This window comes from Stenotrophomonas maltophilia, from assembly GCF_003970865.1.
Taxonomy (GTDB): Bacteria; Pseudomonadota; Gammaproteobacteria; order Xanthomonadales; family Xanthomonadaceae; genus Stenotrophomonas; species Stenotrophomonas maltophilia_AR.
Genome location: NZ_RXLZ01000002.1, coordinates 1 through 55,394, shown reverse-complemented (window position 1 = coordinate 55,394; position 55,394 = coordinate 1). Strand labels below are relative to the sequence as shown.

The 55,394-nt window shown below is 62.9% G+C and carries 57 protein-coding genes and 1 tRNA gene (1 of these 58 running past the window's edge); 31 read left to right on the top strand and 27 right to left on the bottom strand.

Features of this window, described 5'->3' with window-relative positions:
- Positions 1-674, top strand: partial view of a formimidoylglutamate deiminase gene (locus tag EKL94_RS00965; RefSeq protein ID WP_126927620.1) — the end only. The gene continues 697 nt to the left of window position 1, outside the view; only the last 674 of its 1,371 coding nucleotides appear in the window; its start codon lies beyond the left edge, outside the window; the stop codon is at positions 672-674.
- A gap of 28 nt (positions 675-702) precedes the next feature.
- Entirely contained in the window at positions 703-1,431 is a 729-nt protein-coding gene (hutC, locus tag EKL94_RS00960; RefSeq protein WP_062607337.1) for a histidine utilization transcriptional repressor HutC, read from the top strand.
- 87 nt (positions 1,432-1,518) lie between these two features.
- On the opposite strand, the gene EKL94_RS00955 is transcribed toward hutC, so the two are convergent.
- The 3 genes from EKL94_RS00955 to EKL94_RS00945 form a co-directional block, all read right to left on the bottom strand.
- Positions 1,519-2,529, bottom strand: coding sequence for a restriction endonuclease (locus tag EKL94_RS00955; RefSeq protein WP_126927619.1), 1,011 nt, complete (start codon positions 2,527-2,529; stop codon positions 1,519-1,521).
- Between the two features lie 236 nt (positions 2,530-2,765).
- A complete protein-coding gene (locus tag EKL94_RS00950; protein WP_010480542.1) occupies positions 2,766-3,257 on the bottom strand; it encodes a phasin family protein in 492 nt (163 codons plus the stop codon).
- 80 nt (positions 3,258-3,337) lie between these two features.
- On the bottom strand, positions 3,338-3,613 hold the full coding sequence (locus EKL94_RS00945) for a polyhydroxyalkanoic acid system family protein (protein ID WP_005417302.1): 276 nt from the start codon (positions 3,611-3,613) through the stop codon (positions 3,338-3,340).
- A gap of 125 nt (positions 3,614-3,738) precedes the next feature.
- Between EKL94_RS00945 and EKL94_RS00940 the strand changes: the two genes are divergently transcribed.
- The 4 genes from EKL94_RS00940 to aroA all read left to right on the top strand — a co-directional run bounded on the left by EKL94_RS00940 (position 3,739) and on the right by aroA (position 8,489).
- Positions 3,739-4,545: an FHA domain-containing protein gene (locus EKL94_RS00940; RefSeq protein WP_126927618.1), complete on the top strand. Its 807-nt coding sequence runs from the start codon at positions 3,739-3,741 to the stop codon at positions 4,543-4,545.
- A 217-nt stretch (positions 4,546-4,762) separates the two neighbouring features.
- Entirely contained in the window at positions 4,763-5,848 is a 1,086-nt protein-coding gene (gene serC / locus EKL94_RS00935; protein WP_126927617.1) for a 3-phosphoserine/phosphohydroxythreonine transaminase, read from the top strand.
- 51 nt (positions 5,849-5,899) lie between these two features.
- Positions 5,900-7,105: a prephenate dehydratase gene (pheA, locus tag EKL94_RS00930; RefSeq protein WP_126927616.1), complete on the top strand. Its 1,206-nt coding sequence runs from the start codon at positions 5,900-5,902 to the stop codon at positions 7,103-7,105.
- A gap of 76 nt (positions 7,106-7,181) precedes the next feature.
- Positions 7,182-8,489, top strand: coding sequence for a 3-phosphoshikimate 1-carboxyvinyltransferase (aroA, locus tag EKL94_RS00925; protein ID WP_126927615.1), 1,308 nt, complete (start codon positions 7,182-7,184; stop codon positions 8,487-8,489).
- 288 nt (positions 8,490-8,777) lie between these two features.
- On the opposite strand, the gene EKL94_RS00920 is transcribed toward aroA, so the two are convergent.
- Positions 8,778-9,350: an energy transducer TonB gene (locus EKL94_RS00920; RefSeq protein ID WP_126927614.1), complete on the bottom strand. Its 573-nt coding sequence runs from the start codon at positions 9,348-9,350 to the stop codon at positions 8,778-8,780.
- Between the two features lie 119 nt (positions 9,351-9,469).
- On the bottom strand, positions 9,470-10,108 hold the full coding sequence (locus tag EKL94_RS00915; protein WP_126927613.1) for an energy transducer TonB: 639 nt from the start codon (positions 10,106-10,108) through the stop codon (positions 9,470-9,472).
- A gap of 113 nt (positions 10,109-10,221) precedes the next feature.
- Between EKL94_RS00915 and serS the strand changes: the two genes are divergently transcribed.
- Positions 10,222-11,502: a serine--tRNA ligase gene (gene serS / locus EKL94_RS00910; RefSeq protein ID WP_126927612.1), complete on the top strand. Its 1,281-nt coding sequence runs from the start codon at positions 10,222-10,224 to the stop codon at positions 11,500-11,502.
- A gap of 141 nt (positions 11,503-11,643) precedes the next feature.
- On the opposite strand, the gene EKL94_RS00905 is transcribed toward serS, so the two are convergent.
- Positions 11,644-11,994: an SH3 domain-containing protein gene (locus tag EKL94_RS00905; RefSeq protein WP_126927611.1), complete on the bottom strand. Its 351-nt coding sequence runs from the start codon at positions 11,992-11,994 to the stop codon at positions 11,644-11,646.
- Positions 11,995-12,216: 222 nt separating this feature from the next.
- On the bottom strand, positions 12,217-12,804 hold the full coding sequence (locus EKL94_RS00900) for an FMN-dependent NADH-azoreductase (protein ID WP_126927610.1): 588 nt from the start codon (positions 12,802-12,804) through the stop codon (positions 12,217-12,219).
- Positions 12,805-12,926: 122 nt separating this feature from the next.
- Between EKL94_RS00900 and EKL94_RS00895 the strand changes: the two genes are divergently transcribed.
- Complete coding sequence (locus EKL94_RS00895; RefSeq protein WP_005410175.1) at positions 12,927-13,919, top strand: LysR family transcriptional regulator; 993 nt, start codon at positions 12,927-12,929, stop codon at positions 13,917-13,919.
- A gap of 81 nt (positions 13,920-14,000) precedes the next feature.
- Here EKL94_RS00895 and EKL94_RS00890 read toward each other — a convergent pair whose 3' ends face one another.
- Complete coding sequence (locus EKL94_RS00890) at positions 14,001-15,071, bottom strand: DUF4241 domain-containing protein (protein WP_126927609.1); 1,071 nt, start codon at positions 15,069-15,071, stop codon at positions 14,001-14,003.
- Positions 15,072-15,195: 124 nt separating this feature from the next.
- On the opposite strand from EKL94_RS00890, the gene EKL94_RS00885 reads away from it, so the two are divergent.
- From EKL94_RS00885 to EKL94_RS00850, 8 genes are all read left to right on the top strand, one after another.
- Positions 15,196-15,285: transfer RNA gene (locus tag EKL94_RS00885), tRNA-Ser, on the top strand.
- Between the two features lie 83 nt (positions 15,286-15,368).
- A complete protein-coding gene (locus tag EKL94_RS00880) occupies positions 15,369-16,892 on the top strand; it encodes a site-specific integrase (RefSeq protein WP_126927608.1) in 1,524 nt (507 codons plus the stop codon).
- A complete protein-coding gene (locus EKL94_RS00875) occupies positions 16,892-17,623 on the top strand; it encodes a hypothetical protein (RefSeq protein WP_126927607.1) in 732 nt (243 codons plus the stop codon). The genes EKL94_RS00880 and EKL94_RS00875 overlap by 1 nt, the downstream gene beginning before the upstream one ends.
- Positions 17,624-17,728: 105 nt before the next feature.
- A complete protein-coding gene (locus tag EKL94_RS00870) occupies positions 17,729-18,082 on the top strand; it encodes a hypothetical protein (protein WP_126927606.1) in 354 nt (117 codons plus the stop codon).
- A 17-nt stretch (positions 18,083-18,099) separates the two neighbouring features.
- Entirely contained in the window at positions 18,100-18,372 is a 273-nt protein-coding gene (locus EKL94_RS00865; RefSeq protein ID WP_126927605.1) for an RFX family transcription factor, read from the top strand.
- 150 nt (positions 18,373-18,522) lie between these two features.
- Positions 18,523-19,425 carry a type II toxin-antitoxin system CcdA family antitoxin gene (locus tag EKL94_RS00860; protein WP_126927604.1) on the top strand — a complete coding sequence of 301 codons (903 nt, stop codon included), beginning with the start codon at positions 18,523-18,525 and terminating at the stop codon, positions 19,423-19,425.
- Positions 19,426-19,831: 406 nt separating this feature from the next.
- Positions 19,832-20,047, top strand: coding sequence for a hypothetical protein (locus EKL94_RS00855; RefSeq protein WP_126927603.1), 216 nt, complete (start codon positions 19,832-19,834; stop codon positions 20,045-20,047).
- 67 nt (positions 20,048-20,114) lie between these two features.
- Complete coding sequence (locus EKL94_RS00850; protein WP_126927602.1) at positions 20,115-20,672, top strand: ArdC family protein; 558 nt, start codon at positions 20,115-20,117, stop codon at positions 20,670-20,672.
- A 216-nt stretch (positions 20,673-20,888) separates the two neighbouring features.
- Here the strand turns inward: EKL94_RS00850 and EKL94_RS00845 are convergent, their stop codons facing one another.
- Positions 20,889-21,167, bottom strand: a complete 279-nt coding sequence (locus EKL94_RS00845; RefSeq protein ID WP_006375898.1) for a hypothetical protein — start codon at positions 21,165-21,167, stop codon at positions 20,889-20,891.
- Positions 21,168-21,669: 502 nt separating this feature from the next.
- On the opposite strand from EKL94_RS00845, the gene EKL94_RS00840 reads away from it, so the two are divergent.
- The 5 genes from EKL94_RS00840 (at position 21,670) to EKL94_RS00820 (ending at position 29,709) form a co-directional block, all read left to right on the top strand.
- Entirely contained in the window at positions 21,670-22,818 is a 1,149-nt protein-coding gene (locus tag EKL94_RS00840; protein WP_126927601.1) for a fimbria/pilus outer membrane usher protein, read from the top strand.
- A 108-nt stretch (positions 22,819-22,926) separates the two neighbouring features.
- Entirely contained in the window at positions 22,927-24,489 is a 1,563-nt protein-coding gene (locus EKL94_RS00835) for a site-specific DNA-methyltransferase (protein ID WP_046272137.1), read from the top strand.
- A gap of 2 nt (positions 24,490-24,491) precedes the next feature.
- Positions 24,492-27,128, top strand: coding sequence for a DEAD/DEAH box helicase (locus EKL94_RS00830; protein WP_126927600.1), 2,637 nt, complete (start codon positions 24,492-24,494; stop codon positions 27,126-27,128).
- A 23-nt stretch (positions 27,129-27,151) separates the two neighbouring features.
- Positions 27,152-28,921, top strand: a complete 1,770-nt coding sequence (locus EKL94_RS00825; protein WP_126927599.1) for an ATP-dependent nuclease — start codon at positions 27,152-27,154, stop codon at positions 28,919-28,921.
- Positions 28,918-29,709, top strand: a complete 792-nt coding sequence (locus EKL94_RS00820; protein WP_126927598.1) for a hypothetical protein — start codon at positions 28,918-28,920, stop codon at positions 29,707-29,709. The genes EKL94_RS00825 and EKL94_RS00820 overlap by 4 nt, the downstream gene beginning before the upstream one ends.
- Before the next feature lie 138 nt (positions 29,710-29,847).
- Here the strand turns inward: EKL94_RS00820 and EKL94_RS00815 are convergent, their stop codons facing one another.
- A complete protein-coding gene (locus EKL94_RS00815; RefSeq protein WP_126927597.1) occupies positions 29,848-30,186 on the bottom strand; it encodes a nucleotidyltransferase domain-containing protein in 339 nt (112 codons plus the stop codon).
- A gap of 165 nt (positions 30,187-30,351) precedes the next feature.
- Positions 30,352-30,828 carry a hypothetical protein gene (locus EKL94_RS00810; protein WP_126927596.1) on the bottom strand — a complete coding sequence of 159 codons (477 nt, stop codon included), beginning with the start codon at positions 30,826-30,828 and terminating at the stop codon, positions 30,352-30,354.
- 716 nt (positions 30,829-31,544) lie between these two features.
- Between EKL94_RS00810 and EKL94_RS00805 the strand changes: the two genes are divergently transcribed.
- From EKL94_RS00805 to EKL94_RS00785, 5 genes are all read left to right on the top strand, one after another.
- Complete coding sequence (locus EKL94_RS00805; RefSeq protein WP_126927595.1) at positions 31,545-31,958, top strand: hypothetical protein; 414 nt, start codon at positions 31,545-31,547, stop codon at positions 31,956-31,958.
- A gap of 104 nt (positions 31,959-32,062) precedes the next feature.
- Positions 32,063-32,581: an H-NS family nucleoid-associated regulatory protein gene (locus EKL94_RS22865; protein WP_126927594.1), complete on the top strand. Its 519-nt coding sequence runs from the start codon at positions 32,063-32,065 to the stop codon at positions 32,579-32,581.
- A 2-nt stretch (positions 32,582-32,583) separates the two neighbouring features.
- Entirely contained in the window at positions 32,584-32,859 is a 276-nt protein-coding gene (locus EKL94_RS00795; RefSeq protein ID WP_126927593.1) for a hypothetical protein, read from the top strand.
- A gap of 735 nt (positions 32,860-33,594) precedes the next feature.
- The gene (locus tag EKL94_RS00790; RefSeq protein ID WP_126927592.1) at positions 33,595-34,629 is read left to right on the top strand and encodes an RHS repeat-associated core domain-containing protein; all 1,035 of its coding nucleotides are present in this window, start codon (positions 33,595-33,597) and stop codon (positions 34,627-34,629) included.
- Entirely contained in the window at positions 34,626-34,925 is a 300-nt protein-coding gene (locus EKL94_RS00785) for a MafI2 family immunity protein (protein ID WP_126927591.1), read from the top strand. Before EKL94_RS00790 ends, EKL94_RS00785 begins: the two co-directional genes overlap by 4 nt.
- 281 nt (positions 34,926-35,206) lie before the next feature.
- On the opposite strand, the gene EKL94_RS00780 is transcribed toward EKL94_RS00785, so the two are convergent.
- The 4 genes from EKL94_RS00780 to EKL94_RS00770 form a co-directional block, all read right to left on the bottom strand.
- The gene (locus tag EKL94_RS00780) at positions 35,207-36,040 is read right to left on the bottom strand and encodes a phage portal protein (protein ID WP_260473344.1); all 834 of its coding nucleotides are present in this window, start codon (positions 36,038-36,040) and stop codon (positions 35,207-35,209) included.
- 176 nt (positions 36,041-36,216) lie between these two features.
- On the bottom strand, positions 36,217-36,504 hold the full coding sequence (locus EKL94_RS22590) for a hypothetical protein (protein WP_260473343.1): 288 nt from the start codon (positions 36,502-36,504) through the stop codon (positions 36,217-36,219).
- A 138-nt stretch (positions 36,505-36,642) separates the two neighbouring features.
- On the bottom strand, positions 36,643-36,900 hold the full coding sequence (locus tag EKL94_RS22585) for a hypothetical protein (RefSeq protein ID WP_260473342.1): 258 nt from the start codon (positions 36,898-36,900) through the stop codon (positions 36,643-36,645).
- Between the two features lie 475 nt (positions 36,901-37,375).
- Positions 37,376-40,129 (bottom strand): UvrD-helicase domain-containing protein, encoded by a 2,754-nt coding sequence (locus tag EKL94_RS00770; protein WP_126927673.1) that lies wholly within the window; start codon positions 40,127-40,129, stop codon positions 37,376-37,378.
- 177 nt (positions 40,130-40,306) lie between these two features.
- On the opposite strand from EKL94_RS00770, the gene EKL94_RS00765 reads away from it, so the two are divergent.
- Positions 40,307-40,516, top strand: coding sequence for a hypothetical protein (locus EKL94_RS00765; RefSeq protein WP_260473341.1), 210 nt, complete (start codon positions 40,307-40,309; stop codon positions 40,514-40,516).
- A 69-nt stretch (positions 40,517-40,585) separates the two neighbouring features.
- Here EKL94_RS00765 and EKL94_RS00760 read toward each other — a convergent pair whose 3' ends face one another.
- Both EKL94_RS00760 and acuI read right to left on the bottom strand, forming a co-directional pair.
- A complete protein-coding gene (locus EKL94_RS00760; protein ID WP_185829966.1) occupies positions 40,586-40,906 on the bottom strand; it encodes a hypothetical protein in 321 nt (106 codons plus the stop codon).
- Between the two features lie 128 nt (positions 40,907-41,034).
- Positions 41,035-42,024 (bottom strand): acrylyl-CoA reductase (NADPH), encoded by a 990-nt coding sequence (gene acuI / locus EKL94_RS00755; RefSeq protein WP_126927588.1) that lies wholly within the window; start codon positions 42,022-42,024, stop codon positions 41,035-41,037.
- 102 nt (positions 42,025-42,126) lie between these two features.
- Here acuI and EKL94_RS00750 point away from each other — a divergent pair, with 102 nt between their 5' ends.
- From EKL94_RS00750 to EKL94_RS00740, 3 genes are all read left to right on the top strand, one after another.
- A complete protein-coding gene (locus EKL94_RS00750; RefSeq protein WP_126927587.1) occupies positions 42,127-42,474 on the top strand; it encodes a winged helix-turn-helix transcriptional regulator in 348 nt (115 codons plus the stop codon).
- Positions 42,475-42,671: 197 nt separating this feature from the next.
- Entirely contained in the window at positions 42,672-43,535 is an 864-nt protein-coding gene (locus EKL94_RS00745) for a Smlt3025 familytype IV secretion system inhibitor (protein ID WP_126927586.1), read from the top strand.
- A 31-nt stretch (positions 43,536-43,566) separates the two neighbouring features.
- The gene (locus EKL94_RS00740) at positions 43,567-44,889 is read left to right on the top strand and encodes a Smlt3024 family type IV secretion system effector (protein ID WP_126927585.1); all 1,323 of its coding nucleotides are present in this window, start codon (positions 43,567-43,569) and stop codon (positions 44,887-44,889) included.
- 110 nt (positions 44,890-44,999) lie between these two features.
- On the opposite strand, the gene EKL94_RS00735 is transcribed toward EKL94_RS00740, so the two are convergent.
- The 8 genes from EKL94_RS00735 to EKL94_RS00700 all read right to left on the bottom strand — a co-directional run bounded on the left by EKL94_RS00735 (position 45,000) and on the right by EKL94_RS00700 (position 52,245).
- Positions 45,000-45,197 (bottom strand): hypothetical protein, encoded by a 198-nt coding sequence (locus EKL94_RS00735; RefSeq protein ID WP_005410142.1) that lies wholly within the window; start codon positions 45,195-45,197, stop codon positions 45,000-45,002.
- 115 nt (positions 45,198-45,312) lie between these two features.
- Positions 45,313-45,690 (bottom strand): EF-hand domain-containing protein, encoded by a 378-nt coding sequence (locus EKL94_RS00730; RefSeq protein ID WP_126927584.1) that lies wholly within the window; start codon positions 45,688-45,690, stop codon positions 45,313-45,315.
- A 27-nt stretch (positions 45,691-45,717) separates the two neighbouring features.
- Complete coding sequence (locus EKL94_RS00725) at positions 45,718-46,041, bottom strand: hypothetical protein (RefSeq protein ID WP_440087562.1); 324 nt, start codon at positions 46,039-46,041, stop codon at positions 45,718-45,720.
- Positions 46,042-46,194: 153 nt separating this feature from the next.
- Positions 46,195-48,159, bottom strand: a complete 1,965-nt coding sequence (locus EKL94_RS00720; RefSeq protein WP_126927582.1) for a MacB family efflux pump subunit — start codon at positions 48,157-48,159, stop codon at positions 46,195-46,197.
- Positions 48,156-49,346, bottom strand: coding sequence for an efflux RND transporter periplasmic adaptor subunit (locus EKL94_RS00715; RefSeq protein ID WP_126927581.1), 1,191 nt, complete (start codon positions 49,344-49,346; stop codon positions 48,156-48,158). The genes EKL94_RS00720 and EKL94_RS00715 overlap by 4 nt, the downstream gene beginning before the upstream one ends.
- A gap of 135 nt (positions 49,347-49,481) precedes the next feature.
- On the bottom strand, positions 49,482-49,898 hold the full coding sequence (locus EKL94_RS00710) for a hypothetical protein (protein ID WP_126927580.1): 417 nt from the start codon (positions 49,896-49,898) through the stop codon (positions 49,482-49,484).
- A gap of 323 nt (positions 49,899-50,221) precedes the next feature.
- Positions 50,222-51,571, bottom strand: coding sequence for a sensor histidine kinase (locus tag EKL94_RS00705; RefSeq protein WP_126927579.1), 1,350 nt, complete (start codon positions 51,569-51,571; stop codon positions 50,222-50,224).
- Positions 51,571-52,245 carry a response regulator transcription factor gene (locus tag EKL94_RS00700; RefSeq protein WP_126927578.1) on the bottom strand — a complete coding sequence of 225 codons (675 nt, stop codon included), beginning with the start codon at positions 52,243-52,245 and terminating at the stop codon, positions 51,571-51,573. The genes EKL94_RS00705 and EKL94_RS00700 overlap by 1 nt, the downstream gene beginning before the upstream one ends.
- 211 nt (positions 52,246-52,456) lie before the next feature.
- Between EKL94_RS00700 and EKL94_RS00695 the strand changes: the two genes are divergently transcribed.
- Positions 52,457-52,738 carry a hypothetical protein gene (locus EKL94_RS00695; protein WP_126927577.1) on the top strand — a complete coding sequence of 94 codons (282 nt, stop codon included), beginning with the start codon at positions 52,457-52,459 and terminating at the stop codon, positions 52,736-52,738.
- Positions 52,739-52,791: 53 nt separating this feature from the next.
- On the opposite strand, the gene EKL94_RS00690 is transcribed toward EKL94_RS00695, so the two are convergent.
- Positions 52,792-52,992: a hypothetical protein gene (locus EKL94_RS00690; RefSeq protein WP_126927576.1), complete on the bottom strand. Its 201-nt coding sequence runs from the start codon at positions 52,990-52,992 to the stop codon at positions 52,792-52,794.
- Between the two features lie 162 nt (positions 52,993-53,154).
- Positions 53,155-55,278 (bottom strand): TonB-dependent siderophore receptor, encoded by a 2,124-nt coding sequence (locus tag EKL94_RS00685; protein ID WP_126927575.1) that lies wholly within the window; start codon positions 55,276-55,278, stop codon positions 53,155-53,157.
- Between the last annotated feature and the right edge of the window lie 116 nt (positions 55,279-55,394).

The following is a 55,394-nucleotide window of genomic DNA, read 5'->3' as shown; positions in this document are numbered from 1 at the left end:
TGCACATCCATATCGCCGAGCAGGTGCGTGAAGTCGAGGCCTGCCTGGCCTGGAGCGGCCAGCGCCCGGTGCAGTGGCTGTACGACCACGCACCGGTCGATGCGCACTGGTGCCTGGTGCATGCCACCCACATCACCGATGACGAGCGTGCCGCCATCGTGGCCAGCCGGGCCGTGGCCGGGCTGTGCCCGATCACCGAAGCCAACCTGGGCGACGGTCTGTTCCCGATGCAGGCGTTCGCGCGCGAAGGCGGTCGCTTCGGTGTCGGCTCCGATTCCAATGTACTGATCGACGCGGCCGAAGAACTGCGCCTGCTGGAATACGGCCAGCGCCTTACCCTGCGCGGGCGCAACGTACTGGCCCCGGACGCCACTCGCAGCACCGGTCGCTTCCTGTTTGAAGGCGCACTGCACGGTGGCGCACAGGCCCTGGGCGTGGCCGCTGGCCTGCAGGTCGGCGCCAGTGCCGATCTGGTCGAACTGGATGCCACACACCCCGCGTTGCAGGCGCGACAGGATGACGCATGGCTTGACAGCTGGGTGTTCGCCGCACGTAATGGCGCGCTGCGATCGGTCTGGCGCCATGGCCGCCAATGCGTGGCCGAGGGCCGCCACCTGCAGCGCGAGGCGATCACCACCGCCTTCGCCGCCGCCCTGCGTGGCGTGCTGGGCTGATCGCCTCCCGCCACAGAGACCCCATTACGTGAAGGCCAGCAAGTCCGCCACGCTCAACCAGCGTATCCGCAGCGATCTGGAAAGCCGCATCCTCAGTGGAGAGTGGGCACCGGGCTTTCGGATTCCGTACGAACACGAGCTGATGGAGCAGTACGGCTGCTCGCGGATGACGGTGAACAAGGTGCTGACCGCGCTGGCCGAGAGCGGCATGATCGAACGCCGCCGCCGCGCGGGTTCGTTCGTGGCGCGGCAACCCCCGCACCTGGAGCAGGTGGCGCTGGAGATTCCCGATATCGCGATGGAGGTGGGCTCGCGCGGTCATCAGTACGCCTATCGTCTGCTGCAGCGCGATCTGCGCCTTGCCGATGCCGGCAATGCCGGTGAAGTCGAGCTGGCCGGGCAGGAAAACCTGCTGGCGATGCGCTGCCTGCATCTGGCCGATGGCCGCCCGCTGGCGCTGGAGCATCGCCTGATCAGCCCGGTGGGGGTGCCGGAGGTGTTGGAGGTCGACTTCAGTACTACCGCGCCGGGCAGCTGGCTGCTGCAGAACGTGTCGTGGACCCGTGCCCAGCACCGCATCAGTGCCTGGGGCGCGGATACTGCCACCGCCAAGCTGCTGGACGTGAAGCCCGGCACCGCCTGTCTGGTGATCGAGCGCCTGACCTGGCGTGGCGAACAGCCGATCACCCGCGTGCGCCAGGTGTTCCTGGGGGATGCCTGGGACCTGGTGGCGCGCTTCGCGCCTGGGGCGCGGTAGGGTCGTATCCACGCGTGGCGTGGATCTACCAAGGGGTCGCGCATCGGGATTCAGTGGATCCACGCCATGCGTGGGTGCTGGTCCCAATCAATACGTGGCGCACTGCCGCCAGCGCACCGGCTCATCCACGCCGGGGCGGGCGTTGAGCTGGATGCGCACGTTGCGCAGGGCGGGGTAGTGCAGCACTTCCTCGCAGACCTGCGGCCAGACCTTTTCCAGCTCGCCGGTGCGGTTGATCGCCAGTGTCTGCCGGGTCAGCCAGACACCGCTGGCGATGCCGGGCTTGCCGGCCAAGGCGCGGGACAGATCGGCCTGGAAGCGCTCCAGCGTGGCGGCATCCGGGTTGGGGTTGCTGCGTGCATCGGTTGAGGGCGTGGCCGGTGCAGGCGCAGCGGTCGGCGGCATGGTGGCGGGGGCCAGCGCCGGTTCGGGCGCCGCTTCAACCGCAGGCGCAGCCGGCGCGGGGGCGACCGCCACCTCGGCAACAGGCGGAGTGTCCTGCACATGCAGCCCTTGCAGGCTCAATCCCACCAGCAGGCCCAGCGTGACCGCGCCGAGCGCGGCAATGGCGATCCGGCGCAGGGCTTCATGGCGGGCGCTGGCGCGCACACGGGTTTCGATTTCCGCCGGCAGATAGGGCTGCAGCAGTGGCCACAGGCGCGGGCCGTCCAGCACCTCGACCGCCTGCTTCTCGGCGGCGCTGCGGCCGTCGCGTTCCATCCGGCCTTCGGTCAGCAGCACGCCGCCCTTGGCGCCGGCCAGGCGCGCGGCCGCACCCAGTTCGTTCACTGCAGCGGTGCCGATACGGTAGGCCAGGCCATGCTTGCATGACACCAGCCAGCTGTTGGGGCCATCGCTGAGCAGGAAGTCACTGCTCGGCTCACGGGACTCCTCGCCCGGGTCATCCAGTTCGCGCAGGCCGCGCTGCTCGCGCAGCATGCGCTTGACCAGTACCGAGAATTCGCGCCAGTGCATGCCCGCCAGGGCCTGCAGGCCGAGTTGCATCTCCTTCTGCCGCCGTTTGATCCACCACAGATAGACAACGGCCAGGGAACAGGTAAGCAGGGCCGACAGCAGGGCCAGGATCCAAGGGAGCATGCAGGAGGTGCGCGGAAGGGGCGAATGCGAAGGCGACAGTGTAAAGGTCGCGCCGTGCCGCTGAGTCAGGAGGTTCCTGACAGGAAGCGTGATGGAGCACGCAGTTCGGAATACCGCGGGCACGAAAAACCCGCCAATCCTGAAGCCGTGAGGGGAGGGAACAAACGGCAGCCGAAGCGATTGGCGGGTTGCTCGCGATTGTCAATCAAAATTTATTGCATTGCAACAATGGCCAGTCAGGGCACGCTGCCTGGCGACTGATGGCTGCCCGGTGCAGGTGCATCGGTGCCTGAGGCGTCGCGATTCTCCAGCTTGGCCAGGCGCGCCTGCAGGGCGTCGATGCGGGCCTCCAGCGCAGTCACCTCGTCGGCGGTGGGCACGTGCAGGCGCTTGAGTACGCCCTGCACCTGGTCGTCGAACGCTTTTTCAACCTTGTTCCAGGTGCCGGAGGCCTTCTCGCGGGCCTCGTCCAGCGAGGTTTCAACGTTGTCGCGCCAGCCCGGGCCCTGCTCGCCGTTGCGTTCACGGCGGCGGGCTTCCCAGGCTTCGCCTTCCTTCACCAGGCCGTCGAAGAAGCGGCTGCCTTCGGCCTGCGCACGGCCAAGAGCGCCCAAGCCGGCCAGCCAGACCTGCTGCGCCGAGTCACTCAGCTTGCGCGAGAAGCGCTCGGCCTGGTCACCGAACGAGGCGTCGTCGTTGCGGCGGTCATCGTTTTCGTACTGGTTCATCGCACTTCCCGTGGGAGTTGGGCCTGTCCCGAGAGTAGCGCGCGTTGGCGTTGCACGGCCGTGACGGCCGCCGCCGGGGTTCAGCCCAGCTTTTCCTTCAGCACGCGCTGGATCTCGCCTTCGACCATGCCCTTCATCGCCGACAGCAGGAAGCCCAGCTTGGCGGTCACGCGCACGGCGCCCGGCTGCAGTTCGATCGCACCGTCCACGCCGCTGCCGGAGAAGTTCAGCACGTCGGCGGTCCAGGACGACTTCAGGCCGAAGCGCTCGGACAACTTGGCGGCAACCTGTTCGATCGCGGCGCGCGCCTGTGCGTCGGGCAGGGCGTGGGCGTGGCGGACATCGATGGTGGACATGCAGGCTCCTGGCGCAGGGCGGGGATGATCAATGAGGGCGAGCATTGTGCGCATCGAGGGCCTCCGCGCCAAGCACTCATCGTGGGTTCTTCTTCGTTGGCGGCCAACCTGCTAGGCTGCGCCGCGTGCAGAACCTGCTTGTTCACTTCAGTCAACAACAACAGCCCGACCAGCCGCTGCGGCCCGGGGTGCAACGCATCGTGCGCCAGGCCAACGGCAGTGTGCGGCTCGGCGATGCCGGCAACGGCGCCCTGCTGCTGGCGCAGTTCTGCGTGGATGATCGCGGCCTCTGGCTGCAGGTCGGCAACGGTATCCGCGGCATTCATGTGAACGGTCGCCCGGTGCGGCGCATGGCACTGCTGCGTGCGGGCGATGCGGTGTATGTGGACGGCGTGGAAATGGTCCTGCAGGGCGAGGTGGAGAGCCTGCTGCAGGCCCCCGCGCCGAACAACGGTGACGGCAACGACGAGCAGCAGCGCCTGCTGCGCGGTGTCGGTGGCCTGCACCATGGCCGCAGCTTCACGCTGTCGCGGTCCCGCCTGATCGGCCGCGGTGGCGACGCTGACATCGAGATCAATGAACCGGCCTTCGCCGAACAGCATGCCCGCGTGGAAGTGCACGGCGAGCGCGTGCTGCTGCGTGACCTGGGCAGTGCCGACGGCACCCGGGTCAACGGCGTGGCCGTGCGCCACTGCTGGCTGCAGGCCGGCGACCAGGTAGTGTTCGATGGCCAGCACCGGTTCGTGCTGGAAGTGCCGCATGACCCGCGCCGGCGCCCGCTGCCGGATGAAGACGAGTCCAGCCAGGACGCCGAGCAGGCGCCGGTGCTGCCGGCCGTGCCGCGCAAGGTCCGGCGCTGGCCGTGGCTGCTGGTCAGTGCGCTGCTGCTGGCCGCGCTGCTCAGCCTGCTGCTCTGGTTCGGCGCACGCTGATCTGAATCCGCCGGGTCCGCCCTGGTAGGTGCCGACCTTGGTCGGCACGCTCTCCAGGTGCGCATGACGCCTGACGGCGTACGCCGACCAAGGTCGGCGGCTACCGGAGCATTGCTGCGGGCCAATGGATTCCAATGAAACCAAATTTCCCTTGCGCCACAAGGCCGCAAGGCTGGTGCACTGCGGCATACTAGGGGTCTTGCCCCACAGGTGTGACATGACGCGCGCGTTCAACTTCAGTGCCGGCCCTGCAACCTTGCCGGAATCGGTCCTGCGCCAGGCGCAGGCGGAAATGCTGGACTGGCACGGTACCGGTGCCTCGATCGTGGAAATGAGCCATCGCGGCGCGGAATTCATGTCCGTGGCCGCCGAGGCCGAGGCTGACCTGCGTCGCCTGCTCGATATCCCCGAAGACTATGCGGTGCTGTTCCTGTCCGGTGGTGCCACCACCCAACAGGCGCTGATCCCGCTGAACTTCGCCGCCCCCGGCCAGCGTGCCGACTACGTGGTCAGTGGCCACTGGGGCAAGACGGCGGTCAAGCAGGCCGGTGTCTACGTCGACGTCAACATCGCCGGCAGCAGCGAGGCCAACGGCTACCGCGAACTGCCGGCGCGTGCCGACTGGCAGCTGTCGCCCGATGCCGCCTACGTGCACATCACCGCCAACGAAACCATCCACGGCGTCGAGTTCCGTGATGTGCCCGACACCGGCAACGTTCCGCTGATCGCGGACTTCAGCTCGTCCATCGCCAGCGAACCGCTGGATGTGCGCCGTTATGGCGTGATCTACGCCGGCGCGCAGAAGAACCTCGGTCCGGTCGGCATCGCGGTGATGATCATCCGCCGCGACCTGCTCGAGCGCAGCGGCCAGCCGCGTGCGGACATCTTCGATTACCGATCGCACGTCGCCCGCGATTCGATGCTCAACACCCCACCGACCTGGAACTGGTACCTGGCCGGCCTGGTGTTCAAGTGGATGCTGGCCGAGGGCGGCGTGGCCGAGTTCGCCAAGCGCAATGCCGCCAAGGCAGCGCTGGTGTACGGCGCCATCGACGGCTCTGGCGGCTTCTACCGCAACGAGGTTGCACATGCGGCCCGTTCGCGGATGAACATCCCATTCTTCCTGCCCGATGCCGAACTGGATGCCCGCTTCGTCGCCGAAGCCAAGGCCGCCGGCCTGCTGGCGCTGAAGGGGCACAAGGTGGTCGGGGGCATCCGCGCCTCGCTGTACAACGCCATGCCGCTGGCCGGGGCCGAGGCGCTGGTCGCCTTCATGGCCGATTTCCAGCAGCGTCACGGTTGAGCAATGAACGGTGCGCACCGTCGGGTGCGTGCCCCGCAACAAGGAATTCCGATGGCAAGCAGCAAATCCAGCAAGAAGGCGCCGAAGAAGGCCGAACCGGCCAAGGACAGCGCCTCCACCAAGGCCAAGGGCAAGAGCACGTCCAAGGCGGCCTCGAACCCGGCACCCACCCTGGCGCCGCTGGCGCTGGCCGATGTGCGCTCGAAGATCGACCAGATCGACCGCGACATCCAGGGCCTGATCGCCGAGCGCGCGCGCTTCGCCCACCAGGTCGGCAAGGCCAAGGGAAAGCTCGCCGCCGCTGTCGACTACTACCGTCCCGAGCGCGAAGCGCAGGTGCTGCGCATGGTGGTGGACCGCAACGAAGGCCCGCTCAGCGATGAACTGCTGGTGCACGTCTACCGCGAGATCATGTCGGCCTGCCTGGCCCAGCAGGAGCCGCTGAAGATCGGCTACCTCGGCCCGGAAGGCACCTTCAGCCAGCAGGCTGTGCTCAAGCACTTCGGCCGCTCCGCGCTGGGCCTGCCGATGGCCAGCATCGAGGAAGTGTTCCAGGAAGTGGAAGCAGGCAATGCCGATTTCGGCGTGGTGCCGGTGGAGAATTCGGGGCAGGGCACCATCCAGATCACCCTGGACATGTTCCTGACCTCCAACCTGAAGATCTGTGGCGAAGTGGAACTGCGCGTGCAGCAGTACCTGATGTCGCGCAGCGGCCGCATCGAGGACATCGAGCGTATCTACGCACACCCGCAGTCGTTCATGCAGACCTCGGCGTGGCTGCGCGCCAACCTGCCGAAGGCCGAGAAGATCCCGGTATCCAGCAACGCCGAAGGTGCGCGCCGTGCGCGCAACGCCGACGACGCGGCGGCCATCGGCGGCGAGAGCGCCGGTCACGTGTACGGCCTGAAGAAGGTGGTCACCAAGCCGATCCAGAACGATGCCGACAACACCACCCGCTTCCTGGTGGTGGGCCGCAACATCTTCCCGACCTCCGGCCACGACCGCACGTCGGTGCTGGTGTTCATCCATGACAAGCCGGGTGCGCTGTTCGACGTGCTCAGTCCGTTCGCCCGCCACGGCATCAGCATGAACCGCATCGAGTCGCGGCCGTCGCACCACGGCAAGTGGGAATACGGCTTCTTCATCGACCTGGCCGGCCACATCGACGACGCGCCGATGCAGGCCGCGCTGGCCGAACTGGAAGCGCACTCGGCGCAGATCAAGGTGCTGGGCTCCTATCCGGTGGCCGTGCCCTGAGTGCTGCTGCGGCGGCCACGGCCGCCGCTCCCTGATGCATCGCTGGCGCTGCCGGCGTTTACGGAATGATCGAACGATGAGCAACGCGCAACACTGGATCGCCCGCAAGGGCCAGCCGCTGCAGGGCAGCCTGACCATTCCCGGCGACAAGTCGGTCTCGCACCGCTCGGTGATGTTCGCCGCGCTGGCCGATGGCACTTCGCATATCGAAGGCTTCCTGGAAGGCGAAGACACCCGCGCGACCGCGCGCATCTTCAGCCAGCTGGGTGTGCGCATCGAGACCCCCAGCCCGTCGCAACGCATCGTGCACGGCGTCGGTATCGACGGCCTGAAAGCACCGGATGCGCCGCTGGACTGCGGCAACGCCGGTACCGGCATGCGCCTGTTGGCCGGCCTGCTGGCGGGCCAGGCGTTCGATTGCACGCTGATCGGCGATGAGTCGCTGTCCGGCCGCCCGATGCGCCGCGTGACCGGCCCGCTGTCGCAGATGGGCGCGAAGATCGACACCCAGGATGACGGCACGCCGCCGCTGCAGGTGCATGGTGGCCAGGCGCTGCACGGCATCGACTTCGCCTCGCCGGTGGCCAGTGCGCAGATCAAGTCGGCGGTGCTGCTGGCTGGTCTGTACGCGCAGGGCGAAACCAGCGTGCTGGAACCGCACCCGACCCGCGACTACACCGAACGCATGTTGTCGGCGTTCGGTGTGGACATCGAATTCTCGCCGGGCAAGGCCCGCCTGCGCGGTGGCCAGCGCCTGCGCGCGACGGATATCGTGGTGCCGGCCGATTTTTCCTCCGCCGCGTTCTATCTGGTGGCTGCCAGCATCATTCCGGGCTCCGAGCTGCGCCTGAAGCAGGTCGGCCTGAACCCGCGCCGCACCGGTCTGCTGCATGCGCTGCGCCTGATGGGCGCGGACATCACCGAAGAGAACCCGGCCGAGCAGGGCGGTGAACCGGTGGCCGATCTGGTGGTGCGCTACGCGCCGCTGAAGGGTGCACGCATTCCGGAGGAACTGGTGCCGGACATGATCGACGAGTTCCCGGCGCTGTTCGTGGCCGCTGCCGCCGCCGAAGGCCAGACCGTGGTGAGCGGTGCGGCCGAGCTGCGGGTGAAGGAATCCGACCGCCTGGCCGCCATGGCCACCGGCCTGCGCGCGCTGGGCATGCAGGTGGACGAAACCGAAGACGGCGCCACCCTGCACGGCGGTGTGCGCCTGGGCAGCGGCACCATCGAAAGCCACGGCGACCACCGCATTGCCATGGCGTTCGCCATCGCCGGCCAGATCAGCGACGGCGAAGTACGCATCAACGACATCGCCAACGTCGCCACGTCCTTCCCGGACTTCGATGGCCTGGCCCGCGGCGCAGGATTCAACCTGGCCTGATCGTCATCGCGTCCGCCGGGCCCTGCCCAGCAGATCGCGCGCCTTGGTAGGTGCCGACCTTGGTCGGCACGCTCACATCATCCGGTAGACGCCAACCTTGGTTGGCACACTCACTTCACCCGGTAGACGCCAACCTTGGTTGGCACACTCACATCACCCGGTAGACGCCAACCTTGGTTGGCACGCTCACATCTCCCGGTAGGTGCCAACCTTGGTTGGCACGCTTTCCCGCATAAAAGGACGGAGGCCGAAGCCTCCGTCGAAACATCACGAACCCCTCGTCCGCGATCAACGCTGCTCGGTACGGAAATCCACCGGGACCCGCACCACGCTTGCTACTGCGCGGCCGTCATGCACCGCGGGCTGGAACTTCCAGTTCTGCACGGTGTTCAGCACCGCACGATCCAGGTCGCGGCTGCGCTCGCCGCTGCGCGAAACGATCGCAGCGTTGGCGACATTGCCGCGGGTATCGACATTCAGGCTGGCGATCACGCTGCCCTGTACACCACTGCGCAGTGCGGCGGCGGGGTAGGTGGGCATGCGGTTGTTGGCCAACGGGCGCGCTTCGCGATTACGCAGCACCGGCGCGGCCTTGTGCTGGCTGGAGGCCGGGGCAGCCTGGCGTGCGGCGGGCGCCGCTGCATCGGTTGCCGCTGCCTGCTCAGGGGCCGGCAGCATGCGCTCGCCGACCGGTGCTGGCGCCACATCTTCCTGGTTGGAATGACGCAGCCAGAGCAGGGCGGCAGCAAACATCGCCACGATCAGCGCGATCCACATCCAGGGCGACGTGGGCTTGTGCTGCACGCTTGAATCCTGCTGCAGCTGCGGCGAATGAAGGTCTTCGTGGGTGGTGGCAGTCATCGCTAACTCCTTCCGTCAATGGACGACGTGGGAAGTGTTGCGCGAGCCATGGACGGGAAGTGTCAGCGTTGCGTCAACGCCACCGGCAGGGTTCAGTTTGCCTGCCGGGAAGCGTTCAGTTACTGCGTCTTGAAGTCGAACGGCACTTCAATGCTGCCGGGCACGGCCTGGCCATTGCTCTGCGCCGGGGTGAAGCGCCAGCGGCGCACGGCGTCGGTGGCGGCACGGTCGAGGTCGCGTGAACCGCTGCGCTGGATCACCGTTGCGTTGTTCGGATAGCCGGTGGCGTCCACATCCACGCGTACCACCACGGTGCCGGTTTCACCGGCGCGCAGGGCGGCGGCGGGATAGGACGGCGGCGGCGACTGGCCGGCGATCGGCATCGGCTGGCTGTTGCCGCCGGCGGCGGGCGCAGGGCCCGGTGCAGCCGGGGCCGCTTCAGCGATGGGGGCGGGCGGTGGCGGAGCGGTTTCGACCAGCTTCGGCGCTTCTTCCTCGACCGGGGCCGGCTTGGCATCGGGCATGTCGCTGGAACCGGCCGCCGCGGCCAACGGTTCCGGCAAGGGCTCGACCTGGGCGGTTTCCTGTGGGGTCTGCGCGGCCGGGTCGGCGCGGAAGAACTCCTTGTCACGGCCGGTCAGCCAGACCAGCACGAACAGCAGCACGCCCACGCCGAAGGCGATGCCGGCGATCTTCAGGGCGTTGCGCGGGATATGCACAGTGAACGACTTGGCGGACGACGAGCGGGGTGCAGACATGGACCGGACCAGTACGGAATGGCTCGATTCTGCCACGGCGGGAATGAACGGGGCGGCAGAAATCCGTATAACAGGCGATAATCCCGTTCCTGATACCCACCACGACACCTGCCATGCTTGATCCAGCCCTGCTCCGCCACCAGCCCGCCGACCTCGCCGAACGCCTGCGCACCAGCCGCGGCTTCGAGCTCGACGTGTCTGCCCTGGAGTCCCTGGAGGCTGATCGCAAGCGCATCCAGGTGCGGACCCAGGAGCTGCAGAGCCTGCGTAACAGTCGTTCCAAGGCCATCGGCCAGGCCAAGGCCAAGGGCGAGGACGTCTCGGCCATCATGGCCGAGGTCGCTGCCTTCGCCGACGAGCTGAAGGCTTCGGAAGTGGCGCTGGACGAGCTGCGCGAGAAGATCGATGCCATCTCGATGGGCATCCCGAACCTGCCGGCCGATGACGTGCCGGCCGGTGCCGACGAGAATGACAATGTCGAGCAGGCGCGCTGGGGGACCCCGCGCCAGTTCGACTTCAAGGTGCTCGACCACGTTGAGCTGGGCGCCCGCAATGGCTGGCTGGACGGTGAGACCGCGGCCAAGCTGTCTGGTTCGCGCTTCACCGTGCTGCGCGGCCCGATCGCGCGCCTGCACCGTGCGCTGGCCCAGTTCATGGTCGACCTGCACACCGGTGAGCACGGCTACGAGGAAACCAACGTGCCGCTGCTGGTCAACGCCGATTCGCTGCGGGGCACCAGCCAGCTGCCGAAGTTCGAGGATGACCTGTTCAAGACCGCCGTGGGTGATTCCACGCGTTACCTGATCCCGACCTCGGAAGTGCCGCTGACCAACATCGTGCGCGACGAGATCGTCGATGCCGAGCACCTGCCGCTGCGCATGACCGCCCATTCGATGTGCTTCCGTGCCGAGGCTGGCAGCGGTGGCCGCGACGTACGCGGCATGATCCGCCAGCACCAGTTCGAGAAGGTCGAGCTGGTTTCGATCAGCCGCCCGGAAGACAGCGACGCCGAACACCAGCGCATGACCCGCTGCGCCGAAGTGGTGCTGGAAAAGCTGGGCCTGCCGTACCGCAAGGTGCTGTTGTGCACCGGCGACATGGGCTTCTCGGCCATCAAGACCTACGACCTGGAAGTCTGGCTGCCGTCGCAGGAGACCTACCGCGAGATTTCCTCGTGCTCGAACTGTGGCGACTTCCAGGCCCGCCGCATGCAGGCCCGCTGGCGCAACCCGGCCACCGGCAAGCCGGAACTGGTGCACACACTGAACGGCTCGGGCGTGGCGGTCGGCCGCGCGATGATCGCGGTGATGGAGAACTACCAGAACGCCGACGGCAGCATCACCGTGCCGGAGGCCCTGCGCCCGTACATGGGCGGCCTGGAAACCATCGCCTGATTCCCTGATCGGGCGGGTGCCATGCTTGCATGGCACCGAATCCACGCATGGCGTGGATCTACTGGAGGATGTTGCACGCGCCCGGCATGAATTCACCGATGCCTCAGTAGATCCACGCCATGCGTGGATGAACCACCGTGATCACTCCACAGCGCGCAGCTTCTCCAACGGCACCCATCCCGGTTCGCCCGTCGCCGGCACGCACCACGCCCAGCCATTGAGCGTGCGCTCCCCGCGCAGCAGTTGCCCGGGATCCACATCCAGTTCCCGCGCGCAGTAATCCTCCGTGGCAAATGCGCCACCCTGCGCGTCGCGGCCGATCACCGGCGCCGGCACGAATCCAGGCTGCTGCCCTTCGGCTTCGCACAGGAACCAGTCTTCCCAGCCCTCGGGGCCTTCATAGCGTTCGCCCACCACCAGTGCCTGGCCACGGCGCAGGGTGATCGGGTGCGGAAATTCGCTGCGGTGTGCAGCGGTCACGATGTAGTTCATGACTCAGCCTAACGCCCTGGTGAGCGTCGCGCATGGCACGGAATCCACGCGCACGGACAGTAGATCCACGCCATGCGTGGATGGCGCAGCAGCCACGCCATACCCCATGGAAAAAACGGCCCCGCAAAGCGGGGCCGCCAGGGTGGGCCGGGATGGGGGAGGGGATCCCGGCCCGCGTGCAGCGCCCAGACGAGGAGAGAGCGGCGCCGAACGCTGGAACGCTTATGCAGCGGCGGCTTCGACCGCTTCGTGCGACGGCAGCGCAGCCAGTGCGCCGGCAATGGCGTCTTCGCGGTGCTGCGGCGAGTAGGCGATGCCTTCGGCGCGTACGAACTCGACGTCGTTGATGCCCCAGAAGGCAAACGTCTGGCGCAGGAAGGGCTCCTGGAAGTCCGCGGGCGAATCGGTGTAGATGCCGCCACGGCTGCTGGCGATGATCACCCGCTTGCCACCGGCCAGGCCTATCGGGCCGTTCTCGGTGTACTTGAAGGTGCGCCCGGCCACGGCCACGCGGTCGATCCAGGCCTTCAGGGTGGACGGAATGCTGAAGTTGTACATCGGCGCGCCGATCACCACGATGTCGGCCGCCAGGAACTGTTCGAGTACCTGTTCAGCATCGGCAGCTTCGGCCGCGTCGGTCCTGGCAAGCGATCCGCTGCGCAGATGCGGTACCGGATTGGCATCAAGATCGCGATAATCAACCTGCAGGCCGTCGATCTGCTGCGTGAACTGGGCCACCACGGCGGCGGTCAGGTGGCGGGAGACGGAGTTGTCGCCAAGCACGCTGGCGTCGATGTGCAGAAGCTTCATGGCAGTACCTATGTTCGGGAGAGGTGGCGGGCTTGCCGCCGACGGAGAGAACGATAGGTTGTTGCAAAGACGGAATAAAGGTGGTTGAATGCCACGTATTGTTCTAGATATGGAACTCGGGCATGCATGACCTGAATGATCTGTACTACTTCGCGATGGTGGTCGACCACGGCGGGTTCGCCGCCGCCGAGCGCGCACTGGGTATTCCCAAGTCGCGCCTGAGCCGCCGCATCAGCCAGCTGGAAACCGACCTCGGTGTACGCCTGCTGCAGCGCTCCACGCGCCGTTTCGCCGTCACCGATGTCGGCACCAGCGTGCACCGCCACGCGCAGACAATGCTGGCCGAGGCACAGGCCGCACGCGAAGTGGTGGACCGCCTCAGCGCGGAACCGCGCGGCGTCGTGCGCGCCAGCGTGCCGGTGTCACTGGCGCAGATGCAGCTGCCCAAGCTGCTGCCCAAGTTCCTTGAGCAGTACCCGAAGGTGCGCCTGCAGCTGAACATCAGCAACCGCCGCGTGGACATCATCAACGAAGGCTACGACGTGGCCCTGCGCGTGCGTTCGCGCCTGGACGACGATGGCAGCCTGGTGATGCGCAGCTTCGGCCAGGTGCAGGAACTGCTGGTGGCCAGCCCGAAGTACCTGGACCGCGCCGGTCGCCCCAAGGACCCGGAAGAGCTGACCCAGCACGTCACCCTCAGCATCAGCGAAGACGAAGCACGCCAGCGCTGGGAACTGCATGGCCCGGAAGGTGAGGTTCGCCGGGTTGACCTGCAGCCGCGCGTGGCCGGTTTCGACTTCCCGCTGCTGCAGAGCATGGTGAAGGACGGTTTCGGCATCACCATGCTGCCGGAAACCGTGTGCGCCGATGCGGTGCGCAATGGCGAACTGGAAGTGGTGCTGCCGGATTGGTCGCTGCCGCAGGGTGTGTGCCATGCGGTGTTCGCCTCGCGCCGCGGTCTGCTGCCGGCGGTGCGCGTGTTCATCGACTTCCTGGCCGAGCACCTGCCGCCGCAGCTGGAGGCCTCGCGCCTGGATTGCGGTGGTGCCTGCGAAAAGGCCAAGGAGCGGATCAAGGCCAGCGCGCTGGGTGCGCTGGCGGTGGACGCGGGCTGAGGCCAGCCGCCTCAACGACAATGCTGATCCATGAAACGGTAGCGCCGGGCCATGCCCGGCGTTGCTGTTTCCGGGCGCCGATCACTTCCGGCCCAACAGCCGGTCCCAGAAGCTGCGCCGCGGTTGTGTGGCAACGGTGGGCTCGGCAATGATCGGTGCTTCGAGAACCGCCATCAGTTCCGCGCTGCGCGGCTTCTTCAGGAAACGCGCGTAGTCCAGATAGCTGGTGACCTTGCTCATGTGTAGGCGCTCGGGCATCGCCGGCAATGCACCTCCCTGCAACAGCACCCGCAATGCTTGCGGACGGTCCAGGCGGATCGCCTCGAACAGTGCCGTGCCGCCGCAGCCGGGTTCGATCTGGTTGGCGCGCTGTGGCGCATCCTTCAGCAGGTCGCGCAGTGCGTTCGCATCATCGCGTTCCACCGCCGCTACCAGTCGTGCCAGTGCTTCGGCTTCTTCGGGCGGAAGACTGTCGCGATAGGCCTGGTCGGCGATCTCGCGCTCGTCGCGCCCATCACCGCCCTGGATGCACAGGAAATCGGTGACCAGAGCGACCGGAATGCCGGAGGTATCCAGCGCCCAGTAGCTCGGATAGACGCCGTCGCCCCAGCCGCTGGTGAATACGACCAGGCCATGCGGTGAGTCCTCGCCCCAGGGGCGGTATTCGGCGCCCTCATCCAGGCCGTCATGGTCGATCAGTGCATCAGACCACTCGCTGCCTTCGTCGCCATCGGCCTGTTCGATCAGGGCCAGCAGTGCCTGCTGGGTGTCGGTATCCATGAAGCAGCCGATGCCGGCGTCGACCGGGTAGCCGATAAAGCTGTCCTCATCCAGTCCGGTCAGGTCCTGCGTGGTCCAGCGCGCCATCTGCCAGTGCAGGGCAGACGCAGTGAGGGCTTCGCGGGGCTTGAACCAGACCACGGCCAGCGCCGGGCGGCCGCTGTGCACGATGATCTCGACCGGATGCCGGCCCAGCGGGGCGGTGTAGTCGGCCAGCGCAGGCGCCTCGGCCTGGACCAGTGGATCGCAGACCACCAGATGCCCACTGCTGACCGGCAGGTGCCCGGCGAACGTACGGTGCAGGGCCATTGCGGCCAGCTGGGTGTCGTCCAGCAGGGTGGTGCGCAGGTTGGCCAGATCGAGGTGGGCCATGGCGGCTCCGATTGCAGTGAAGGCCCCACCGTGCCGGATGCGAAGGGCGGGGGCAAGGGTGGTCTTGGGCAAATGCGCTTCACGTGCGAGAATACGCCGCTGCCCGGGCGACCGGGACCCGATTGGAGAGATGGCCGAGCGGTTTAAGGCACCGGTCTTGAAAACCGGCGAAGGGTTAAACCTTCCGTGGGTTCGAATCCCACTCTCTCCGCCAATCCTGAGTAAGTGTTTGTTTTGAAACAACATTTTTCAGGCGCTTGAAGGGCGGCTTGGGGCACCAATCGGGGCACAACTCCGATGCGATTACCAAGCTATCTGACTCGCTCTTCCACTGGTCGTTACCAGTTTCGCATGCGCGTTCCGACGGACATGCGCGGCATCGTCGGCAAACCTTTCGTCAAGCATCCCCTGGGCACCCACCTGCATAGCGCAAGAGTGGCTGCCTTGGCCATCGCGCAGCGTTATGCTCAAGCATTCGATGCCATCAGGGATGGGTGCATGACCAAGAAGGGACTCACGGTTGAGGATGTTCTGCGCAGCGTCGCGGAGAACGGCTCCCGGCGTTATGAAATTGACTTGCCGGGCTTCCGTCTTCGGACCACGGATGCGGCCGACCATGCTCGAGCAATGGAGGCGCTGGAAGAAATCGGCAAGTTCCACTTCGGTGATACGGGTGCAGTTCCGGCGGCGGCTGGGCCAAACCCGTTGGAATCAGCGGCGGCGCAGCCCCTGCCAGCTGAGACCATCAGCCTGGTCGATGCGAAGCGAATCTGGCAGGACAAAGTCGCCGCCGAGGACATCGAGGTCAAAACGGTCGGCATCAAACTGCTTCCCGTGACAGAGCTGATCGAGTTCTTGGGCGCCGAGCGCGAGCTGCACACCATCACGCGGCCTGAGATGGCCCGCTTCTACGACCATTTGGCCAAGCGCGGGTTAACGCGCTCTACGCTCAACAATCGCCAGAGCTACCTCGCAGGAAAGAGAGGATTTTTCACTTGGGCGATGGCTTCAGGCTATGTGCTCAAGGGAGACAATGTCGCCGCAGGTCATGTCAGCGTTTCGATGGCGGAGAAGCGCAAGCGCCGAAAATTTGGCTTCCAGGCCTTTACCTTGGACCAGATCCATCAGCTCTTCGCGCCCGATAGCTTCAAGCAGCTTTCGACGGGAGCGCGCTGGGCGGCATTGTTGGGCCTCTATACGGGCGCCCGGGCGGGCGAGATTGGGCAGCTGTTCACCCTCGACGTCAAGGAAGAAGAGGGAATCCCGTGCATCCGGTTTACCGATGAGGGGGAGGATCAGAGGTTGAAGACCGATGTTTCCAATCGGGTCGTCCCGTTGCATCCCGACCTGATCAAGCTCGGTTTCTTGGACTACGTCGCCGAACGAAGGGAGAGCGGGGACTGGCGATTGTTTCCGCAGGCTGACAGTAAGGCGAAGAATGGTGCGGGGAACTGGATATCGAAGGCGTTCAGCTACTACCTCCAAAAGCACAGTGGTGGGTGGCCGAAAGCAAAGCGCGGTTTCCATAGTCTCCGAAAGACCGTGATTCAGGAGATGCAGGGCAGCGGTGTTGCTTCTGAGATGCGAGCCCAAATCGTCGGCCACGAATTGGACGACGAACACCACGCGACTTACAGCAGGCCTTTTACGGTGAGTGAGAAGCTCAATGGTGCCGGGGGAACCCCAGCTCTGGGTGTGCTTGATTACGGGATCGACCTGGAGGCGCTGCGGACCCTGCCGGCACGCAAGATCGGGCGGCGCAGCAGCAATACCTCCGCACGCTCTACGAAGGTCGGTGGTAAGGGGAGGGAGCGGAACTGATGGCCCTCAGTGCTGCGGACGCCTACCGCCGTGCGGTCGAGCGGTTTCTTGGAAAGCTCACGGGGACGCAGACGGTGGGAGGTATGGAGAGGGCCGTCAAAGAACAGCGTCGCCAAGGGCTGAGGCGTCCCATCTTGGATCTTGAACTGACTTTCAACGAAGCCGCCGGTGTTCTCGCCATCAGCACTGGCCAGTTGGAGACACTGCTCCAACAGCACCCTCCCAAGGATCATCTGTTCGAGGTCAAAGGGACTCGCAAGAGGGCCACTACCCTATCCAGGTTAATGGACTGGGCCGACTGGCTAAGGGGGGAGGGCTACTGGAAGCCGCTGACGGAACGCGGAACCAGTCCCGATACCTTGCTCACAGCTAAGTTGCCCTTCTTGCTGGTCAAGTCGTCCGGGACGCAGCGAGTGATTGTGGAGCCTCTGTCCGGCAAAGACATCTCCGATGCGCTCCTTCAACAGATACAGGAGCTTGGACGTGCGAACGACTGTAAAGTCATCTTCAGGACGTTTGCAGATGCCTTTGCCATGCCTTGGCTGAGGCCTGACGTCAAACGCGCCTGGGCAGACACGTTCTTCAAGATGGCAAAAGCACAGGCGGCTTACTTCCGCGATTTGGCGCAACGGTTGGAAGCCACCCGCGCTCAGGTTAATAGGCAAGTATTGGACGAGCACCTGCAGCCAGCGCCTCGAAAGACGCCCCATCAGGGCGCTAGGCGCGTCTAACGGCAACTGAATGGAATTGGAGGCCTCCAATATCCGTATCTATGGCAGCCCTCACTTCGGATGATTACTCCAACGCCCCGGTGGTCGGAGCGATGGAGCAACAAGATGGGCCTTGATATGTATGGGGGAAAGATCCACAAGGAGGAGACGTCGTGCGAGGGACAGGTGTTCTTTCAGTGGCGATGCCATCCCAACCTCCACGGCTGGATGTTCGGGCTGCACAGTGCCCGGACGGGGTGCTCTGACCCGTTTGAGTTCAACATGGTTCGCGTGTTTCTCGGAGCGGCAGACCTCGACGCATTGGAGCAGGCTGTCCTCGATGAGCGGCTGCCCCACACGGTGGGCTTCTTCTTCGGTGAATCGGATCCCGATCGAGCTGAAGAAGATCTGGACTTCATTGCGCAGGCCCGCGCATTGATCAACGACGGTTGGGACGTGTTCTACAACTCTTGGTGGTAATGGAATCGGACACGACCATGGCCTACATGGCGGACCGCGACGCTTCCTACGACAGCGGTGTTTGCACCGACAAGACGGCCATTTACGCCGACTACCGGCAATACGTGTTGGAGGAACTGGGCAAGAAGCCAGTCAACGCGGAGGACTTCTGGAAGCGCGTTCGCGAGAAGTTCCCAGGGGCCGGCATCTACCAAATCTCCCATGGGGGCAAGAAGCCTCGTGTGGCCGAGATTCGAATTGCTGGGATCAAGCCGCTGCGAGATATAGCGGATTTGGAGGTGCCTTTGTGAGCAGCTTCTGCGTTTATATGCACCCTTGATCTTGTAAGTGGACTTGGCTTGGATAAAGGAGTTAAATCCGCCTCGGGGGTCCAGTTACACTAAGTCGGCGCTTCGCTTGGAGCCTCATGACCTATTGTCTAGAACAAAGGAGTTGTTGATATGGGCACGTTGGTTGTCAGGCACTATCCGACCAAGCTGTTTCTCAAGGCTGCGGATCACACTTACGTCGAGTGTGGGACAGGGGCGAGAGGATGGAAATGTTGGGGCGGCAAGACCGGAGGAAAATTTCTTCGATCTGTCACAGGGAGCACGCTGCGAGCGGATTCGGTAGCGACGCCCAATGAAACGGCTGGAATCACGTGTTACCTAATCAATGGTGTCTGCCACCAGGCGGCCAACCGAATCTTGAGCCAGTCGAACATCACGGTGGACGGAGCGCGTGGATATTCGTTGTCTGTTTCGCTGTTCGGAGTTCTAGGCAGGGAAACAGGATTTCTTGGCCGCTGTAGGGCGCCGTTCGTGGACTTCCCTGGGGTGACGGGAGACTTGCCCGCATGCATTGGAGACACGGTTCTGCACACCGGAGACGATGTGGGCGTGAGCTTCAATCCCGGTCGGCGCGATTACGAAGACGTTCGCTATATGTCAGAGGTTCGCGAGCTTTATCAGCGTGTCAATGCTGAGGCGCTGCAGGACACCACTGCGCTCTTTGAGAACCAGATGCAGCACTTCCGACTATTCCTGAATCATAAGTTCGGATACCAGCAGGATCGGGTTAGCTCTGCCGAATACCACCGCATCATGGTGGCGCGCGAGAACTTTGAGAGCCGTCGCATTCGTGCCGAACAGACGTTTGCGGAAACGAGGGATGGTCTTGCATTTGTTCGTAAGTTTGACGAAATGACCCTGGAGTTTCAGGATGAGGTGGCGCAAGCTTTGGATGGGCAGGCCTATTTCACTCTGCTGAACCTGTCCCCCGACGAGCGCATCGTCCTTTCTGATCCTGAGGGCACTTTCGAAGCGTATGGCGATGGGACCGAGCCGGGGGGGGCAGCAACCTGATCACGGGCCGCGATTGAGCCAGGCGGAGTATGAACGCCGGATTTCGGCGCTGAATGCGTCGAGTCCGGCTATACCCACAAGTGAGCAGGAAGAAGCACGTCGACTGGCGGAAATGAGTCTGCTCATCGACTACCATCTAGGACAGAACTTCCCACCTGACCGCCGAGAGCGCGTGCTCCAGGAGCACCGCAAGTTGACGCGTCGCTTTGTGTGGCGATTGTTGCGCAGTTTGCTTACCCATCCTTTGAGCCCATCGGAAGGGCTTGCGAGGGCTCAGGTTCGCAGCTTTTCTAAGCTTCTCAAAGACGATGAGCTTGCAGCCCTGCTTGACTTGGATGTCGAGGACGTGACCAGGTTGAAGTAGGCTGGAGCTTGCCAAATCCCCATCCTGTCGCATGCTGAAACTATGACCGCTTCCAATGCCTTTGTGGACGACAGCATGGACCGCCAGGACGCCCTGGCGGCGTCCCCCCGTTTCACCGTGCAACGAACCCCCGAGGGCATTCGCGTGCAGCTCCAGGAGGGCGACACAGACCCCGGCACCGGTTTGACCATCGACCGGGCCTTGGCGTTGCTGGAGAACCTATTGGAGCAGGGACGCGCTGTCACCATTCACGATTGAAGTTTCCAGCCCAACCCCTTGGCGTTGCCGACAGGCGCCTTTCCTTGCCTTCCAGGAGAGCCTGCCCGTGTCCGATGCCACATCCAACGAAAGCTTCCTTCAGCGCCATTCCCGCGACGTCGTCGAGCGCTTGATCCGTCAGATGGAGGAGGGCACCGGTCCCTTTCTCAAACCCTGGGACGCCCGCGTGGATCTCGGGTTGCCCATGAACCCCACGACGGGCAAGAGCTACCGGGGCGGAAACCTGCTCCACCTGTGGGCCCTGCAGAGCGCCTGGGACACCCAGGACAACCGGTGGATGGGCATTGGCCACGATCCCACCCAACACGCGGCTTACGTGAAGTCGTGGATCCAAATCCTCCGGGACGATCCCCGGGAGCTCTTCCGAGCCGCGGGGGCGGCCGAGCGGGTGGTGGAGTTCCTGAAGGTGCCTGAGTTGGTTCGCGAGCCGCTCCAGAAGGTTGAGCAGGAGTGGCAGTCCGTAGCGGCCAATCGGCAAGAGCTTGAGAAACCTGCTTCCAACGTCCGGCAGTGTTCCCGCCCCAAGACGAAAGCCAACCCATCGTGCATCCCAACGTGTAGGCGCGGACCACACCGCACTCCGCCGGCTGCTAGCCCTGCATGAACGGCCTCGGTGCGCTCGGGCTTGAGCGTCACGCTCGCACTCTGGCCGCGCCAGCGGGGCATTGAGGTCAACGCGGCCTTCTGGTCCAAGGGCTTGAGCCACAAGCTGGTAAGAGCGGCCACCAAGGTTGCTAGCTTGGATGGCCACTTGCAGACATTGACGAAGCCTGCGCGACGCAGATGGAAGCCGCTTGTGGCAGCGGGTCAGGCAGAGCAGTTACTTCTTGGATGCCATGCGCTGGTAGAGCTTGTAGACGCCGAACATCGCCGCACCACCCGCAATTGGTGCAGCCGCGACCACCCCCAGTCCAGCAAGCATGCCACCGCCCACAACGCTCCCCACGGTTGCCAAGCCGGAGGTCACGGCGGCTGCACCGGCGGTTCCGGCCGCTGCACCACTGGTTACGCCGAGGATCGCAGAAGTTGCGCCAGCGACAGCTCCGCCGCCGGTCGAAATCGCGGCACCTGCGGCCGATGAACTCTTCTTCCTTGCCATACATTTCCCTGTTGGTTTTGAGTTGTGGGCAGAATCATCGCCTGAGCATCAATCTCTGTCCATATGCTTCATTTTTGTCGCTTTTCCGTCAATTTAATGACGCGGACTGCAGTTTGTGTAACCGCGCTCCGAAGCCCCCCCTTGCGCATTCCCAGAATCGATCTATGCATAGGTGAACCTACTCACGAAATGGAGGTGCACCTTGAAACCCATCGTTCAAGGCCCAACGCGTGGCCCGTGATCGCACCGAGCGCGGACCCATCGCGCCACCCGCTCCCGGGGTGCTGGTGAACTACAGCGTGGCAGGCATGGTGTCCGAGCAACAGCAGGCGCTCTCGTTGGGCCACGAGGTCCGCAAGGCGGGGCGCTGGGGCGTGATCAGCACCAGCGGGCAGGTCAACGCCGACACGGCCGGCACCGGCTACGTTCGCTGGCGTGGGGCCTCAACGACCGGTGGACCCTGCGCGGCACCGCCCAAACCTCAGCGGATGGGAAGGCCAACGTGGCGTTGGGGGCCACGACGGTGCTCGGCACCTATGGCACGCTGGACATGGAACTAGGCACCTCCACGCAAGGCGGCCTACGTCAGGCCATGGCTTACGACTACCGCGGCCCGAGGTTTGGCGTGCGCCTGGAGCACGAGCGCCAACAGGACTACTGGCGCCTGCGCGCCCCCGGTGCGTTGGAGGTGGAGGAGCGCACCCGGGGTTCGGTGTTCTGGCGGCCCACGCCCCAGTGGTCCCTTCGGGCCAGCTATTCGGACGTGCGCACGCCACGCTTTCGCACCGCTTACGCCGACGCCGGGCTGACTTGGCGTGGCTACGGGCACACCGTGGCCGTCTCCGCCTTGCGCGATCTGGAGCGCAAGGAAACCCGGGTGGAGGTGGGCTACAGCTACGATTTGGGCCGGGGCAAGGGCGTGAGCGTTAGGGCCCGGCAAGCCCCGGATGCCACCGCCTGGGCCGTTCAAGGAGGCGCCCGCCCCACGGTGTTGGGAACCCCGGTTGGCTTGTCCGCTTCGGTGGACGAGGGAGCGGCTGGCCAGACGGCCAGGGCCAACGCCAACTGGACCACCCGGGCAGGGTGGGCCCAGATCAACGCCGAGCACGGGCCCAGCGGCACCTGGGCTTCCGGTTCGATGGCCGGTGCCGTCCACCTGGACCGCCAGGGCGTGACGTTCCTGGGGCCGGCCGAATCCTTCGCCGTGGTGGACGTGCCCGGTCAAGCCGGGGTGCCGGTGAGGGTGGGCGGCAGATTGGTGGGGAAGACCAACGCCCAGGGCCGCCTGGTGGTGGGCGAGGTGACCCCGATGGTGCCGACCGAAGTCCGAGTGGACGATCGGGCCTTGCCGCTGGGCACCCAACTGGCCGAGATCGAGCAAACCGCCACCGCTGGCCGCCAAGCCGGCATGCACCTCACCTTCCCGGTCCTGACCGAGACCGCACGCACCTTCCGCCTCACGGGCCCTGCCATCGAAGCGGGCACGGTGGCCAAGACAGCGACCGAGACCACCCAGGTGGGCTACGACGGGGTGCTCTACCTGGAGCAGCCGCGCCCCGGCCAGACGGTGGAGGTGGAAGGGGTCTGCAAGGCCCAGCTGCCTGCGGACCTTGGGGCTGCGCAAACAGTGGCCGAGGTGGCTTGCCGCTGATGGGGAGAGCCTTTGGAAACAAAGGCTTGCTATGTCGCAGGTGCTGCGAAAGTGGCCCTCTACCATGGGGGTGAACGATACTTGGCGCTTGTCTTAGGGGATCACTGGATGCCACTGCTTTCTTGGTTCAATCGCGACGCAGACCTTACACGCGTCGCCTTGGCTCCTTACCGGCTGCTGGAGCCGGTTGCGAAGCTTTCCTACGGGGAAGAGGATTCGCCCAACATGCTCATTGAGGGAGACAACCTCGATGCGCTCAAGGCACTGCTTCCATACTACGCAGGAAGGGTCAAATGTATCTTCATTGATCCGCCTTACAACACGAAAAGTGCGTTTGAGCAATACGACGACAACCTGGAACACTCCAAATGGTTGTCGATGATGTATCCCCAGCTGGAGCTTCTCAAAGAGCTCTTGGCGCCGGATGGATCGCTTTGGGTGTCGCTAGATGACAATGAAGCTCATTACTTCAAGGTCATCGCTGACGAGGTCTTTGGACGGAAAAACTTCATTGCAAGCATCGCCTGGCGGAAGCGTGATGGTGCGCCGAACGATCGCAAGATCGGTAGTGTCCATGATCATGTAATGGTATGGGGTAAAGCGAAAGGTTCGACCGGAAAAGCGACGCTCGCGGAGTTGAGCTTTAACTTGATGCCCCGCACCGATAAGGCGAACTCGCAGTATCGGGTATTCGCAGAGCCTGACGGCCCGGACGATCGCGGGCCGTTCCGGAAGATTGACACGACGGCTAACGGCAAAGGGGGGCGCTTTGTTCAGAGCCTGTTCTATCCCGTCACGAACCCGCATACCGGTGAGGAAGTCTGGCCTCGAAAAGGCACCTGTTGGCGGCATAGCAAGGCAGATATGGAGGCTCTTCAGAAAGATCGTCGTCTTTACTGGGGTGTGGATGGTCAAGCTAAAACGCCCATGCGGAAGCTATTCCTTGATGAGGCAAAACAGGGCATGACAACGCCCACCATTTGGGAAGACACTGGTCTCAATCAGCATGCAAGTCGTGAGATGGAGCTCCTCTTTGGGGAAAAGGCGGCGTTTGAAACCCCGAAGCCGGAGGCCCTTCTTCATCGAGTAATTCATGTTGCAAGCAACCCCGGGGACATCGTGCTCGATAGCTTTTTGGGGAGCGGGACTACGGCTGCAGTTGCGCACAAAATGGGGCGGAACTGGATCGGCGTCGAGCTTGGTGATCACGCACGGACGCTTTGCGTTGAGCGAATGACGAAAGTAGTTGATGGAGAAAAAGGTGGCGTGTCCGAGCTGGTCGAGTGGGAGGGCGGAGGGGGGTTCCGCTTTTACAAGCTCGGCGTGCCCGTGTTTGATGAAAACGGACACATCCGGGAGGGCATTCGCTTTGAGCATCTGGCCGCCCATGTTTGGTTCGCGGAAACAGGAACGGCACGATCAACACGCGCTCCGAAGGACGCCTTTTTGGGTGAGCATAGCGGAGTTGGCTACTACCTGCTCTTCAATGGGATATTGGGGGACATCACCAAGACAGGCGGGAACGTCCTGACCCGAGCCTTGGTGCGTAAGCTTCCCAAGTTCGACGGCCCCAAGGTGATCTACGGGGAGGCAAGTGCTTTGGCTGAAGAGCAACTTCGCGAGCTTGGTATCACGTTCAAGCAAACCCCCTACGACATCAAGGCGCGTTAACTATGGCACTTTCTCTAAAGATCTATCAGAAGCGTGCTCTGGCCAGTTTGGAGGCGTATTTGGGCGATGCTCGGCTTGCTGGACCGGCCCAAGCCTTTGAAGACAATGTCGACAAGGGACTGGTGTCCACTTACAAGCCCATGCCAGGCCAACCAGCAGTGCCATACGTGTGCCTGCGTATTCCCACCGGTGGTGGTAAGACTGTGATGGGTGCGCACATCATCAAGGCGGCCGCGGACACTGTCCTGGAGCGCACCCGTCCACTGGTCTTGTGGATGGTGCCTTCCACCCAGATCAAGAACCAGACGCTGGATGCCTTCCGCGATCCGCGCCACCCATACCGCCAAGAGTTGGACGGAACCTTTGGCGGGCAGGTGGCCATCTTTGACGTCGCGGATTTTGCTCAGATTCGCCCAGCAGACTTGGGGACCAAGACCTGCGTGGTCATCGGCACCGTCGCGGCTTTACGCGTAACCGATAAAGAAGGACGCAAGGTCTACGAGCACCACGAGGACCTGGAGCCCCATTTCGGCGGATCTACGGGTGATTTGAACTACCTGGATAAAGGGCCAAATGGCAAGTCGCTTGCGTCCTTTGCTAACTTGCTCAAGCTCCACGGGCCGTTGGTCATCATGGATGAGGCTCACAATGCCACCACGAAGCTTTCTTACGAGGTCTATGAGCGCTTGGGTCCCAAGGCCGTAGTGGAGCTTACGGCCACGCCGGATGCCAGTAGCTCTAATGTCTTAGTAAGCGTGGCTGCCTTTGAGCTCAAAGACGAAAAGATGATTAAGTTCCCGGTGGTGCTGAAGGAGCACAACGGGCAGTGGGAGGTGGCGGTCAGTAGTTCGGTCGCCCGTCGCAATACCTTGGCCAAAATAGCGCTGGGCGAGCCGGACTACATCCGTCCAATTCTGCTCATCCAAGCTGAAAGCGCCAAAGGAACGGCCACGGTAGAGCAGGTCAAGAAGCACCTGATGGATGTCGAGAAGGTTCCTGAGGCAGCCATTGCAGTTGCCACCGGCGATCATCGGGGTATCGACGGACTGGATCTGTTCGCCAAGGATTGCCCAATTGAGATCATCATCACCAAGCAGGCGCTCAAGGAAGGGTGGGATTGCTCCTTCGCCTATGTGTTTTGCTCGGTGGCACAGGTCAAGAGTGACAAGGACATCCAACAGCTGTTGGGGCGCGTGCTTCGCATGCCCTACGCTACTGCTCGCAAGCAGGAGGCGATGAACAAGGCCTACGCTCACGTAACCACCGAGCGCTTTGGCGCGGTGGCCGGCGAATTGACCGATGCCTTGATGAAGATCGGCTTCAATCCTATCGAAGCCGCGAGCGGCATCCGCGCCGACTCCAAGCCTGGCGACGAGCTGGATCTGCAAGGTGGGGAGCACAACCCTCTGCCGACGCCGGTCCTACGTTTGACGGTGGCGCAAGAGCCCGATTTGACCAACACCCCTGCAAAGGACCACGAGCGGGTGGTGTATGTGCCCAGCGAGCAGGGGAAGGGCGGGGTGGTTGAAGTCACTGGTGAGGTGGACGAATCCACTAGCGAAGCCATCCTGGAGGCAGTTCCAGCCAAGGCGCGCGAGGAGACCGAAGAGAAGCTGCGCCGGCACCAGCAGGTTGCGGTGGCGGTAAAGGCTCCTAGCGAGAACGGTGCGGTCTTCGGCGTGCCCCGTCTTTGCATGGTCGAGCAGGGCGAGCTCGAGTTCATTGATCAGGGTATGGTAGCCACCGATTTTGCGTGGGACTTGTTGGCAAGTCCGCCGGACCTAGGCAGTTTCCGCTTCAACGAGGAAAGCAAGACATTTGAAGTCGACTTGGATGGTAAGGAGGTGAGCTACCACCTCATCAAGGATGATGTGGCTACTTACTTGCCAGGTTTCGCCCAGGACCGAACGGTCACCGATTTGGTTGGCTGGTTGGATCACGAGGTCCGCGATCACACCGTCAAGCAGCCGGTGCTGCGCGAGTGGCTTCGAAAGTCCGTTGATGGTCTGCTGAATAGGGGTCTTTCGTTGGAGCAGTTGCTCAAAGGGCAGTTCGTCCTGCGTCGAAAGCTCGTCGAACAGCTCGCTGCCTCAAAGGCGAACGCTTACAAGCGAGGATTTCAACAGGCGTTGTTCGGAGGTGGCATGGACGTCGTGACCAGTGATGATCCTGGTCATTCTTACACCTACCCGGCAGACATGACGGCGTATCCTGCGCGCTACTACTACCAGGGGCCATATCGCTTCAAGAAGCATTACTACCCGGTCCCTGGCGATATGAATTGGAAGACGGGAAAGGGCAAGGTCACCGAAGAGTTCGATTGCGCTCAGGCCATTGACATGATGGACGAGGTTGAGTTTTGGGTGCGAAACTTGGTTCACCCATCCCAGTTCTGGATGCCAACTTCTAAGCAGCGCACTTACCCGGATTTCGTCGCTCGTCTTACCGATGGGCGTCTGCTGGTGGTGGAATACAAGGGAGGTGACCGATTCTCCGCTGATCAGGAAAAGGAGAAGCGGTTGGTCGGACAGTTGTGGGCCGAGCGCAGCGACGGGCGGGCCGTCTACCTCATGGCGCAGTTGAGGGATGAAAACAACAGCAGCCTTACGGATCAGCTGAAGGCAGCGATCGGTAAGTAATCAGGATAACAGGGGGCAATGGAATGGCTGTCTACATCTCAAGTTTGGATGTTCTGAATTTTAGATCATGTGTTTCCACAAGCTTGCAGCTGACCAGCTTTACACCGCTGGTTGGGTTGAACAATTGCGGGAAGAGCAATTGCCTTACCGCGCTCCAATGGCTCGTGCGTAAGGCAAAGCTTGGTGTGGAAGATTTCCACGAGCCGACCCTGCCGGTGCAAGTGATGGGAACACTGCGTGGGATCACCGAGGCTGATCTGGCGGTCCTGGAGCAAAAGCACCGAAAGAAGATTGAAGGACACGTTCGGGACGGGGCGCTGATGGTTCGTCGCGAACAGCAGGTGCCTGGGGGCGACACTGAACTGACCGTGATGAATCCCGACACAGGCGACTGGGAGCCGAACCCTACGGGCATCGATAACGCCATCTCAGCACTCTTTCCAGATCCTATTCGCATCGGAGCAATGGAGAATGCTGAGGAGGACGCCAGTAAGGCCAAGACGACGACCACGATCGGCAAGCTGCTGGCCTCGATGCTTGCCGCTATCCAAGAGCAGCACGAGGAGGCCTTGACCCCGCACTTGGCAGCCATCCTAGGAATGATCTCTGCAGAAGGTGGAGATCGTTTTAAAGAGTTGGGTCGCATCGACGATTCAATCAATCGTAAGATTTCGGATCTTTTTCCTGGTATCCACATCAAGCTGGATTTCCCAGTGCCGGTCTTCAACGACCTCATTAAGGCGGGAACTGTCAAAGTTTACGAAGGGGAGGGGCGTGGACGTGCCTTCGGGTCATACGGCCATGGCGCGCAGCGCGCCATCCAGATGGCCATGGTCCGGCATCTAGCGGATCTGAAGCGTGGAGCAGCGGCTGCGGGCGGAGTAACGCTACTGCTGGTGGACGAGCCTGAACTCTTCATGCACCCGTTTGCAGTGGAGCAGGTGCGTGAAGCCTTGCGTGCGTTGTCAGAGGCTGGATATCAGGTCGTGTTCTCAACCCACTCTGCTCAGATGATCTTGGCCAAGGACGCGAAGAACGCGCTGCTAATGACGAAAAAGCATCCGGAGGGAACCAAAGCACGTCCGCGCATGCAATCCGTCGTAGAACAATTGGTGGACAATCCCACGCATCAACTCCAGCAGCTATTCAGCCTGACAAATTCGTCTCAGATATTGTTTGCCGACAAAGTCGTGCTCACAGAAGGGAAGACCGAACTCCGGCTGTTGCCATCCATCTTCCAGTTGGTGGCGGGCAAAACCATGGGGCAGTCATCGTTGGCAATTGTTGCGATGAGTGGGGTCTCGGATACTCGTAAGTCAATGGAAGTTTTGTCTGCCCTCGGGTTGCCTGCGTGTGCCATCGTGGACTTGGATTTCGCTTTCCGCCAAGCAACAAAGCATGGTTTCCTGCAGGCGGATGATCCCGATGTTGCTGCGTGCAAGAACGTTCTCGCGAGGATGGCAGGCGCGGGCCTCGTATCTTTAGACGGAGCGTTGCCTTGCAAGGGGATTCAAGGGCCGGCTTCGAAGGCATTCGAGTTGCTTGCGGCCGATGACGAAGCAAAGCCCCACATCGCTGCTTTAATACAGAAACTGCGTGCTCAAGGCCTTTGGTTGTGGGGCGCTGGTGCCATTGAGCCTCACCTTGGGATTTCGGAGAAGTCGGAACACGCCTGGCTATCTCTCCAAGTCCGATTGGAGAGCGAGCCACTGGAAGATTGCTGCTCGGACTCAGATGGCATTCGATCCTTGATCGAATGGCTGGATGCCCCTCCTGCGGTTCAGCCGGCATGAGCGGCCGCGATTGGAGCGCCTATCAGCTGGTGGATTCCGAACGGGAGCTCCGCGTCTCGGAGCATCGGTTCTACGTTGAGCAGGCCAAGACCCGCCTTCTGTCTCAGTTCGCCAACATTGAGGCGGAGGCCGATCAAGCGGAATCCGAGCACTGGGAGCGCAGCGGTCAGTCCTTCGACCCTGACTGGCACGACCCTGGCGATCTAGCGGACGCTGCGCGCGATCACGGCGTCGAGTTCTACCAGCTTCTAAGTGAGATGCATGATCGAACCCGCCTCAGTGTGGTGGCTGGCATGTATCACCATTGGGACAAGACATTTCGACGCTTCCTCGTTCGTGAGTTCAGGTGGCCCAAGTTGGTGATCGGCGACAACACGCGGCGCGCTCTTTGGAAGCTGGATAGCGCGAAGCTGGAGAGGTTGCTTGAAGCCATCGGCTTGGACCTTTCTGCTCTCGCCTGTTACCCACGCATTGATGCCATGCGGTTGGTCGTCAATGTGTTCAAGCACGGGGAGGGGAAGTCATTGGACGATCTCCAGCTGCGCTACCCGGAGTTCTTGCGAACAAGTTCTCACGGATGGAACTTGTTCGACGACACCGACATGGAGGTGTCGGATGTTCACGTCGATGACTTTGCTGCGTCTATTGAACTGTTCTGGCGTGAATTGCCGGCTACCGTAAAGTTCGACGAGGCAAACCTAGATGTTCCAGACGATTTTGCAAAGGCCTGGAACAAAGACCTTGAGGCGCAGAAGGTATCTCGCTTTGTCAAACAGCACGACATTTAACCGGTGTTGTCTCTTTGAGTAGCCCGGGTGAGCGCTTGGTTCCATCGAAAAAGTGAAATGGTGGAATCGAAGCGCTCGTGGCTCAGGGCGGAAGTCGGGGCTGGGGCGGCGGCGTTAGGTGCTCCGGAGCGCGATGTTCTAACGAAACTTTTCGTAGATGAGCTTTCCCGACCGTTCGAGCCCCGCATGGAGGATCGGGGTTTCCTCGGGGCCATGGTAGAACTCCAAGTCAACCGGGATGGGCAGTCGTTGCGCTAGTTCGGCCTCCCATTGCTCGGAGTATCGGCTGAAGGTCGCGAACCCATCGCTAAAGTCGACTCCTGGTGCCGCTGAAAGATCAAGCGCCACCGCGATGTCAATGTCGCTGTCGGGGCGATGATCGCCTCTTAGTCGGCTCCCGAACAAGTGGATCTTCGCGATGATAGGTTCTTGGCGAGCCCATTTCAGCAGCACTGCTTCGATCACTTCTAGGTCCATTGCAACTCCAATGTCAGATCTGCTGTCCAGCCGGGGCGGACTCTATCATCCCATGATGCGTGCTCTTGGATCTGCTGCCGCGCGCGCAGCAGCTTACCGGTCGGGCGATGTATGCCGGCGACAAGCTATTCGGTCTTCAGGTAAAGCATGGGCGTCCCATCTCCCTCACGGGCCTACCCCCGATCTAAGCGTTCCATAGTTCAGCAGGTGAAGCAGGCACTCGGCCACGTCCAGTGCGGCGGCGGCCCACTCGTCATCATCGCCCAAATGCGGCTCTTCCTTGCCCCCGTGGAAGAGGTTGTTGCGCACCCGGCGTGCCGCTTCGACCAAAGCACCGGCATTGGACTGCTGAAGGGACAGGCGCTGAAAGACCGCGCGGTTGAGGCCGTTGACCACCGCCACCTCCTGGACCATCGGGCGGTCACGCGGAGGTGAGAGGATTTGCTCGCGCGTGCTGTCCGACACCCGATCGAAGAAGAGTGAGTCGTCCAGCCGTGACACCGCTTCATCCACCGCGGGCCAGTTCACCTGGGCCATTCGGTAGGGACCGGCGCGAAGAAAGCCTGGATCGTTCTTGAGGCGAAACTCCAGCTGCGCGAACGCCCGCAGCAGGTCGAACGCGAGGGGATCAGAGACGGGCATGGGTGCCTTCAAAGTCGGTGGAGGACGTAGGCTTTTTTAATCTGTCGGCCAGAGGCCGCAGATTCTGAGTTTAGCCGTCCCGAAGCACTGGACACCGCGCCGCTCTCTGTTTGCAGGGGGAGTAGGAATGCAGACGTATTCCAGAAAGGAGGGTGATCCTGGGCGGCGGCGAGACGTCAAGGCGTGAGCGTGGCGGTGCTCATCCGTCGGGTGGTTATGATCCACGCGTCTCAATGCATGCAATGTCGCCGCGTCACCTGCGGACTTGGGCGTGGGGCGGGCAGTTCTCCTGGCAAGACATTTAGTCCAAATAGCTTGTAGCATTAAAGCTAGAAAATGCTTTAACGTGTCCAAGCCGCCTAGTTCGGCGGTCTACAGGGGACGCATATGCAAAGGAAGAGCATGTGGTTGGCTGGCGCTCTGCTAGCCGTTTGTGGTCATGCTTGGGCGGGTCAGGGGGAGGTGTGCTTGGCAGATAGCCAGAACACACCTGCTGGCATCATGAAGCCTTTCGAGGACGCCACGGTGTTCCGCTGCAAGACGACCGGAGCGGTGACCGTCGCGCAGCTCTACGCGAAGGGTTGGCGAGTGGTTTCCGTGTTTCCCTAAAGCTCATTGGATCCAGCGAAGCCCGGTGTGGTCAGCGTGGTCTGGACCATTGTGGCTGAAAAGGACGCGCGCTGACGTCGGGTTGTCCTCTTAAGGACTCAACGGACATGCATCAATACCAAGAGGTGTCGCAGGAAGATCTATGGGGCTGCGCAGCCGCCTGCGTGGCCTCTCTCATGGCCATTCCGTATGCGCGAGCGAAAAGATGGCTGGAGAAGGAGAAGGGGCTGTCGGTGTCAGAGAAGCCCTATGGGTTTGAAATCGATGAGATAGCCAACGCCCTCTTTAGAAGGGGAAAGAAGCTGATTGCCGACTGGAACCCCTCTTCGCCAGTTCCTGACGGCACCATCCTGTGTATCTACAGCAGAGTTCGCTACCGCGATTTTCATTACGTCCTCAAGGTCCCAGGGGGTTACATGGACCCCTGGTTTGACTTGAAGAAAGGCAAGATGGTCGGCAAGGTGCGGGCCTCCCTTCCGAAGGGAACGAAGATCTACGTGGCGCTCCTGCCGGCCTCTTGATCTGTTGCAGGGTCAAGGACGCACGACATCTAGAAGAGGCGTTCAGGTTGGAAGACTTCAGGGGGATCGGCTATAACCTTTGGATTCCCTAATGGAGTCCTCCCTTGGCCCTGACCACCCTGAAGTCCCTTAACGCCGAAATCAAACAGCTCGAAGCCCAGAAGAAGCTGGTCGAGAAGCGCGACGGTGAGGTGCCCAAAGCCCTGGCGGTCCTGCAGAAATATGCGAAGGTCCTCAGTCCGGCCCAGCGGCGGCAGGTGGCCAAGCTCATCGGAGAAACGATCGACGCCAAGCCGGCGCGTGCCACCAAGGCTGCCGCAGGTCCCCTCAAGGGGCGCAAGCTTGGCAAGGTGGCGCCGAAGTATCGCCTTCCTTCCGGTGAGACGTGGGCTGGTCGGGGTTTGGCCCCCAAGGCCTTCACCGCATGGGCCAAGTCCGCCGAGGGCAAGGCGTGGGCTCAAGCCAACCCAGGAGCGAAGTTCCCGTCGGCTGATGGGACGGTGAAGAAAGCTCCCGCCAGGGTGGCCAAGAAGGCGGGCAAGCCGGTGAAGAAGGCCGCCCAGAAGGCCGTCAAGAAACTTGCGAAGAAAGCCGTCGCCAAGAAGGCCAGCAAGAAGGCCTGATCATGCGCGGCCTGTTCCCCAAAAAGAAGAGCCGGCTCTCGCCGCAAGACAAGGCCATCGCGGCCGCCCACGTGCTGCTGGACAGTGCCGAGGGCCGATTGGACGAGAAGGCCGCCGGCAGGCGCTTGCGCGAGGAAGTGGGCCTCCAATGGTCCTTCCTGACTTGCATTCAATACCTGTCAGGGCAAGAAGCCTTGGCGGCCATTGAATCGCTGCCCAAACCACCAACGCCAGGAGCTGCTACGCGCTGCGCGTCAGCGGCCCGTAGAAGCGGTTGAGAGGCAGTGGAGCAGATGGGAGGGCGCAGGGCCCAGCGCCGTGCGTACCCCGGCGTGCGCACTCGTCTCCCCGCCACGCCTGCGCACTTCATAGGGTGCTTTTCCTGCACCACCTGCACAAAGGCCAGGAGTAGGCCCAGCAAGGCTATGGATGACATTGAGGGGGCATCTAACTACCTGCGAAACCCTGCACCAAAGGGGGTATCTGGCAGGGGCATCAGCCACCGAGTGGGAGCCAAATTCGCAGACACCAGGAAGAAGCGAAAACATGGCGTCCAACAGTGTCCAAGAAGAAAACTCCTACTACTGACAGTGTTTCAGGAAGGCTATGAATTGAGGGTCTGAAACAGAAAACGTGTGGCGAGCAGCGCACTGCCAGATTTGCCAACAGCTTCCTTGAAATGCCTTGTGCCACAGTGCCTTCCAGCCATCTCTGTCGTCAGACTGACACCCACATTCCAGTAACAGTTTCCGACATTGATGTTTTTCGGTGTTACAAGTGTGGCAGGTGTTACGCCAGTCGGATATGCAATTTAATTCAAGCAGTTACGCCACCCTCGCCGATCCCGGCCACGGTGTAACACAGGTGTTACCGGTGTTACAGCCTGCCCACCGCGACGCGACCTCGAAGATCCGCCCACCCGCCCCAGGCGCCGACCTCGGTCGTCAAGGCATCGGGGACTGTGATATGAAGACGGGGTCTTGCCGAAAGGTTCTTTCAAAGGGAATGGAAGGATGGAACGGCTTGGGGGAATTGCGTGCCGCGCGTCGGCGCGCCGAAAGGGGATGAGAACGTATTTCGGTAAGCTGAGCGTCGTCGGCGCCTGGCTCTGCTGGCTGCTGTTGGTGGGTTTGGCACTGCCGCTAATCGCAACTGCTCAGACGGTCACCTACATCCACACCGACGCCCTTGGCTCGGTCGTTGCCGAAACCGATGAAAGCGGCAACGTGATCAAGCGCTATGACTACGAACCCTATGGCGGCGTTGTCGGCGGGCAGGTTGCGGATGGGCCGGGATACACAGGGCACGTGAGCGACGCTGCCACGGGGCTGAGTTACATGCAGCAGCGGTATTACGATCCGATGATCGGACGATTCCTGTCCACTGATCCCGTCGGACCTGATGTTAATGTAGGGGCGAACTTCAATCGCTACAAGTATGCCGCGAACAACCCCTATACTTTCAAAGACCCAGACGGCCGGCAGGAGTGCCGTTCATGCGAAATGTCTTATGGCGCTTCGGTGGGGTACATGCTGCGCAACGACCCGAACTCAATGCGCGTATGGGCTGGCGGCGAAGCGGCGGTGCTGACCACGGGAAGTGGTGCTATGGAAGGCGCCGCGCTTGGCCAGGCAGTCGGGAATTTTGTTGATACGGGAAATTATTCCCAGCAGGCAGTGACAACGCTTGCTGCGGTTGTAGTCGTCGGCGCGCTCACTCATGGAAAATCAGGTGCAGGCCCCATGCTCGGCCCTTCACCCAAGATCAACTTGGGACAGCAGGGAAAGCACTTGGTTGGACACAACAACTACATTCCTGGCAGAAGTGTTCTAACAGGAAATCCTAGCGAACTTGGAAGGAGCGCTGGCACTGGGCAGCAGGTGGGAAAGGTTGACGTTGGCCTCCCAGGCTCCAAGGAGCGGGTGAGTTTTGGCCAAGAGGTCGGGTCCTACGTTGACCCGGCCGGCAATGCCACACCGACGACAAACGCCATAATTCACTACGGAAAGGATGGGATTCACATCGTTCCTTCAAGGCCAGATCCATGAACAGTAGCTTGCGATCCGATGTAATACTTAGCGTGAGCAGAGCGCTTCTTGGAGAAGTGTTTCCAGAGCTTGTTGCTGTTTCTTGCGAAATTGACGGCGAAAGCAAGTTCCAGTTGACGTTTGTTGTGGATTCCGCGCTTCCCGCTTCCAGAGCGGAAGACATTTCCTGCATTGAGACGGAAGTCCTTGCTGACTTCCCAAGCAATTTCGACATCTCTCACAAGGTCGTTATTTCCAGGCAGGCCAGCCTTCCTGCACGGGATGCCTTTTGGATCTTTTTGAGAAAGACCGCATGATTCGAGAGGGAACTATCAGATTTTGCATCCCTTTAGTACATTGAAAATTTAGTACATTGAAAATGTCGCGAAGGACGCGCATCGAAGGTCTTAGGTGCGAACTCTTTCGTGATTTCGTTTGCACCAAAGAACAAGCCGCCCAATGGGCGGCTTGTGGTTATCACGGGGTCGCCGGAATCACCTGCCGACTGACAGCCTCCCGCCTTGAAAGGCCAGCGCCATTTCAGGACCTAGTGGCCCTTGGCCAGCATTGCTGGCAATCCCGTTCGCCGGGCTGGTGTTTACTCGACCGCGAATGGAGCAAACGCAATGACCTCCTCGCCGATCCATTCGTTGACCATGGCCATGCGCGATTGCAGGGGTGCCAGTTCCATCGACGCCCAAACCGTGGCCGCATCCCGAATCGAGCCGAATCCACCGGCATTCTGCGGGACGATACCCAACAGCTGCGGGGGGATGCGCAGCGCGGCCAGAATGTCATCACGAGTCACACGCTTGATGCCGGTGAACTCATCCTTGGCCGCCACTTCGCTGATCGGGATCAGCTGCAAGCCATCCTTCTTGCCATTGGGCGAATGCACGAACAGGTTGCGGAAATTGCCCGGCCCACGCGAGTCTCGCAGCGCCTCACGCAAGGCGTCCACGTCCATACCCTCCGGCTGCGGATCGGTCATGTAGAGGATAAACCCGGCGTGCGAGCCGTTGGTGTAGTACCTGCGGCGGAACAACGTGGCCGATTCGTTCAGCAGCGCCGACTGCACCACGGCCAACCACTCCGGCAACCCGTAGATTTCCTGATCGGTATCGGCCTCGCGCAGCTGGTGCACCGAGCCAGGTGCAAATTCATGCTCGGCCCGCCCAGCTCGCACCTGGAAGAACACACCTGGATCCACGCCACGGCGCATGTACTGCGCCATCAGCGGGTGCAGCTGCAACAGCCGCCCGGAGTGCGAGAGTTGCCGCCCCAGGCTGTCCCCAGCCTGTGCCAGCAACTGCTCGTAGGCCTGATCGGCCACTTCCCAGGTGACGGCGCTGCTAGCGCCGATGCAATGACCCGCCACCTCGGCCAATTCCAGTTCCAGGCGCGGCAGCTCGGCCGCAATCTCACCCTCCATCGCCTCATATTCCTCGGCCAGTGAGAGTGCCGAACGCTCATTCGCGCGCAGCTTCTGAATGTCGCGGGTCAGCGTGCCATCGCTCTCGCGCAGCTTCGCACCCCACTGCTGGCGTGCAGCGGCGGCATCGCCCTCGCCGACGTTGTGCCAGCGAGGTGTGGGAAGGACGGCGCGACCTACAGCGCGCCGTCATGAACCTTGCGACTGTCAAAGACATACAGACGCATAGAGCCAAGGCTTGGAACACGCACAGACTGAGATGCCTTGCCATCGGAGCCGGGTTTGAGCCAACCCGCTGCGATGAGCTCACGGGTGGCCTGGCGAGGATCGAAGCCCGCACACAACTCCCGTTTCAGTGCTTCAGGTAGCACCAGGTATTCGGTGACACCCACCTCATCGAAGCGGCGGAAGCCTGCTCGGTCGCGCACCGGTGGTGCTTCCTGCGCGTAGCGCAGCGGCTCCAATCGACTCTCGCCATGGGCCTCGAAGAACGCACGTACGCGTGAGAGCAGCGCATCGGTATCGGCGCTACCCGAGCCGCCCCGACGTTGCAGCCAAGCCTGGAAGCACGCGGCGACACCGCGTGTGGCCTCACCCTTAGGTCAGCCGGTGATGCGGTGGCGGCAGCTGCTGGCCAACTCCCCGGCAAAGGCGACAACAGCAAAGCGCTCGGCCACGCGGCGCACTTCACCCGAGGCGTCCTCGGGCACATAGGTGGCCAGGAATCGGTCGGTGGATTCGCGCAGTTGGGCGGTCAGCGTCGGGCTGTCCTGTTGGGTCTTGGCCTCGACCTTCAACGGCGAGCAGACGAACACCGGTTCGGCCAAGTCGCCATCCTCGGTGACACCGACGTAGTACACGCCGGTCTCGTTGAGCTGATAGTGGGCCCGCGCAGCACCGCCACTGGCGCTGTCGGCGGCGTCCTTGTTGCCCTTGGTCTTGCCCTCGGCGCCCTTGCGTACTCAACCGCACCGCGCTTGAACTCGGCACTGAACTTCCTACGCTTTGACATGAACACTCCTCATGGCCTGAATCGGCCTTCTTGTAAGTGTCCGTGAAAACGGGGGTGAACCCTTCCCTGGCTTTTGGGATCAGGCGTCTCCGCGCTTCTTGCTGCACCGTTCCTTTATGGCTTTGCGGACATCGTGCTCAGCTTGAGAAAGCTGCGCTCAAAGCGTTGATGCAGGTGCTGGAAAAAGATCCATAAGCCGGCCTAGTGCCGGCTTTCTCTTTGCGGGAAAGTGGAAGTCGACGGCCCTGTTGTCCGATACCGCCGGCAGCCCGCCGCTGAGGTGTTGTGTCCACGTGTTCGAACGGGTGGCAGATCCTGGACGGCTACCCGCGTCGCCCACCCTTCGGCTTGTTATGGCACAACGGGTAGCTGGAGCACGACCGGAAGGCCCCATGCGGTCCATTCCGGTCCACGAACACGCCCACCTTGCACACCGGGCAGCGCTCCTCGTTGATGGCCGCGCCTGAAATCGTGGTCACTTCCACCGTGCCGTCCCGCACCAGTTCATCCAGGAACGGCGAGTGCTTGCCCTGCAAGGTGAACATCGCAACCGACCGCCGCGCACGCGTCAGTGCTACATAGAACAGGCGCCGTTCTTCGCTCAGCGGATAGGTGTCGCCGTCCGGCATTGCCAGCGAAAGCACCGGATCATCCGCGCGCAGGCTCGGGAAGCCGCGATTGACCATGCCAGGCAGGATCACATAGTCCGCCTCGCGTCCCTTCGATCGGTGGACCGTGAGGAACTCTACGTCCATCGTGCTGCCGAAGGCTGTCTTCCAATCCGAAGGCATCGCGTTGCGATCCGCGCGATACCTTCCCAGAACAAAGACCGTCACGCGCCCGTTGCGCCCTTGTGGCACCGCCCCGGACAACAGCTGCTGATGCAGCTTGGCGAGGTGCTGGCGAACGCCATCCTGCAGCTCCTCGCGCCGGTTCATCTGGAAGGCCTGCAGCACCGGGCCCATTGCCGGTGCAGCAGAACGAACCTCCTTGACGATCTGTGCGGGGTTCCTGCTGACGAAGTGACTGGAAGCATCACAGAGCGCCTGTGGGCAGCGGAATGTCTGCTCGAGCTTCAGCACCTGGCCGTGCCCCATCCATTCGCGGAATCCGGTCATCACCGAAACGTCGGCGCCAGCGAAGCGATTGATCGACTGCCAGTCATCGCCCACCGCAAAAAGATAGCGGCCCGGTTGGCTGACCAGCGCACGGCAGAGGCGTGCGCGGGCGCGCGATGCGTCCTGGAATTCGTCGGCCATCACCAGTTCGTAGGGTGATTCATAGTGGCCCTGTTCCAGCAGCCCGGCCGCCATGTTGAGCATGTCCTCGAAGTCGATGCCGTGCTCGTCAGCCAGTGCGTTGTCCCAGGCCTGGAAAACCGGCCCTGCAATTTCCAGGAAGCGACGGTGTCGCTCCTTGAACTGATCCTCGGGCATCTGCCGCAGGCGTGCGGCCATATCGTCCAGCGTCAGGCAGTTGCTCTTGGCGTGCGCAATGAAGGTGCGCATCAAGCCGATCAGGTCCGCGTCCGGCATCGGCTTGGCGCCCTGATCCGGAAACTCACGGTCCGGGTTCGGGTCGAGTTCAACATCAGACTCGCCAAGCTTCTCTGCGAGGTCCAGCAGAGCATGTCCACTGCGCAGGCCAAACGACGTCGTCTCGACCAGCGCGGTGCCGCGCGCCACATGCTGCTGGCGCTTCCAGTGCATCTCTTCGCTGTAGTTGGCAAAGTGCTTCGGCGGCTGGCCATCGGCATCCAGCGCAAAGTGCTCGTGATACAGCCCTGCGTCCGGATAGTAGAAGTCCGGACGATACTGGCGATGGGTGTCGGTCGCCGTATCAAATTCGTAGCGTCGCTCGTAGTCGTACGTCACGCCGTTGTAGAACAGCCAGTCGGCGATCACGCATTCTTCCAGGCTCTTCACCCGCTCACCCTGCAGGGTGCGGATGTAGGGCGTGCCATCGCGGTCGTAGCCGTCGGCCTCCATTTCCGCGCCGAATGGCGGCAGGTCGCGCCCGAATACCAGGCGGAACATGTCCCATTGGGTGCGGAAGTGGGTCGAGCGATCCTTCAGGTCGTCCACCAGTTCGGCCAGTTTGTTGAAGCCCTGCGTGGCGTCAATGGCCCATTCGGGGATGTCGGGCTTGCGTCCGGTGGCCTTGGCGACGATGGACAGGCCGAGTGCATGGAAGGTCCGTGCCTCAATCGCGATATCACCCATGCCCAGCCGATCGAAGGAACGCTGTGCGCGTTCTTCAAGTTCCCTGGCGGCATCCTTGTTGAAGGCGAGCATCACGATCCGTTCGGGTTCGACAAATCCGCGATCGATGGCATAGGCGGCCTTGGCGACCATCGTGGAGGTTTTGCCAGAGCCGGCCGCGGCCACGACCTGCACGCGGTTGTCGAAGCAGATGACGGCGCGGGCCTGTTCGTCGGTCAGCGGCTTGCTCTCGACCCGGTCCAGGAAATCCTTGGCCAATACCCGCTCGCGCGCTGCCATGGTGGCGTTGGCGTCGGCCCAGGCCGTGGGCCAGTCCAGCTGCCAGTCGTGCAGGGCGTCCAGTGCTGCACGGTGGCTGGGCGAATGCAGGTCCTCATGCACATCCTCATCCAGGAACAATTGTTCCAGCTCGCGCGGCGTGAGCGGCAGGGCGGGGCGCCCGGCCAGCAGCGTCTGCTGCTGCTCGTGCGTGATCCAGCGGCGGCCGGTGCTGCTCCGGTCGATGAGGGCGTCTGCTTCGGACAGCCACGACTGGATCTGCTCCAGAATCGTGTCGAACAGTGCCTTGCGCCCTCGCGTGGTACACGCAAAGCGCACCTGCTGCAGCGCTGCCGCAAGCCGGGAGGCCTGGCCGTTGGGCAGTCCATCCATGGTCAGCACGCCGTCGGCCTGGGTCTGCAGGACGACCTTGGCCCAAAAGAGTCCTGGGATGACCTGCACGCGCTCGTCGTCAGCCACGTGCTGCCGGTACTGGCGACTTTCAATCAAAAGCTCAACATGTTCGCCGTCAAGTCGCAGCCGCCAGTTCGGCGAGCGGGTCACACGTAGGCCCCAGCCCGAGGGGCGCCATTCCATAGACATCCAGATACTGCCTTGCGTACGTCAACTGGGCTTGCAGAGCCCTTACCCCTCCATGATAAGGGGCCTTGACGACGCGTGTGGCCTTTCGTTTCACGGTCGGTCGTGCGACGGTTTCATTGACGTGGGCGAAGGCCGTTGCCAGCATGAAGCCTGTGGATGTGGACGCCGCTCATGGAAATCGACTGGAACAGTGTGGGTACCTTGAAGCACACCGTCGGCGGCTACGATATCCGCACGGATGCACTGAAGATTCTGGTGACCGCTGCAATGCAGGGGCACGAGGGTGATGTCACGCAGATGCGCATCGAGATGGAAGACGGCGTCGTCCTTCTGCCAGACGAGATCAGGTGCCTGGCACTGGCGCGGAGTCGCATCCGCTAGCCGCGCCGATTGGCACTGGACCCGGTTGGCCTGCGGCAACTCCAGGTGCCAGCGCCTGCCAGCACGGAATCACTCGTAGACGCGGTCCCGCCTCGTGGGAGGCACCTCGACCAGGTCTCCCCGCCGGATCAGCTCATCCAGATCCACCGCCGATGCTGCCAATGCCTCCTGCGCATCGAAATCCCATTTGTTCCTGTACTCGCGCGCCAGAAGATCGCATACCGCCTTGGCGCGCTGGTAGGCATCGTTCTTGGCGTCATCCTGCATCAGCTCATCGCGATGGATCTGGCAGAGCATCAGCTGGTGTGCATCTTCGCCGCGCTCGCGCTCCCAGGTGATGTCGGGCAGGCCGGAAAGAGCGGTCGCAAGTGCGAGTGCAGTCATTGACATGGCGGTGTCCACAGTCGGCGGAAACCTGAGCGTATGCGAGCGGCAGTGGCAAGCGACCGCTGCCGCTCGCATGGTTTCACGACGTGTTCACCATTCGTCGCCGGATGGAATGCGCTGGGGAAACTTCCTCAGGCATTCACATCCACGACAATCCGCCCACGCACCTTGCCCGGAATGATCTGCTCGTAGACCTCAAGCACGTCGGCAAGCCCAATCAGCTGCACCGTGCTTTCAAGCTTCTGCGGATCCAGGTCGGTGGCAAGCCGGTCCCACGCACGCTGGCGAACGTCCTGCGGCGCATTCACCGAATCCACGCCGGCAAGGGTCACGTTGCGGAGAATGAAGGGCAGCACCGAGCCGTGCAGTGCATCGCTCTGCGCCAGACCACAGGCAGCGACGGCACCGCGGTATTTCGTTTCGGCAATCGCGTTGACGAGGGTAGGGCCACCGGCCACATCCACCACGCCGGCCCAGCGTTCGGCGCTCACCGGCCGGTCGCGTGGTTCTGAAAGCTGCGCGCGATCGATGATCTCGGCGGCACCCAGGCTGTGCAGGTACTCGGCGTGTTCCGGGCGTCCGGTGGCGGCCACCACGCGGTAGCCCAGCTTTGAAAGGATCGCTACCGCAATCGAGCCGACGCCACCGTTGGCGCCGGTGACCAGCACATCGCCCTTGTCAGGCGTCACGTCGGCGTCTTCCAGTGCCAGCACGCACAGCATGGCGGTATAGCCTGCGGTGCCGATGGCCATGGCGTCACGGGTGGTCAGGTTGTCGGGGATCCGGTTGAGCCATTCGCCACGCACGCGGGCACGCTGTGCCAAGCCGCCATGGTGGCCCATGCTCAGGTCCCAGCCATTCAACACGACACGGTCACCGGGCTGGAAATCGGCATTGCTCGACTCCAGCACCACGCCGGAAAGGTCGATGCCGGGAATCAACGGGAAGGTGCGGATGACCGGGCGCGTATTAGTGAGGGCCAGTGCGTCCTTGTAGTTCAGCGTTGAATATTCAACCTGCACCAGCACGTCGCCGTCCCTCAGGTCGGCGTCATCGAAATCGACCAGTTCCGTGGATACGCCGTCGTTCGTTTTGCGGGTCAGCAGTGCCTTGAAACTCATGGTGGGGGCTCACGTTCAGTGGATGAGCCCATGCTAGGCTCGCACAGTTATCGCAACAAGAACGATGATTTTCCGTAGGTACTATGGTTTTCCGGAGTATGCATGCGTAGCAAGCGTTGGGATGGCAAGAGCGGTTGCGCCGTGGAGGTCACGCTGTCGGTGATGGGGGGCGTGTGGAAGCCTGTCATCCTCTTTCACCTGATGGCGGGCAAGCGTCGCTTCATGGAGCTGACGCGGCGGGTGCCCAACGCCACCCAGTCCATGCTGACCAGCCAGTTGCGCGAACTGGAAGCCGATGGGGTGGTGATCCGCCATGTCTATGCAGAGGTGCCACCGAAGGTGGAGTACGAGCTTTCCGAGTTCGGGCGCACGCTGGTTCCGGTGCTGCTGGCCATGCGCGAGTGGGGTGAAACCTATCGTGGCCATAGAAGCACGGACAGCGATGGCTGAGGCCTGAAGCGTAGCGCCGAGCGTGGTCGACATGGCCCGCGCACCCCGCAGCGTTCCGGAGGCCACAGCGATCGCGGTAGTGCTGCAGGCAGCGCATGTGGAGCGCTGCCTCGCTCCGTGAAGGGCGGCGATGCGGTTCCTGTTCCGTTGACACCCGGTTCCCTATAGTGGCGCTGGAACCCTGCAATGGAATGCCCATGCACGTGATGTCCCCCAGCCGGTGTCTGACGCTTGCACTTGCCGTTGCAGTGAGTGCCGGCGCATGTGCGCGGCCGCCGTCCACCGAACACGAAAGGAATCCCGCCATGCCCGGCGCAACCCAGACCGGCCGCACGATCAACGGCCACACCTATTCCGATGCGCCCGTGGACGTGACGCTCGGGCCGAACACCTTCCGCATTCCAGCCAACTACCTGGACAGCCAGATCGCACCGTGGCCGGGCGAGGGTGTGACGCTGGTCATCGAGTGGCCGGACATGACGCCGACACTGCCGGGTGCTCGGGCAAATCCGCGTACGAATGATTTCCGCAAGGAGATTCCAATCCGGATCAACTACGTTGATCGCGTTCCCGTCGAAACGCTGCTTTCAAGACTGTCGTCGAATGAAGCCATCACCGAAGAGGGGTCTGTGGAAAGGGAGGATCCCAGGGACCGCCTCGATCAACGCGTTGCACAGCCGGAGACCTTGGGGCTGACGCCCTATGCAATCGACGAAGCGAAGATGGTGGTGTACGCGAAGAAATATGAGGCGCGGTACGGGAAGTTGCCTGTCCGCAATCCCGCCTACGAGAGAGACTGGTACATCGCACGCCAGGCCGACGGTCGTATCAGCTCGTTCATCAAATGTGACGGAGAGGAATTCCGACGCGACGGCGTGCGGCTGGAGGGGGGCGAGGTGATCAGTGAGCCAGGAGAGGTGGCAGCGGGCTGCGTTCACTATTTCGTGGACATCGACAATAAGCTGTCCGTCAGCCTGGACTACAAGAGAGCGTTTCTGAAGGACTGGAAGCGTATGGAAGAGGCCGTCAGGGATGTCATCGCGCGTACCCGGTCCAAGTGATCAGTGATTCAAGGAAGAGAAGGGGCAAGGTATGAGTGGATTGACCGGACACGATCTCAGAGTCCTTGGCAGCTATGCCAGAGACGGCAATCGCGAGCTTTACTGGAACTACCTGTCGCAACTGCCGGGAGCCGATGGGTACGGGACACTGGCGCTGGGTGTTGTACGCAATGACAGCCTGCCTGGACGGGTAGCCAACACCTATGCGCAGAACTACGCGAAGACCCAGCATGAAGAGGGATCCAGGTTTTCAAATGCACAGTTGACAGAGCGGCAATGGGAGTCCTTTGGGCAGGCCCTGCTCGAAAGAGATCTCGAATTGCGCCAGCAGTGGATGAACGAGCACCGTCCAGACCTGGCACTGAATCTTCCAGGAAAGGATGTGATGCTGGCCCACGACCGGGCATTTGAGCAGCATGAACTTGATCCAAACTGTTGGACGCCGCGCGTGCTGCTGCAGGCGGCGGAGCAGAAGAGCGGCCCCGAGAAGCTGGAGCAGATCTGGACCAACATGCTCAACAACGACTACGCCGGAGGCCCCCGCGTAGGCAACACCAGCGTCGATGCCATCAGCCAGATGGGATGGACGAAGGGCGGTCAGTACCTGACCCGTTTGAGTGTGCTGGAAGCTACCCAGGCGCTGGAAGGACGCTCGGCGGTCGATCCGAACGTCATCGGTGGCAACAGCTACTACGCGATGTACTTCGAGGCGGACAGGAAATGGGCCAGCGTCAGTGCGGGCGGCGGTCACATGTCGCTGCGCGAGATCACCGATCCCGCCCGTACCGCTGAACTCAACGACGCGCGCGAGGTTCGTCTGGAGCGCCAGGAAAAACGCACCCAGTTCCACCCGGACGACCCGTATCGGATGATTACCCGCAGCCCGATGACCGCAGCGGTGGACGACGTGCCGGATCCCTCACAGGCGCCGACCCGTCTGGCGGACATCGGCCCAGGCCATCGAGAGTACGCACTGATGCAGCAGGTGCGCGAAGGCGTTGCCGCGATCGATGCCAGCGCAGGGCGCACCCACGACGAGAACAGCGAGCGTTTTGTGGCGAGCGTGATGGCCCTGGCCCGCCGCAACCAGTTTGAACGCGCCGATCACGTGCTGCTGAGCGCCCAGACGGCCGACGCTCCCGCAGGGCGGAACGTGTTCGTGGTGCAGGGCGAGATGACCGATCCCGCCCACCTGCGCGTTTCAATGCCCACGGATGTAGCAGTACATACGCCGGTTGCGCAGTCGTTGCAGCAGATGGAAGCGGTCAGCCTGGATCGCCAGCAGACTGCCGGGCAACGCCAGCAGGAAATTGATGTGCAGGCCCGCGACAATCCTGCAATGCGGATGGGATGACATCGCAGCGCCAGTCGCGTATGGAACCTATTCAGTAGTAAGGCGCAGCGCCTGGCAGCCAATGCCAGCCCCCGAAATGGGGGCCGGCACACATCACGGCAGGGCGTGATTTACGGGATGGTGCAGCCGCTGTTCCGCAGGCAGCGAGCAAATGCCGGGTAGCACACCTTCTCGCCATTGCCCGCTGCGAGGCAGGCGTCGTAGGCGGTGTAGCACGGGGTACAGCGGGACTGCGCGGAGGCACTGCCGATTCCAAGGGTCAGTGCAGCAGCCGCAATAGCAACAGACAGCTTGAATCCAATCTTCATGCTTCACTCCGTTGATAGCCCTCCTTGGGCACCACGGAGGCTAACGTGGGAAGAGGGTGTATTCAACCCGCACCGCGCCCGGATGGGCATCCATCTTCAGCGCCCCGCCCTGGATTTACTTTGTTGGCGCGTCTGCAGTCTGGGCGGCCACCATGGCTTGTTGCATTTCCTTCAGCGACAGATAGCCATCACCATCGGTGTCCAGGCCCGCAAAGTACTTCGCGATCTCCGGCACCACGATGGCTTCCTCCTTGCTGATCCTGCCATCTTTATTCTTGTCCATCGCGGTAAACGCGGCGTCGATTGAATCGGCCTGCTTGTTGAAACGACCCTGCTGAAATTTCGCGTACTCGGCCTTGTCGACGCGTCCGTCGTTGTTGGCATCCATGGCGGTGAATGTGGCGTCGATGTAGGCCTGTTTCGGGTCGGCCGGTGAGGCCTGGGCCAGCAACGGGGCAGCGCACAGGGCGATCAACAGAGTGATCCTGGTCATGGGTGGTTTTTCCTTGAGAGATTCAGGTCAGTGGCAGGGATAGGTGTAGCCGTCGGCGCCGCGATAGGTATCGTTGCGGCGGTCGTAGTTGCCGTAGCGGTTCATGCAGTAGTCGGCGCGCTCGCGGACTTCGCGTTCGCGTCTGGCAGCAGCGGCAATCACTCCGGCCACCACCGCGGCACCCACCACGCCCACCACCACGCCGGCGGTCTTGCCGTCGTGCCGGCGCTCGCGTTCCCGCTCACGTTCGCGCCGCTCCCACGCATCACGTTCCCGATCGCGGTAGTCCTGGCTCCAGTGCGGGCTATAGCGGTCACCACGCTGTGCATGGGCGTCGCTGGAGTAGGGCATCAACACCAGTAGCTGCGCAGCAGCTGCCAGCAGTAGCGCGGCTTTTTCTGTTCTAGGAAACATAGTCCAGCTCCTGTGCGGACATTCTTGATAGCTGCAGTACACACCGCGGACATTGCGCGAACCTGCTGTCACTGGAGGGGAATGCATTGGCTATTGGACCAGCGCCTCCACCGGGTCAAGCCGTGCGGCACGGCGTGCCGGCAGGAATCCGAAACCAACGCCTATCAGGCTGGAACACGCGAATGCGGCCAGAATCGAATTGACGGAGAACACCAGGCTGAAGCCCGCATTGGCCAGCTCCAGGACCACGCCCAACGCCAGGGCCACACCGATGCCGAGCACACCACCGAGCAGGCAGACCAGCACCGATTCGATCAGGAACTGCTGCAGGATGTCGCTGCGGCGCGCACCCACTGCCATGCGCACGCCGATCTCGCGGGTTCGCTCGGTCACCGATACCAGCATGATGTTCATTACCCCGATCCCGCCCACCACCAGTGCGATGGCCGCGATGGAGCTGATCATCATGGTCAGGATGCCGGTGGTCTGTTCGATGGATTTGCGGATCTGCGCGTTGTTGCTCATGTAGAAATCGGTGCTGCCGTGGCGACGCGTCAGCAGTCGCCCGATGGCCTGCTCCGCCGCTTCCATGCTGATCGCATCCGAGACACGCACGGTGATGCTGGAGACGTGGCTCTGCCCCAGCATGCGCGCCATGGCGGTGGTGTAGGGCAGCCATACCCGCAGCAGCGATGCATCACCGACCGCACCGGCGTCCTTCTTCACCACACCCACCACGCGCACCGGCACATTGCCCAGCAGCAGGGTCTGCCCGATTGGACTATCGGCCGTGGCGAACAGGCGTGCGCGGGTATTGGCGTCGATTACCGCCACCTGCTGGAAGCCGGCTACGCCGGGCGACCCGAAGAAGGCGCCTTCGTCCAGCTTCAGACCATGCACGCGGAAGTACTGCTCGCTCACGCCCTGCATCTGCACACTGGCAGAGCGGTTTCCGCGCAGGGCGGTGCCGCTGGTGGCAACACCGGGCGTGGCGCTGTCCACGAAGGGTTGCCGGGCAAGGGCCACGCTGTCGCCGGGAGTGAGTGTTTCCACCCGCGCCGAGTGCAGGTCGCCAAAGCCGGAGCCGGGATAGATCTCGATGGTATTGGTGCCCAACGAGGAGATGTTGGACAGGATGGCCTGCCGTGCGCCGGTGCCCAGTGCTACCACCGCCACGACCGAAGCAATGCCGATGATGATTCCGAGCATGGTCAGGAAGGTGCGCATGCGGTGGGCGTTCATCGCGCGCAGTGCCATGCGGAAGGCTTCGGCGAACCGATCCCGCCAGGCCTGCCAGCCGCTGCTGTCCACGGATTGGGGCACGGCTGGCATCGCCACGCCCGCAGCCAGAACAGTACCGGTTGCACGATCTTTCACAATCCGCCCGTCGCGGATTTCGATGATGCGCTGCGCATGCTCGGCCACGGCCATGTCATGCGTGACCAGCACCACGGTATGACCCTCGGCGTGCAGTTCGCCGAGGATCTTCATCACTTCTTTGCCGGAATGCGTGTCCAGCGCACCTGTAGGTTCGTCGGCGAAGATCACCGCGCCACCATTCATCAGGGCACGTGCAATCGAAACGCGTTGCTGCTGGCCACCCGACAGCTCGCCAGGGAGATGCTGCATGCGCTCGCCCAGGCCAAGCCGCGACAACAGCGTTGCTGCACGCGCATGGCGAGCCTCGGCAGGAATGCCAGCGTAGATCGCGGGCACTTCCACATTGCTCAGTGCAGTCAGATCGGTCAGCAGGTGGTAGCGCTGGAAGATAAAGCCGAAGTGCTCGCGGCGTAGTTCGGCCAGTTCATCAGGTGACATCTGCGCGGTCTCGCGCCCGGCGATCTGATATACGCCGGCGGAAGGGCGATCCAGGCAACCGAGGATGTTCATCAGCGTGGACTTGCCGGACCCGGATTGGCCTACGATGGCCACCAGTTCACCTGCGTGGATATCCAGGTCGATGCCGTCGAGTACCACCAGTGTCTGCTCGCCCGCGGCAAATTCGCGGCGTACGCCGCGAACGCGCAGCAATGGCTCGGTCATGGTCGTACTCATTGGGGTTGTGCAGGCGCGTTGGTGGCTTCGACGTTGGCCTGCGCCAGCACGACCTGCTCGCCTTCCTTCAGCCCGTCGCGTACTTCCACCTGGATCTGGTCATCCAGCCCGGTGGTGATGCGCCGCGTGCTGGCGTGGCCGTCGGCACCGCGTACCTGCACGCTGTAGCTGCCGTCGGCGGCGCGTGCACCCAGTGCGGCCGAGGGAATGATCAGTACGTCGTTGGCGCGGCCCAGCACGATGCGAACCTGCGCGGTCATGTAGCTCCGCAGGCGACCATCGGCGTTGTCCACGTCGAACTGGCCGTTGTAGTACATGGCCGTGCGACTGCCACCCGATACTGCCGGTGCGGCGAGGCTGGAGCTGTCTTCGTTGGTGATCGATTCCGGCGCTGGCGCGATATCCCGCAACGTGCTGCTGTAGCGGCGGCCGGCATCACCAAGAATGGTGAAGAATGCCTCCTGCCCGACAGACGTGTGTACGACGTCGGCCTCGGAGATCTCAGCGTACACCGTCATCACGTCCTGGTTGCCCAGCATCACGATGGTCGGTGCGCTCTGCACCGCGTTCACGGTCTGTCCCTGGCGCGCGACCACGGCCAGCACGGTTCCGTCGGTGGGTGCGGTGATGCGGGTGAACTCCAGATTGGTCTGTGCGACATCGACGTCGGTCTGTCGGCGCGTCACTTCACCGTCCAGCGCAGCGATCTGCTCCCGGGTTGCATCGACCTTGGCCTTGGCTGCATCGAAGTCGGCGCGGGCCACCAGTTGCGAGGCCGCCAGTTGCTGCTGCCGATGCAGTGTCAGCTCGAACTGGCGCAGGTCGGTGGCCAGCGCATCGCGGTTGGCGCGCGCGGTGCGCTGTGCGGCCTGTGCGCTCAGCAGTGCATTGCGCTGAGTGCGCGAATCGATATCGGCGATGGGATCGCCGGCTTTCACCTTGTCGCCCAGCTTCACATGCAGGGTATCGATGCGGCCGGAGACCTGCGCACCCACGCTTACCAGCCGCGAGGGCTTCAGCGTGCCAGTGGCTTCCACCACCTGTTCGATGTTGCCTCGGACGACTGGCGCAACCTGCAGGTGCGTCGGCGGTGCGGGCCGCAACCATGCAGACAGAATCAGCGCGCTGCACAGCAGGCTGGCAGCAATGATGAGCGCACGGCGGCGCTTGCGCGGTACGGCGCTCATCGGCGCAGCATCCAGAAAAGACAGGTCATCGGGGGTCCTCGCGACAGAAGAGACACACGTCTGTCGTGGCAGACGTGGTTGGCCGTCGAGTCTCGATGCGCTGGGTTGCGCGAACCTTGCGGGGCTGTCGTTGTGTCAGCGTGCGGCAAGAAGGGCGAGCAGTGCCACGGCGATGAACTGCAGGGCGCTACCGAGAACCAGCAGCGCATTGCGCAGGCGGTGGCCTGGCATTCGCGCACCGCAGAGTTGACTCGCCGCGCCGGCCACCAACCAGAAGAACGTTGGAGCAGACAGATTCGTCATTCCTGCAACGATGGCGATCAGCAGCGCACTGGCAGTCATTATCCCAGCGGCATGTCCATCCAGGACGCGTAGCAGTGGTGGCGTTGGGCGCGAGGTTGCCGCGCGCCATGCCGCCAACCCATGCAGCGCAGCATGCACGGCAGCGAACAGGAGCACGGCAACCGCTGCCGCTGTGCTCGCGTGCCGATGCGTTGAAGCCGCCAGCGCAATGCCTGGCAGCAGCAGGAACAATGCGCCGAACAGCCGCATCAACACGCCAGTGCGCTCGGTATCAGGAACTGTTTGCAGCCAACGCGGCCAATGTTGCAGGCCGGGCGCGCTGCCATTGCGCGGGCGGCGATTCCATGCGGCAGCGGTAAGCCCCGGCGAATTCCGTGGTGGCACAGTGCGCGTGGAAGAGGACGGTGGAGGAGCTCCCTGGGTCACATGCAGGCTTCCTGTCAGATCGGAACGCGGTGGCACGGCAGGTGCCACACCCCGATGCTGTCCAGCGAACATTGCCGCAACCTTGCCTGTCCTCGCTGCCGGCCACGCATGGACAGGTGCCAGTTACACAGGTGCATGCGATGTGTTCAATGCTCCAGCGGTGGCGTGCTGGTCACGCCCGGATGCAATGGAAACTCAACACGGATCAATGCACCACCGCCAGGCGCATCCAGAATCGTGACGTGGCCGCCGTGGCGATCGATCACCTGGCGCACCAGGTTCAACCCCAGGCCCGCGCCCGTCTGCCGCGGCCGCAGCCGCTGGAAGGGTTCGAAGACGCGTTCGCGCTGGTCGACCGGTATGCCGGGGCCGTCATCCTCGACCTCCAGGCAGCTGCCCTGAACGCGCACGATGATCTGGCGTCCGCCATGTTCGGCAGCATTCAGTACCAGGTTGGAAATTACCCGCTCCACTGCGCCGGTCTCGCCGAGTACCGGGAAGTGCGATTCCACCGCCACGGCTACGGTCTTGTCCGATTGGATCAACAGCGGCGCCAGATCGGCGGCCACCCGTTTGGCCACCCGTGCCAGGTTGATGGTTTCCTTCGGCCCGTCTTCGTCCATGCGGTGCAGATCCAGCAGTTGCTCTGCCAGCGTCGCCAACCGCGCCACTTCCACGGCCAGGCTGCGCGAGGTGGTGTCGTCGGCCGCATCGACCTTCACCCTCAGAATCGCAATGGGCGTGCGCAGCTCATGCGCGGCGGCTGCGATGAAGCGGCGTTGCCGTTCGTGCCCCTCGTCCAGCCGCTCCAGTGCTTCATTCACCGCCGTCACCAACGGAGCGATCTCCACCGGCACAGCGGTTTCTGTCAGGCGGACACCGCGGCGGCTGGCGGAGATGTTGCGGGCTTCCTGGGCGATGCGCTCCACCCCGGCCAGGGCCCGTCTCACGATGATCGGTGTCAGGACGATGGTGGCCAGGCCCAGCAGCAGGAAGATCGGCAGGGTGATGATGTGTGCCGCCAGCGCCATCTGCCAGGTCAACGTATCGGTCTCGCCATGGGCCATGACGGTCAGCTTGCCGGCCGGCCCGCTGTGCTGGCGGACCACGACGGCCAGGCCATCGCTGCGGTCGCGCCCGCGCAGGTCGCCAAAGGGGATGCCATCCAGTGCGCCTACCAGCGAGGCATAGGCCGGCGGCACAGGTCCGAACGTAACGTGGTGGCCGTGCTCATCCTCGGCGATGAACCAGGCACCGGGAACGATCTTCAGCAGTTCGGCCAGTTCCGGCGTGTTCTGCACGTACAGTTCGCCATTGCGGTCGCGGTGCACCGCGTCGGCGGCCACCGGCGCGAAGGTCTGGATGGTGTAGTAGCCACCGCTGTCGGCACGTATCAGCACCATCAGCAGCGCGAAGAACGCCACCAGCAACGCCAGCAGCTGATAGATCAGCGTTTTGACGATCAACGGGCGCTTCAGCGATGGACGACGCGCCATTACCTGGCTTCCCGCATCAGATAGCCGACGCCGCGGATGGCATGTATCTCTACTCCTGCATCGGCATCGGCCAGCTTGCGGCGAAGGCGCGAGACATGCGAATCGAGCGTGTTGGAATGGATGCCGTCATCGAATCCATACACCGCCATTTCAATCGACTCGCGCAGCACGGTGCGGCCCAACCGCCGGGCCAACGCGGCCAGTACACGTATCTCACGGCGCGGCAGCTCCAGCCGTTGCCCGTCCACGCTGGCCTCGCCCGATGCCGGATCGAACACCAACCGGCCGATGCTCACCAGTTCCACCTGCATGCCGCTCGGCCGGCGCCCGGCAGCGCGGATACGGGCGAACAGCTCTTCGAGTGCGAAGGGCTTGGTCAGATAGTCGTCCGCGCCCTCATCCAGGCCGGCGATGCGGTCCGGCAGCTGCCCCAGCGCGCTCAGCACGATGATCGGCACCCCGGGGTTGCGCTCACGCAATAGTGAAATCAATCCCAAGCCGTCGCCGTCGGGCAGGGTGCGGTCCAGCAATACCAGGTCGTGCGATCCGCACAGGGCCGCTTCGCGGGCCAGCGCCAGCGTGTTGGCCAGATCCACCACGTAGCGCTCGCGCTGCAGGGCGGACTTCAGGGTAGCGGCCAGTTCGGCTTCGTCTTCAATCAGCAGGATGTGCATCGGCAGGGCTTGCGCAGGAAGGGGGCGTGGCGGGGCGGTTCGGCACGCGCCGGCACCGTATTACAGGAACATTGCGTGAACATGGCGTGCCTTCCCGATGTCCCGCAAGGCTGTAATCACGCAGGAAAGCGGACGTCGACGCAAGGTTCGCGCAATCCGGGCACTCCAGCCTTGGTGCCCTTCCGCTGATCCCCAACCCCCTGGAGTATCCATGAAGTTGTTCGTTCCGTTGTTGTTCGTGGCCGCGCTGAGTGGCTGCACCACCGCCAAGATGACCGTTACCCCCGATGGCCGGCGCGGCGTCTCCATCGACTGCAGCGGCTCCAGCTCCTGGAGTGGCTGCTACGAAAAGGCCGGACAGATGTGCCCAGGCGGCTATGTGGTCTTCAGCAAGGATGGCGACGACGGCAACGCCATCGCGGTGGGCAACAAGAACGGCTTCACCTCCACCCAGATGGCCACCCGCTCGATGCTGGTGGCCTGCTCGCACTGATGCCGGGAGGGGAGGTGGGTTGCCACCTCCCCTCGGTGCGCTCTGCGAGCCTGTTATGGGAGCCCGCAGTTGCCCTTCGCCATGCAGGCGACGAACGCGCGGTAACACACCTTCTCGCCCTTGCCCGCATCCAGGCAATCACTATAGGCGTCGTAGCAAGGGCGGCAACGGTCGGGTTGAGCGGTCGCACTGCCGATTCCAAGCGTCAGTGCAATGGCGGTGACAACAGCAGACAGCTTGAATCCCATCTTCATGTTTCACTCCTTTGATAGCCCTCCTTGGGCAACGGCGACGCTACAGGCGGAGGTGATCGTGCACAAGTGACTGGAAGTGCCGACGGTTTCGGACGCGCGTGAACCAGTGCCAAGCAACGACCTGCTTGCCGACAGTGGATTCAGCGCTACAAATGCTTCCGTTCAGAAGCTGTAAGCCGCCTGCACATACACCCGCCGTGGCTCGCCCGGGAAATGCCCGTTGCGTTCGATGAAGCCACTGGCCGCGTACACCTTGTCGAACAGGTTCTTGACGTTGGCCTGGAACTGCCACTGCCTCCACGTGGTCTTCCAGCTTATGTCGAACACGGTGTAGGCCTTGACGGTCTGCCCATCCAGGCTGACGCGCTCGCCGACGTGATCGGCGCCAAAACCGATGGCGGAGTTGATCGCCGGCAGGTCATAACGCGTCCACAATCCCAGCTTGTTGCGCGGCGCATTGGCGAATCGGTCGCCGGAGGCGTTGGTGATGCCATTCGGGCCGGCGTCCTTCACCCGCGCATCGTTGTAGGCGTAGGTCAGGTTCAGCACCCATCGCTCGCTGAGGTCGGCCAGAAGGTCAAGCTCCATGCCGGTACTGCGTACCAGGCCCAGCGCGGCCAACTGGTTCACGCCACCGATCACCTCGCCGGTGGCCTGCACGATGTTGCTGCGGTCGATCCGGTAGGCCGCCATGTTCAAGGTCACGCGGTCGGCCAGCAACGACTTCATGCCCACTTCCCACTGCTTGCTGCGCTCGGCATCGAACGGTCCGCCAGCGGCTGGGTTCTGGTTGGCGGCACTCTGCGGCACGAAACCACTGGCGATGTTGGCGTAGACATTCAGGCCCTCGCGCACGGTGAACGTGCTGCCCAGCCGCCAGCTGAGATCGTTGCCGTCCACACTGTTGCCAGTGATGCGATCCTCATCCTTGAAGCCATCCCAGCGCACCCCGGCCAGCACATGCCAGCGTGTGCCCAGTGCCAGTTCGTCCTGCAGGTAGCCGCCATAGCGCTTGCTGCGGGTGGACGTGCTGCGCCAGGGCAGGGCAGCCAGGTTGTAGTCGTGCCAGGTACTGGCGCCGTACACGGGATTGAACAGGTCGATGCCGCGCACCGGCCCGGCGCCACGCGCAAGGTCAGCGCTGTTCGCGGTCTGTGCGGTGAAATCCGCATCCAACTGGTACACATCGGCGCCGAACAGCACCTTGTGCTCAACCGTGCCGGTGGTCACCCGCCAGACTGCATTTCCGTTGGCAGTGAATGCTTCGTTGTCGCGGATCTGGTTGCGCAGCTGGCGGGTCATCCATTCGGCCACGCCATCGCGGTCACGATCGATCAGGCCCATCGGCTCGTGGTACATCTGGTGTTCGTTGTTGCTGAACCAGCGGGCGGCGAAGTCCAGGTCCAGAGTGTCGCTCGGCGCGAAGCGGTACTGAGCCAGCGCCACCTTGGCGCGCATGTCGAGGAAGTCGCTGGCCTCGTTGTGGTTCCAGCGCCGGTCGGTCAGGAACGTGCCTGCATCGTTGACCGGCACGCCGCGCAGGCGGTTGCCGCCAAGGTTCTGGGTGATGTCGGTGAACTGCAGCACCAGTTCGCCGGTCTGGCCGACGTCGAAGGCCAGCGAGGCGTCGCCGATCACGCTCTCGCTGTCGGTGTTCCAGCGCACGCCCTTTTCACTGTCAGCATAGAGCCCGGCGCGATAGCGTACGCTGCCGGCGGCATTCAACGGCCCGGTACCCTCGAACGATCCGGCACGGAAGTCCTTGTCGCCCAGCTGGACCTCGATGCGGCGTTCGGCGCTGGCTTTCGGCTTGCGGGTCACGTAGTTGATGACACCGCCCGCATCACCACCGCCATACAGCGCGCCTGCCGGCCCCTTCAGCACCTCCACGCGCTCGATGTTGAACAGCTGCGGCACCGAAAATCCTGCGTACGGGTCGCCGCGCAGACCGTCATACAGCACGTTCTCCTGGCGGAAGCCGCGCAGGGTCACCCCGGCATAGCTGAAATAGCTGATGCCGCTGATGCTGCGATAGAGGTCGGTCACCTGGCGCGCGGCCTGGTCGTCGATCAGTTCACGCGGGATGACCTGGATCGACTGCGGGACCAGCTCCAGCGGTGTATCCGTGCGGGTGCCGACTGCGGCATCGTCCACCCGGTACAGGGTTTGTGCACGCCCGCGGACTTCGACCTTGTCCAGGTCCTTGGGCGCGGCGGGTGAGGACTCGGCAGCATGGGCAAGGGTGGCCAGGGGCAGCGTCAGTGCCAGGCACAGGGCGCGTTGCAGGGGCGCGGTCCCTTTTAACCATCTCCGGGCCCACGAGACGGACCCCTCACCCGTCTGCCCCCTCGCCCGTCGCCACCCCCAGATAAAACATCAAAAACCACATGACTTTGAGATGT

Bases quoted from the DNA above. Each gene is read 5' to 3' on its own strand.
- EKL94_RS00955 (WP_126927619.1), bottom strand. From the start codon at position 2,529: ATGCTCCCTTGGATCCTGGCCCTGCTGTCGGCCCTGCTTACCTGTTCC.
- EKL94_RS00950 (WP_010480542.1), bottom strand. From the start codon at position 3,257: ATGAACCAGTACGAAAACGATGACCGCCGCAACGACGACGCCTCGTTC.
- EKL94_RS00945 (WP_005417302.1), bottom strand. From the start codon at position 3,613: ATGTCCACCATCGATGTCCGCCACGCCCACGCCCTGCCCGACGCACAG.
- serC (WP_126927617.1), top strand. From the start codon at position 4,763: ATGACGCGCGCGTTCAACTTCAGTGCCGGCCCTGCAACCTTGCCGGAA.
- pheA (WP_126927616.1), top strand. From the start codon at position 5,900: ATGGCAAGCAGCAAATCCAGCAAGAAGGCGCCGAAGAAGGCCGAACCG.
- aroA (WP_126927615.1), top strand. From the start codon at position 7,182: ATGAGCAACGCGCAACACTGGATCGCCCGCAAGGGCCAGCCGCTGCAG.
- EKL94_RS00920 (WP_126927614.1), bottom strand. From the start codon at position 9,350: ATGACTGCCACCACCCACGAAGACCTTCATTCGCCGCAGCTGCAGCAG.
- EKL94_RS00915 (WP_126927613.1), bottom strand. From the start codon at position 10,108: ATGTCTGCACCCCGCTCGTCGTCCGCCAAGTCGTTCACTGTGCATATC.
- serS (WP_126927612.1), top strand. From the start codon at position 10,222: ATGCTTGATCCAGCCCTGCTCCGCCACCAGCCCGCCGACCTCGCCGAA.
- EKL94_RS00905 (WP_126927611.1), bottom strand. From the start codon at position 11,994: ATGAACTACATCGTGACCGCTGCACACCGCAGCGAATTTCCGCACCCG.
- EKL94_RS00900 (WP_126927610.1), bottom strand. From the start codon at position 12,804: ATGAAGCTTCTGCACATCGACGCCAGCGTGCTTGGCGACAACTCCGTC.
- EKL94_RS00895 (WP_005410175.1), top strand. From the start codon at position 12,927: ATGCATGACCTGAATGATCTGTACTACTTCGCGATGGTGGTCGACCAC.
- EKL94_RS00890 (WP_126927609.1), bottom strand. From the start codon at position 15,071: ATGGCCCACCTCGATCTGGCCAACCTGCGCACCACCCTGCTGGACGAC.
- EKL94_RS00880 (WP_126927608.1), top strand. From the start codon at position 15,369: ATGCGATTACCAAGCTATCTGACTCGCTCTTCCACTGGTCGTTACCAG.
- EKL94_RS00875 (WP_126927607.1), top strand. From the start codon at position 16,892: ATGGCCCTCAGTGCTGCGGACGCCTACCGCCGTGCGGTCGAGCGGTTT.
- EKL94_RS00870 (WP_126927606.1), top strand. From the start codon at position 17,729: ATGGGCCTTGATATGTATGGGGGAAAGATCCACAAGGAGGAGACGTCG.
- EKL94_RS00865 (WP_126927605.1), top strand. From the start codon at position 18,100: ATGGCCTACATGGCGGACCGCGACGCTTCCTACGACAGCGGTGTTTGC.
- EKL94_RS00860 (WP_126927604.1), top strand. From the start codon at position 18,523: ATGGGCACGTTGGTTGTCAGGCACTATCCGACCAAGCTGTTTCTCAAG.
- EKL94_RS00855 (WP_126927603.1), top strand. From the start codon at position 19,832: ATGACCGCTTCCAATGCCTTTGTGGACGACAGCATGGACCGCCAGGAC.
- EKL94_RS00845 (WP_006375898.1), bottom strand. From the start codon at position 21,167: ATGGCAAGGAAGAAGAGTTCATCGGCCGCAGGTGCCGCGATTTCGACC.
- EKL94_RS00835 (WP_046272137.1), top strand. From the start codon at position 22,927: ATGCCACTGCTTTCTTGGTTCAATCGCGACGCAGACCTTACACGCGTC.
- EKL94_RS00830 (WP_126927600.1), top strand. From the start codon at position 24,492: ATGGCACTTTCTCTAAAGATCTATCAGAAGCGTGCTCTGGCCAGTTTG.
- EKL94_RS00825 (WP_126927599.1), top strand. From the start codon at position 27,152: ATGGCTGTCTACATCTCAAGTTTGGATGTTCTGAATTTTAGATCATGT.
- EKL94_RS00820 (WP_126927598.1), top strand. From the start codon at position 28,918: ATGAGCGGCCGCGATTGGAGCGCCTATCAGCTGGTGGATTCCGAACGG.
- EKL94_RS00815 (WP_126927597.1), bottom strand. From the start codon at position 30,186: ATGGACCTAGAAGTGATCGAAGCAGTGCTGCTGAAATGGGCTCGCCAA.
- EKL94_RS00810 (WP_126927596.1), bottom strand. From the start codon at position 30,828: ATGCCCGTCTCTGATCCCCTCGCGTTCGACCTGCTGCGGGCGTTCGCG.
- EKL94_RS00805 (WP_126927595.1), top strand. From the start codon at position 31,545: ATGCATCAATACCAAGAGGTGTCGCAGGAAGATCTATGGGGCTGCGCA.
- EKL94_RS00795 (WP_126927593.1), top strand. From the start codon at position 32,584: ATGCGCGGCCTGTTCCCCAAAAAGAAGAGCCGGCTCTCGCCGCAAGAC.
- EKL94_RS00790 (WP_126927592.1), top strand. From the start codon at position 33,595: ATGGAACGGCTTGGGGGAATTGCGTGCCGCGCGTCGGCGCGCCGAAAG.
- EKL94_RS00785 (WP_126927591.1), top strand. From the start codon at position 34,626: ATGAACAGTAGCTTGCGATCCGATGTAATACTTAGCGTGAGCAGAGCG.
- EKL94_RS00780 (WP_260473344.1), bottom strand. From the start codon at position 36,040: ATGGAGGGTGAGATTGCGGCCGAGCTGCCGCGCCTGGAACTGGAATTG.
- EKL94_RS00770 (WP_126927673.1), bottom strand. From the start codon at position 40,129: ATGGAATGGCGCCCCTCGGGCTGGGGCCTACGTGTGACCCGCTCGCCG.
- EKL94_RS00765 (WP_260473341.1), top strand. From the start codon at position 40,307: ATGGAAATCGACTGGAACAGTGTGGGTACCTTGAAGCACACCGTCGGC.
- EKL94_RS00760 (WP_185829966.1), bottom strand. From the start codon at position 40,906: ATGTCAATGACTGCACTCGCACTTGCGACCGCTCTTTCCGGCCTGCCC.
- acuI (WP_126927588.1), bottom strand. From the start codon at position 42,024: ATGAGTTTCAAGGCACTGCTGACCCGCAAAACGAACGACGGCGTATCC.
- EKL94_RS00750 (WP_126927587.1), top strand. From the start codon at position 42,127: ATGCGTAGCAAGCGTTGGGATGGCAAGAGCGGTTGCGCCGTGGAGGTC.
- EKL94_RS00745 (WP_126927586.1), top strand. From the start codon at position 42,672: ATGCACGTGATGTCCCCCAGCCGGTGTCTGACGCTTGCACTTGCCGTT.
- EKL94_RS00740 (WP_126927585.1), top strand. From the start codon at position 43,567: ATGAGTGGATTGACCGGACACGATCTCAGAGTCCTTGGCAGCTATGCC.
- EKL94_RS00735 (WP_005410142.1), bottom strand. From the start codon at position 45,197: ATGAAGATTGGATTCAAGCTGTCTGTTGCTATTGCGGCTGCTGCACTG.
- EKL94_RS00730 (WP_126927584.1), bottom strand. From the start codon at position 45,690: ATGACCAGGATCACTCTGTTGATCGCCCTGTGCGCTGCCCCGTTGCTG.
- EKL94_RS00725 (WP_440087562.1), bottom strand. From the start codon at position 46,041: ATGCCCTACTCCAGCGACGCCCATGCACAGCGTGGTGACCGCTATAGC.
- EKL94_RS00720 (WP_126927582.1), bottom strand. From the start codon at position 48,159: ATGAGTACGACCATGACCGAGCCATTGCTGCGCGTTCGCGGCGTACGC.
- EKL94_RS00715 (WP_126927581.1), bottom strand. From the start codon at position 49,346: ATGAGCGCCGTACCGCGCAAGCGCCGCCGTGCGCTCATCATTGCTGCC.
- EKL94_RS00710 (WP_126927580.1), bottom strand. From the start codon at position 49,898: ATGCGGCTGTTCGGCGCATTGTTCCTGCTGCTGCCAGGCATTGCGCTG.
- EKL94_RS00705 (WP_126927579.1), bottom strand. From the start codon at position 51,571: ATGGCGCGTCGTCCATCGCTGAAGCGCCCGTTGATCGTCAAAACGCTG.
- EKL94_RS00700 (WP_126927578.1), bottom strand. From the start codon at position 52,245: ATGCACATCCTGCTGATTGAAGACGAAGCCGAACTGGCCGCTACCCTG.
- EKL94_RS00695 (WP_126927577.1), top strand. From the start codon at position 52,457: ATGAAGTTGTTCGTTCCGTTGTTGTTCGTGGCCGCGCTGAGTGGCTGC.
- EKL94_RS00690 (WP_126927576.1), bottom strand. From the start codon at position 52,992: ATGAAGATGGGATTCAAGCTGTCTGCTGTTGTCACCGCCATTGCACTG.